This is a genomic window from Actinoplanes sp. NPDC051405, from assembly GCF_055586185.1.
In genome coordinates this window covers 1-56795 of record NZ_JBVJIR010000030.1, presented here as the reverse complement: position 1 = coordinate 56795, position 56795 = coordinate 1, and the positions used below count along the sequence as shown (strand labels likewise).

At 71.7% G+C, this 56795-nt stretch carries 53 protein-coding genes, 1 tRNA gene and 1 pseudogene (1 of these 55 running past the window's edge); 43 read left to right on the top strand and 12 right to left on the bottom strand.

Features of this window, described 5'->3' with window-relative positions; genetic code table 11:
• The 11 genes from ACZ6S4_RS41835 to ACZ6S4_RS41785 all read left to right on the top strand — a co-directional run.
• Positions 1-248 carry the 3' portion of a TlyA family RNA methyltransferase gene (locus ACZ6S4_RS41835; protein WP_433719662.1) on the top strand. It extends 613 nt beyond the left edge of the window, so 248 of the gene's 861 nt are visible here — the last part of the coding sequence; its start codon lies beyond the left edge, outside the window; the stop codon is at positions 246-248.
• A complete protein-coding gene (locus ACZ6S4_RS41830) occupies positions 245-1132 on the top strand; it encodes an NAD kinase (RefSeq protein WP_360544853.1) in 888 nt (295 codons plus the stop codon). The genes ACZ6S4_RS41835 and ACZ6S4_RS41830 overlap by 4 nt, the downstream gene beginning before the upstream one ends.
• 54 nt (positions 1133-1186) lie before the next feature.
• Positions 1187-2944: a DNA repair protein RecN gene (gene recN / locus ACZ6S4_RS41825; protein ID WP_465480204.1), complete on the top strand. Its 1758-nt coding sequence runs from the start codon at positions 1187-1189 to the stop codon at positions 2942-2944.
• 97 nt (positions 2945-3041) lie between these two features.
• Positions 3042-4220 carry a putative cytokinetic ring protein SteA gene (gene steA, locus ACZ6S4_RS41820; RefSeq protein ID WP_360832756.1) on the top strand — a complete coding sequence of 393 codons (1179 nt, stop codon included), beginning with the start codon at positions 3042-3044 and terminating at the stop codon, positions 4218-4220.
• Positions 4221-4246: 26 nt separating this feature from the next.
• On the top strand, positions 4247-5176 hold the full coding sequence (locus tag ACZ6S4_RS41815; RefSeq protein WP_465480203.1) for a copper transporter: 930 nt from the start codon (positions 4247-4249) through the stop codon (positions 5174-5176).
• A 97-nt stretch (positions 5177-5273) separates the two neighbouring features.
• A complete protein-coding gene (locus ACZ6S4_RS41810) occupies positions 5274-6140 on the top strand; it encodes a hypothetical protein (protein ID WP_465480202.1) in 867 nt (288 codons plus the stop codon).
• The gene (gene murJ, locus ACZ6S4_RS41805) at positions 6137-7762 is read left to right on the top strand and encodes a murein biosynthesis integral membrane protein MurJ (protein WP_465480201.1); all 1626 of its coding nucleotides are present in this window, start codon (positions 6137-6139) and stop codon (positions 7760-7762) included. The genes ACZ6S4_RS41810 and murJ overlap by 4 nt, the downstream gene beginning before the upstream one ends.
• On the top strand, positions 7759-8892 hold the full coding sequence (locus ACZ6S4_RS41800) for a glycosyltransferase family 4 protein (protein WP_465480200.1): 1134 nt from the start codon (positions 7759-7761) through the stop codon (positions 8890-8892). The genes murJ and ACZ6S4_RS41800 overlap by 4 nt, the downstream gene beginning before the upstream one ends.
• A 902-nt stretch (positions 8893-9794) precedes the next feature.
• The gene (locus ACZ6S4_RS41795; RefSeq protein WP_465480199.1) at positions 9795-12005 is read left to right on the top strand and encodes a hypothetical protein; all 2211 of its coding nucleotides are present in this window, start codon (positions 9795-9797) and stop codon (positions 12003-12005) included.
• A 141-nt stretch (positions 12006-12146) separates the two neighbouring features.
• Positions 12147-13910, top strand: coding sequence for a CTP synthase (locus ACZ6S4_RS41790; RefSeq protein WP_465480198.1), 1764 nt, complete (start codon positions 12147-12149; stop codon positions 13908-13910).
• Positions 13907-14503: an NUDIX domain-containing protein gene (locus ACZ6S4_RS41785; protein WP_465480197.1), complete on the top strand. Its 597-nt coding sequence runs from the start codon at positions 13907-13909 to the stop codon at positions 14501-14503. The genes ACZ6S4_RS41790 and ACZ6S4_RS41785 overlap by 4 nt, the downstream gene beginning before the upstream one ends.
• Positions 14504-14588: 85 nt before the next feature.
• On the opposite strand, the gene ACZ6S4_RS41780 is transcribed toward ACZ6S4_RS41785, so the two are convergent.
• Positions 14589-15593 carry an LLM class flavin-dependent oxidoreductase gene (locus ACZ6S4_RS41780; RefSeq protein ID WP_465480196.1) on the bottom strand — a complete coding sequence of 335 codons (1005 nt, stop codon included), beginning with the start codon at positions 15591-15593 and terminating at the stop codon, positions 14589-14591.
• A gap of 100 nt (positions 15594-15693) precedes the next feature.
• Here ACZ6S4_RS41780 and ACZ6S4_RS41775 point away from each other — a divergent pair, with 100 nt between their 5' ends.
• From ACZ6S4_RS41775 to ACZ6S4_RS41750, 6 genes are all read left to right on the top strand, one after another.
• Positions 15694-16317, top strand: coding sequence for an RNA polymerase sigma factor (locus ACZ6S4_RS41775; RefSeq protein WP_465480195.1), 624 nt, complete (start codon positions 15694-15696; stop codon positions 16315-16317).
• Positions 16314-17312 (top strand): CU044_5270 family protein, encoded by a 999-nt coding sequence (locus ACZ6S4_RS41770; RefSeq protein WP_465480194.1) that lies wholly within the window; start codon positions 16314-16316, stop codon positions 17310-17312. The genes ACZ6S4_RS41775 and ACZ6S4_RS41770 overlap by 4 nt, the downstream gene beginning before the upstream one ends.
• Before the next feature lie 137 nt (positions 17313-17449).
• Positions 17450-18565, top strand: coding sequence for an alanine dehydrogenase (ald, locus tag ACZ6S4_RS41765; RefSeq protein ID WP_465480193.1), 1116 nt, complete (start codon positions 17450-17452; stop codon positions 18563-18565).
• Positions 18562-19491: a site-specific tyrosine recombinase XerD gene (locus ACZ6S4_RS41760; protein WP_465480223.1), complete on the top strand. Its 930-nt coding sequence runs from the start codon at positions 18562-18564 to the stop codon at positions 19489-19491. Before ald ends, ACZ6S4_RS41760 begins: the two co-directional genes overlap by 4 nt.
• Before the next feature lie 112 nt (positions 19492-19603).
• Positions 19604-20536 carry a ParA family protein gene (locus ACZ6S4_RS41755; RefSeq protein WP_203774887.1) on the top strand — a complete coding sequence of 311 codons (933 nt, stop codon included), beginning with the start codon at positions 19604-19606 and terminating at the stop codon, positions 20534-20536.
• A gap of 1 nt (position 20537) precedes the next feature.
• Complete coding sequence (locus tag ACZ6S4_RS41750) at positions 20538-21221, top strand: zinc metalloprotease (protein WP_465480192.1); 684 nt, start codon at positions 20538-20540, stop codon at positions 21219-21221.
• 11 nt (positions 21222-21232) lie between these two features.
• Here the strand turns inward: ACZ6S4_RS41750 and ACZ6S4_RS41745 are convergent, their stop codons facing one another.
• Positions 21233-21649 (bottom strand): DUF1801 domain-containing protein, encoded by a 417-nt coding sequence (locus tag ACZ6S4_RS41745; protein ID WP_465480191.1) that lies wholly within the window; start codon positions 21647-21649, stop codon positions 21233-21235.
• 152 nt (positions 21650-21801) lie between these two features.
• Between ACZ6S4_RS41745 and ACZ6S4_RS41740 the strand changes: the two genes are divergently transcribed.
• The 3 genes from ACZ6S4_RS41740 (at position 21802) to ACZ6S4_RS41730 (ending at position 25182) form a co-directional block, all read left to right on the top strand.
• A complete protein-coding gene (locus tag ACZ6S4_RS41740) occupies positions 21802-22947 on the top strand; it encodes an RNA ligase RtcB family protein (RefSeq protein ID WP_465480190.1) in 1146 nt (381 codons plus the stop codon).
• On the top strand, positions 22944-23576 hold the full coding sequence (prfH, locus tag ACZ6S4_RS41735; protein ID WP_465480189.1) for a peptide chain release factor H: 633 nt from the start codon (positions 22944-22946) through the stop codon (positions 23574-23576). The genes ACZ6S4_RS41740 and prfH overlap by 4 nt, the downstream gene beginning before the upstream one ends.
• A 142-nt stretch (positions 23577-23718) precedes the next feature.
• A complete protein-coding gene (locus ACZ6S4_RS41730) occupies positions 23719-25182 on the top strand; it encodes a vanadium-dependent haloperoxidase (RefSeq protein ID WP_465480188.1) in 1464 nt (487 codons plus the stop codon).
• A 404-nt stretch (positions 25183-25586) separates the two neighbouring features.
• Here ACZ6S4_RS41730 and ACZ6S4_RS41725 read toward each other — a convergent pair whose 3' ends face one another.
• Positions 25587-26042 (bottom strand): hypothetical protein, encoded by a 456-nt coding sequence (locus tag ACZ6S4_RS41725; RefSeq protein WP_360822661.1) that lies wholly within the window; start codon positions 26040-26042, stop codon positions 25587-25589.
• 34 nt (positions 26043-26076) lie between these two features.
• The gene (locus ACZ6S4_RS41720; RefSeq protein ID WP_465480222.1) at positions 26077-28332 is read right to left on the bottom strand and encodes a molybdopterin oxidoreductase family protein; all 2256 of its coding nucleotides are present in this window, start codon (positions 28330-28332) and stop codon (positions 26077-26079) included.
• Between the two features lie 101 nt (positions 28333-28433).
• Between ACZ6S4_RS41720 and ACZ6S4_RS41715 the strand changes: the two genes are divergently transcribed.
• Positions 28434-30521, top strand: coding sequence for a M6 family metalloprotease domain-containing protein (locus ACZ6S4_RS41715; RefSeq protein ID WP_465480187.1), 2088 nt, complete (start codon positions 28434-28436; stop codon positions 30519-30521).
• A gap of 3 nt (positions 30522-30524) precedes the next feature.
• Here ACZ6S4_RS41715 and ACZ6S4_RS41710 read toward each other — a convergent pair whose 3' ends face one another.
• Positions 30525-31124 (bottom strand): DUF6518 family protein, encoded by a 600-nt coding sequence (locus tag ACZ6S4_RS41710; RefSeq protein WP_465480186.1) that lies wholly within the window; start codon positions 31122-31124, stop codon positions 30525-30527.
• A gap of 126 nt (positions 31125-31250) precedes the next feature.
• Here ACZ6S4_RS41710 and ACZ6S4_RS41705 point away from each other — a divergent pair, with 126 nt between their 5' ends.
• On the top strand, positions 31251-31469 hold the full coding sequence (locus ACZ6S4_RS41705; protein WP_465480185.1) for a VOC family protein: 219 nt from the start codon (positions 31251-31253) through the stop codon (positions 31467-31469).
• Here the strand turns inward: ACZ6S4_RS41705 and ACZ6S4_RS41700 are convergent.
• A complete protein-coding gene (locus ACZ6S4_RS41700; RefSeq protein ID WP_465480184.1) occupies positions 31418-32029 on the bottom strand; it encodes an MFS transporter in 612 nt (203 codons plus the stop codon). The genes ACZ6S4_RS41705 and ACZ6S4_RS41700 overlap by 52 nt on opposite strands.
• Before the next feature lie 55 nt (positions 32030-32084).
• On the opposite strand from ACZ6S4_RS41700, the gene ACZ6S4_RS41695 reads away from it, so the two are divergent.
• Positions 32085-32573: an inorganic diphosphatase gene (locus ACZ6S4_RS41695; RefSeq protein WP_465480221.1), complete on the top strand. Its 489-nt coding sequence runs from the start codon at positions 32085-32087 to the stop codon at positions 32571-32573.
• Here ACZ6S4_RS41695 and ACZ6S4_RS41690 read toward each other — a convergent pair.
• Positions 32558-33442 (bottom strand): UbiA prenyltransferase family protein, encoded by an 885-nt coding sequence (locus ACZ6S4_RS41690; protein WP_465480183.1) that lies wholly within the window; start codon positions 33440-33442, stop codon positions 32558-32560. The genes ACZ6S4_RS41695 and ACZ6S4_RS41690 overlap by 16 nt on opposite strands.
• A gap of 133 nt (positions 33443-33575) precedes the next feature.
• Here ACZ6S4_RS41690 and ACZ6S4_RS41685 point away from each other — a divergent pair, with 133 nt between their 5' ends.
• Entirely contained in the window at positions 33576-34292 is a 717-nt protein-coding gene (locus tag ACZ6S4_RS41685; RefSeq protein ID WP_465480182.1) for a VOC family protein, read from the top strand.
• A 10-nt stretch (positions 34293-34302) separates the two neighbouring features.
• Here ACZ6S4_RS41685 and ACZ6S4_RS41680 read toward each other — a convergent pair whose 3' ends face one another.
• The gene (locus ACZ6S4_RS41680; RefSeq protein ID WP_465480181.1) at positions 34303-35217 is read right to left on the bottom strand and encodes an NADP-dependent oxidoreductase; all 915 of its coding nucleotides are present in this window, start codon (positions 35215-35217) and stop codon (positions 34303-34305) included.
• Positions 35218-35278: 61 nt separating this feature from the next.
• On the opposite strand from ACZ6S4_RS41680, the gene ACZ6S4_RS41675 reads away from it, so the two are divergent.
• Together ACZ6S4_RS41675 and ACZ6S4_RS41670 are read left to right on the top strand one after the other, a co-directional pair.
• Positions 35279-35893 carry a TetR/AcrR family transcriptional regulator gene (locus ACZ6S4_RS41675; RefSeq protein WP_465480180.1) on the top strand — a complete coding sequence of 205 codons (615 nt, stop codon included), beginning with the start codon at positions 35279-35281 and terminating at the stop codon, positions 35891-35893.
• A 91-nt stretch (positions 35894-35984) separates the two neighbouring features.
• A pseudogene (locus ACZ6S4_RS41670) lies at positions 35985-36836 on the top strand (MFS transporter); the annotation flags it as partial.
• Positions 36837-37006: 170 nt separating this feature from the next.
• On the opposite strand, the gene ACZ6S4_RS41665 reads toward ACZ6S4_RS41670, so the two are convergent.
• Positions 37007-38086 (bottom strand): helix-turn-helix transcriptional regulator, encoded by a 1080-nt coding sequence (locus ACZ6S4_RS41665; RefSeq protein WP_465480179.1) that lies wholly within the window; start codon positions 38084-38086, stop codon positions 37007-37009.
• A 61-nt stretch (positions 38087-38147) separates the two neighbouring features.
• Between ACZ6S4_RS41665 and ACZ6S4_RS41660 the strand changes: the two genes are divergently transcribed.
• From ACZ6S4_RS41660 to ACZ6S4_RS41645, 4 genes are all read left to right on the top strand, one after another.
• Positions 38148-38636, top strand: a complete 489-nt coding sequence (locus ACZ6S4_RS41660; RefSeq protein ID WP_465480178.1) for a hypothetical protein — start codon at positions 38148-38150, stop codon at positions 38634-38636.
• An 86-nt stretch (positions 38637-38722) separates the two neighbouring features.
• Positions 38723-41062 carry a S8 family serine peptidase gene (locus ACZ6S4_RS41655; RefSeq protein ID WP_465480177.1) on the top strand — a complete coding sequence of 780 codons (2340 nt, stop codon included), beginning with the start codon at positions 38723-38725 and terminating at the stop codon, positions 41060-41062.
• Between the two features lie 122 nt (positions 41063-41184).
• Positions 41185-41859: an ElyC/SanA/YdcF family protein gene (locus ACZ6S4_RS41650; protein WP_465480176.1), complete on the top strand. Its 675-nt coding sequence runs from the start codon at positions 41185-41187 to the stop codon at positions 41857-41859.
• A 54-nt stretch (positions 41860-41913) separates the two neighbouring features.
• Complete coding sequence (locus tag ACZ6S4_RS41645; protein ID WP_465480175.1) at positions 41914-42642, top strand: glycosyltransferase family 2 protein; 729 nt, start codon at positions 41914-41916, stop codon at positions 42640-42642.
• A 21-nt stretch (positions 42643-42663) separates the two neighbouring features.
• Here ACZ6S4_RS41645 and ACZ6S4_RS41640 read toward each other — a convergent pair whose 3' ends face one another.
• Positions 42664-43836 (bottom strand): hypothetical protein, encoded by a 1173-nt coding sequence (locus ACZ6S4_RS41640; protein WP_465480174.1) that lies wholly within the window; start codon positions 43834-43836, stop codon positions 42664-42666.
• A 264-nt stretch (positions 43837-44100) separates the two neighbouring features.
• On the opposite strand from ACZ6S4_RS41640, the gene ACZ6S4_RS41635 reads away from it, so the two are divergent.
• From ACZ6S4_RS41635 to ACZ6S4_RS41605, 7 genes are all read left to right on the top strand, one after another.
• Positions 44101-45240: a segregation and condensation protein A gene (locus ACZ6S4_RS41635; RefSeq protein WP_465480173.1), complete on the top strand. Its 1140-nt coding sequence runs from the start codon at positions 44101-44103 to the stop codon at positions 45238-45240.
• Positions 45237-46607, top strand: coding sequence for an SMC-Scp complex subunit ScpB (gene scpB, locus ACZ6S4_RS41630; RefSeq protein ID WP_465480172.1), 1371 nt, complete (start codon positions 45237-45239; stop codon positions 46605-46607). Before ACZ6S4_RS41635 ends, scpB begins: the two co-directional genes overlap by 4 nt.
• On the top strand, positions 46594-47334 hold the full coding sequence (locus ACZ6S4_RS41625; protein ID WP_465480171.1) for a pseudouridine synthase: 741 nt from the start codon (positions 46594-46596) through the stop codon (positions 47332-47334). The genes scpB and ACZ6S4_RS41625 overlap by 14 nt, the downstream gene beginning before the upstream one ends.
• Before the next feature lie 56 nt (positions 47335-47390).
• Positions 47391-48071, top strand: a complete 681-nt coding sequence (gene cmk / locus ACZ6S4_RS41620; protein ID WP_465480170.1) for a (d)CMP kinase — start codon at positions 47391-47393, stop codon at positions 48069-48071.
• Positions 48068-49474: a ribosome biogenesis GTPase Der gene (gene der, locus ACZ6S4_RS41615; protein WP_360824267.1), complete on the top strand. Its 1407-nt coding sequence runs from the start codon at positions 48068-48070 to the stop codon at positions 49472-49474. Before cmk ends, der begins: the two co-directional genes overlap by 4 nt.
• Before the next feature lie 94 nt (positions 49475-49568).
• Positions 49569-49642: transfer RNA gene (locus tag ACZ6S4_RS41610), tRNA-Pro, on the top strand.
• 474 nt (positions 49643-50116) lie between these two features.
• Positions 50117-51022, top strand: coding sequence for a hypothetical protein (locus ACZ6S4_RS41605; RefSeq protein WP_465480169.1), 906 nt, complete (start codon positions 50117-50119; stop codon positions 51020-51022).
• Positions 51023-51352: 330 nt separating this feature from the next.
• Here the strand turns inward: ACZ6S4_RS41605 and ACZ6S4_RS41600 are convergent, their stop codons facing one another.
• Positions 51353-51616, bottom strand: a complete 264-nt coding sequence (locus ACZ6S4_RS41600) for a hypothetical protein (protein ID WP_465480168.1) — start codon at positions 51614-51616, stop codon at positions 51353-51355.
• 8 nt (positions 51617-51624) lie between these two features.
• Here ACZ6S4_RS41600 and ACZ6S4_RS41595 point away from each other — a divergent pair, with 8 nt between their 5' ends.
• The 3 genes from ACZ6S4_RS41595 (at position 51625) to ACZ6S4_RS41585 (ending at position 53060) form a co-directional block, all read left to right on the top strand.
• A complete protein-coding gene (locus ACZ6S4_RS41595; RefSeq protein WP_465480167.1) occupies positions 51625-51756 on the top strand; it encodes a hypothetical protein in 132 nt (43 codons plus the stop codon).
• 8 nt (positions 51757-51764) lie between these two features.
• Positions 51765-52007, top strand: coding sequence for a hypothetical protein (locus ACZ6S4_RS41590; protein ID WP_465480166.1), 243 nt, complete (start codon positions 51765-51767; stop codon positions 52005-52007).
• A 624-nt stretch (positions 52008-52631) separates the two neighbouring features.
• A complete protein-coding gene (locus ACZ6S4_RS41585) occupies positions 52632-53060 on the top strand; it encodes a hypothetical protein (RefSeq protein WP_465480165.1) in 429 nt (142 codons plus the stop codon).
• Here ACZ6S4_RS41585 and ACZ6S4_RS41580 read toward each other — a convergent pair.
• Positions 53038-54018, bottom strand: a complete 981-nt coding sequence (locus ACZ6S4_RS41580; RefSeq protein ID WP_465480164.1) for a zinc-binding dehydrogenase — start codon at positions 54016-54018, stop codon at positions 53038-53040. The genes ACZ6S4_RS41585 and ACZ6S4_RS41580 overlap by 23 nt on opposite strands.
• A gap of 78 nt (positions 54019-54096) precedes the next feature.
• Between ACZ6S4_RS41580 and ACZ6S4_RS41575 the strand changes: the two genes are divergently transcribed.
• The 3 genes from ACZ6S4_RS41575 to ACZ6S4_RS41565 all read left to right on the top strand — a co-directional run.
• Positions 54097-54924, top strand: a complete 828-nt coding sequence (locus tag ACZ6S4_RS41575) for an alpha/beta fold hydrolase (RefSeq protein WP_465480163.1) — start codon at positions 54097-54099, stop codon at positions 54922-54924.
• A gap of 90 nt (positions 54925-55014) precedes the next feature.
• The gene (locus tag ACZ6S4_RS41570; protein WP_465480162.1) at positions 55015-56166 is read left to right on the top strand and encodes a thiolase family protein; all 1152 of its coding nucleotides are present in this window, start codon (positions 55015-55017) and stop codon (positions 56164-56166) included.
• Positions 56167-56184: 18 nt separating this feature from the next.
• Positions 56185-56795, top strand: a 611-nt coding sequence (locus tag ACZ6S4_RS41565; protein WP_465479771.1) for an electron transfer flavoprotein subunit beta/FixA family protein, incomplete at its 3' end; no start/stop codon positions are given.

The window sequence follows — 56795 nt, the reverse complement described above, 5'->3', positions numbered from 1 at the left end:
TGCGGGCCGAGGCCGTCCTCGATGTCGCCGCCACCGGCGCTCAGCTGGGGCTCGGCGTCGCCGGGGTGGCCGCGAGCCCGCTGCCCGGCCCGAGCGGCAACGTGGAGTTCTTCCTGTGGTTCCGCCGGGACGCCCCGCCGGCCGACGAGGCCCGCGTGCACGCCGTGGTCGCCGCCGGCCCGTCCGGCGCGGTAGCCTCCGCCGGGCCGGCATCGACGCCGGTTTCGCCCCTGATGGAGGATTCGTGACGCGGTCCGCCTTGCTGGTCACCCACACCGGCCGCCGGCAGAGCACCCAGCATGCCCAGACCGTCGCCCGCGACCTGGTCGCGGCCGGTTTCGAGGTACGGGTGATCGCCCAGGAGGTCGCCGACCTGGAGTTGCCGCCCGGCGTCACGCCGGTCGACGACCCCACGGCGGCCGAGGGTGTGGAGATCGTCTTCGCGCTCGGCGGTGACGGCACCCTCCTGCGCGCCGCCGAGCTCGCCCGGCCGGCCAAGGCGCCGCTGCTGGGCATCAACCTCGGCAAGGTCGGCTTCCTGGCCGAGGCCGAGCTGAACAACATCGACCAGACCGTGCGCGAGATCGTCGCCGGCGACTACACGGTGGACGAACGCCTCACCCTGGACGTCCGGGCGGAGTACGACGGCCGGCTCATCGCCGACTCGTGGGCGCTCAACGAGGTCAGCGTCGAGAAGGGCCAGCGGGCGCAGATGCTCGAGCTGCTCGTCGACGTGGACGGGCGGCCGCTGTCCCGGTACGGCTGCGACGGTGTCGTGTGCGCCACACCGACCGGCTCCACGGCGTACGCGTTCTCGGCCGGCGGCCCGGTCGTGTGGCCCGAGGTCGAGGCCCTGCTGCTCGTGCCGATAAGCGCGCACGCCCTGTTCAGCAAGCCCATCGTCACCGCTCCCACCTCGACATTCGTGATCACCGTGGATCCGTACACGTCGTTCGCGGTGCTCTGTTGCGACGGCCGGCGTACGTGGGACCTGCCGCCGGGTGCGCAGGTCACGGTGCGGCGCGGGGAGCTGCCCGTCCGCCTCGTCCGGCTCAATCCGCGCCCGTTCACCGACACCCTGGTGGCGAAGTTCGCCCTGCCGGTCGACGGCTGGCGCGGCAACCGCCGCTGACGGCTGACCGGGCTCGGTGGGCAATTGTCGGTGGGCACCGATACTGTTCGCCCTGTGCTGGAGGAACTGCGCATCACCGGGCTCGGCGTCATCGACGACACGACCTTGAGGCTGACTACGGGCATGAATGCCATCACCGGTGAGACCGGTGCCGGCAAGACGATGGTGGTGACCGGTCTCGGGCTGCTGTTCGGCGGCCGCGCCGACGCCGGGCGGGTCCGCGCGGATCCGGGCCGGGCGGTGGTCGAGGGCCGGTTGCGCCTTGCCGGGACGCTCGGCGACGCGGTGCAGACCCGCATCACCGACGCCGGTGGCGAGATGGACGACGACGGCTCGGTGCTGCTCAGCCGCACGGTGACCATCGAGGGCCGGTCGCGGGCGCACGTCGGCGGCCGCAGCATGCCGGTGGCGATGCTCAGCGAGGTCGGCGAGCAGGTCGTCGCCGTGCACGGGCAGTCCGACCAGCTGCGCCTGCTGCGCCCGTCCGAGCAGCGGGCCGCGCTGGACCGCTTCGCCGGCCCCGAGCACGAGAAGCTGCTGGACAGCTACCGCGAGGCGTTCACCCGCTGGCGGGCCGTGGTCGAGGATCTGGCCGACCGCCGCCGCCACGCCCGCGAGCGCAACCAGGAGGCCGACCTGCTGACCCTGGGTCTCGACGAGATCAGCCGGGTCGACCCGCAGCCCGGCGAGGACGACGACCTGCGGGCCGAAGTGCAGCGCCTGGAGCACGCCGAGGGCCTGCGCACGGCGGCCGCGATCGCTGCCCAGGCGCTGGCCGGTGGCGTGGAGGACACGGAGGAGACCCCGGACGCGACGCTGCTGCTGGGCACCGCCCGGCGCACGCTGGAGGCGCAGGCCGGCGTCGACCCGGCGCTCGGCGAGCTGGCCGCCCGGGTCGAGGAGGCCGCCACCCTGGTCGGCGACGTCTCCGCGGAGCTGTCGGCCTACCTGAGCTCGCTGGACGCGGACCCGGCCCGGCTCGAGGTCATCTACGAGCGGCGGGCCGCGCTGCGCGCGCTGACCCGTAAGTACGCCGACGACGTCGAGGGCGTCATCGCCTGGGCCGAGAACGCCCGCACCCGGCTCGCCGCGCTGGACAGCTCCGACGAGCTGCTGGAGGAGCTCGACAAGGAGCGCCTGCGGCTCGCCGCCACCGTCGGTGAGCTGGCCGCCCGGCTGACCGCCGCCCGGATCGAGGCCGCCGGCCGCTTCTCCGACCAGGTCAGCGTCGAGCTGGCCGGGCTGGCCATGCCGCACGCCCGGGTCGAGATCGTCGTGCAGCCGCGGGCCGGCGGGCGCGACGAGCCCACCGTCCCGGTCGACGGGACCGAGGTGGCCGTCGGGCCGGACGGTGGCGACGAGATCGAGCTGCGGCTCATCGCGCATCCCGGCGCACCCGCGCTGCCCCTGCAGAAGGGCGCCTCGGGCGGTGAGCTCTCCCGGGTCATGCTGGCCATAGAGGTGGTGTTCGCCGGTGCCGGCGGCCCGCCCACGCTGGTCTTCGACGAGGTCGACGCGGGGGTCGGCGGTCAGGCCGCGGTGGAGATCGGCCGCCGGCTGGCCCGGCTGGCGCGCACCCATCAGGTGCTGGTCGTGACCCACCTGCCGCAGGTGGCCGCCTTCGCCGACCGGCATCTCGTGGTCGCCAAGGACACCGGCGGGGCGATCACCACCAGCGGCGTGCGGATCGTCGAGGAGACCGAACGGGCCCGCGAGCTGGCCCGGATGCTGGCCGGCCTGCCCGACTCCGACCTGGGTATCGCCCACGCCGAGGAGCTGCTGGCCGTCGCCGACAAGGAGAAGCGCGCCTGACCTGGGGTCCGGCCGGCTGGGCAATTCATACCTTTTGTCGGTGACGTTGTGCATGTCGCGTGCGGCCGAGGTGAAACGGCGTGTCAGGATGGCCGGGATGCGACTTCCCACCTTGCGCCGGACCCGGAGCGTCGAACCGGGAGCGTTCTCCGGCACCGCCCGACTGGATCGCCGGACCAAGCGCCTGGTCGGACGGCTGCGCCCCGGTGACATCGCCGTGATCGACCACGTCGACATCGACCGCGTCGCGGCCGACTCGCTGGTCGCCGTCGGCGTCGCGGCGGTGCTCAACGTCAAGCCCTCGATCTCCGGCCGCTACCCGAACCTGGGGCCCGAGGTGCTGATCCAGGCCGGCATCGTGCTCATCGACGACCTCGGCGAAGAGGTATTCGACCGGATCAGTGAGGGCGACGTCGTCAGTATCGAGGACGACACCGTGCTGCTCGACGGCGAGCCGATCGCCACCGGCATCCGGCAGGACACCCAGACCGTCGCCGCCGCCATGGCCGACGCCCGTGAGGGCCTGTCCGTGCAGCTCGAGGCCTTCGCCGCGAACACCATGGACTACCTCAAGCAGGAGCGCGACCTGCTGCTCGACGGGGTCGGCGTGCCGGACGTGCAGACCCAGATCGCCGGCCGGCACGTGCTCATCGTGGTCCGCGGGTACGACTACAAGGCCGACCTGGACGTGCTGCGGCCCTACATCCGCGAGTTCAAGCCGGTGCTCATCGGCGTCGACGGCGGCGCGGACGCGCTGGTCGAGACCGGCTACACGCCCGACATCATCATCGGCGACATGGACTCGGTCACCGACGACGTGCTGCGCTGCGGCGCCGAGGTGATCGTGCACGCGTACCCGGACGGCCGCGCTCCCGGCCTGGACCGGGTGCACGGGCTCGGCGTGCCCGCGGTGACCTTCCCGGCCGCCGCCACCAGCGAGGATCTCGCCATGCTGCTGGCCGACGACAAGGGCGCCACGCTGATCGTCGCTGTCGGCACCCACGCCAACCTGGTCGAGTTCCTCGACAAGGGCCGCGGCGGCATGGCCTCGACGTTCCTGACCCGGCTCAAGGTCGGTGGCAAACTGGTCGACGCCAAGGGCGTGAGCCGGCTCTACAAGCAGAACATCTCCGGGTCTTCGCTGGTGCTGCTCGTGCTCTCGGCGATCGCGGCGATGGCCTCGGCGGTCACGGTCTCCACGGTCGGCAAGGCCTATCTCTCCGTGATGTCCGAGTGGTGGGACAATCTCGTCTTCCAGTTAGGACAGCTCTTCTAATCCGCGAGTGACCAAGAGGCTTTGGCGTGATCAACTTCCGGTACCACGTGGTGTCGCTCACCGCGGTCTTCCTCGCCCTGGCGATCGGGCTGGTGGTCGGCACCGCCGCGCTCAACGGGCCGGTGGTCGACACGCTCAAGGACCGCGTCGACGCCCTCAGCAACGACAACACCAACTACCGTGAGCAGGCGAATCAGTACCGTAAGGAACTGAACAGCACCCAGGACTTCGCCACCCAGGTCTCGCCCGCGCTGCTCAACGGCAAGCTCACCGGCCGCAAGATCCTCGTGGTGGTCCTGCCCGGCGGTCAGGACTACGCCGAGGGCACCATCGCGATGCTCAAGGTCGCGGGGGCCGCGATCACCGGTACGGTCACCGTGCAGGACAAGTTCTTCGAGCCGGCGAACGCGTTCGAGCTGCTGGACCTGGCCGACAAGGCGTCGCAGCCGACCGTGCCCGCCGAGGGGCTCCCGCTCAACAGCGACGGTGTCGAGACGTCCAGCGCACTGCTCGCCGTCGCCCTGCTGCAGAAGCCGCTGGCAGTGACGCCCGGTGACCTCACCGCCGTGCTGACCGCCTACACCGAACCCGGCTACCTCAACGTCTCCGACGACATCGTGCCCGGCGCCGAGGCCACCGTGGTGGTCTCCGGGCTGCCGCCGGTCGACCGGGACGCCGCCAAGAAGAATCAGAACGCGGTCACCCTGGCCAACCAGTTCCACAAGGACCGGCCGCTGGTCGTCGGGGGCAACGGCATCGGCGACGGCAACCTGGTCGCCGAGATCCGCTCCGACCCGACACTGGTCAAGGAGATCTCCACGGTGGACAACGTCAGCACCGCGCAGGGACAGCTGGCCACGGCGCTGACCGTCGTCGAGCGGGTGGTGGCGGGCAAGGTCGGCCAGTACGGGCTGTCGGCCGGGGCCAGCGCGCTCGTGCCCAAGGCAGCGGCCTGAGTTCGTCCACAGGGTGCGCCGGGCGCGGGCCCGGACCGCCTAGACTCGGCGATCGGTCGCCGAGGGGCGCGGCCCGGCGAGGCGGGAGTGCAGGGACATGGCCGGCAAGGTCTGGAAGTCGTTCGGAACCGGGGCTGTGGTGGCCCGCGCGGCGCTGGCCTGGATCCGCCATGATCCGTACGCGGCCCGGCTGGAACGGACCAACTTCCACGGCCGCACGGTCACCCTGGCGGGTGGTCCTGCGCTCGCTCTGGGCGCCACGGCCGGGGCAGCGCTCGGAGCGCCCAGCACAGCCGCGACCGCCGCGGTGCTCACCGCCGGCGTCACGGCCGGGGCAGTCGGCTTCTACGACGACGTGGTCGGCAACCGGCCCGAGCAGAAGGCCGCCAAGGGCTTCGCCGGGCACCTCGGGGCGCTGCGCGAGGGCCGGGTCACGAGCGGCCTGGTCAAGATCGCCGGCGTCGGTGCCGCCGGGCTGGTCGCCGCGGCCCTGCTCGCCACCGACCCGCAGGTGCGCGCCCACCGCGGCCGCCGCCAGGGCGGAGCTGTGCGCGGCGCCACCGACGTGCTGCTCGGCGCGGGCGTCATCGCCGGCACCGCCAATCTGCTCAATCTGCTCGACCTGCGCCCCGGCCGCGCGCTGAAGGCCGGCACGCTCATCGGGGCCCCGCTGGCCGTCGGCCGCGGGGGAGGCGTCGCCGCCGGCACGCTGGGAGCGGGCGCCGCCCTGCTGCCGGCCGACCTCGGCGAGGAGATCATGCTCGGCGACGCGGGCGCCAACGCCCTCGGCGCGCTGCTCGGCGTGGCCCTCGCCGCCCGCACCGGCCCGGCCGGCCGGGCTGTCGCGCTGACCGTGCTGGCGGCGCTCACCGCGGCCAGCGAGAAGGTCAGCTTCACCAAGGTCATCCAGGACACGCCGTGGCTGCGCGAGCTCGACGCGCTGGGCCGCCGGCCGGCGGAATGACCGAAACCGCACCTGCGCCGCGTTCCGGGGCCGGGCGCATCGTCGGGGCGGCCGCGCTCATCGCCGGTCTCACCGTGCTGGCCCGCATCGCCGGCTTCGGCCGCACGGTGGTGTTCATCAGCACGGTCCGCGACAACTCGCTCGGCGACCTCTACAACGCGGCCAACACCGTGCCGAACATCGTCTTCGAGCTGGTCGCGGGCGGTGCCCTGGCCAGCCTGGTGGTGCCGCTGCTGGCCGGGGCGGTGGCGGCGGGCGACCGGGAGCGGGTCAACGCGGTCGCGTCGGCGCTGCTGACCTGGACGTTGCTGCTGCTGGTGCCGCTGGCGCTGCTGGTCGCGCTGCTCGCCGGGCACATCGTCGGCCTGCTGCCGCACATGCCACCCGAGGCCCACGAGGTGGGCACGCGCATGCTGCGGATCTTCGCTCCGCAACTCCCGCTGTACGGGGTGGGCATCGTGCTCACCGGCGTCCTGCAGGCCCACCACCGCTTCGCCTGGCCCGTGATCGCCCCCCTGCTGTCCAGCGTCACCGTGATGGGTGCATACCTCACGTACGCGCTGGTCGACGGCCGCGGCAGCGGACTGGGCGGCCTGAGCCCCGGCGGCGAGCTGGCCCTGTCCCTCGGGACCACGCTGGGCGTCGTCGTGCTCAGCCTGTGCCTGCTGATCCCGCTGCGCGGCCTGCGCCTGCGGTTGCGACCGGCACTGCGCTTCCCGGGCGACGCGGGACGCCAGGTCGTCCGCCTCGGCTGGGCCGGCGCCGTCACCGTCGGCTCCCAGCAGCTCATGGTCGTCGTCGTGCTCGCCCTGGCGGCCGGCGACGGCGACCTGACCCGGTTCAACCTGGCCCAGGCGCTGTATCTGCTGCCCTGGGCGGTGCTGGCTGTGCCGCTGGCCACCGCCGCATACCCCACGTTGTCCGCGACTGCCGAGCGTGGCGACGAGGACGGCTACCGCGCAGCGCTGGCCGGGACAGCCCGTACGGTCGCGTTGCTGGCCTGCCTCGGCGGCGCGGCGCTGGTCGCCGTCGCCCAGCCGGTCGCCGCCCTGCTCGGCACTCCACAGGCCGCGCCCGGCATCGCGGGATTCGCACCCGGCCTGCTGGGCTACGCCTTGTTCGCGCTGCTCTCCCGCGCGCTCTACGCCCGCGGCGCGACGGCGTCCGCGGCCGTGGCCACCGCGGCGGGCTGGGCGGTCGCCGCAGTGGCCGCACTGATCCTGACCGCCGCGCTGCCCGGCGACGACCGGGTGCTCGCGCTGGCCCTGGCCAACAGCGTCGGCATGCTCGCGCTGGGGGCGTTGCTGGTGGCCGCCGTACGCCGCCGCGCCGGCCCCGGAGCACTGACGGGACTGCCTCGCGCGACCGTCATCGGTATCGTGGCGGCGGTCGTGGCCGGACTGGCCGGGTGGGGTGCGGTCGAGGGCCTGCGGCACGTGTCCGGGGCCACCCCGGCAGGCGGGGTGAGCCTGCTCTCGGGCATGCTGGGCGGTGTCGTGGTGGTGGTCGTCTTCCTCGCGGTGACCTACCCGCTGGACCGCCACGACCTGCGGCCCCTGGTCGCCACCGTGACCGGGCGGATCCGCCGGAAGCCGACACCGGACGAGAAAGGCGCAACGTGACCGACGCAGCGCGGGCGACGACGTGGCACGGCTCGGTCGCACTGGTGCTGGGCTCCAGCACCGGCGGCGTCGGACAGCACGTGGCCTCGCTGACCCGCGGCCTGATCGCGGCCGGCTGCCGGGTGCTCGTGTGCGGGTCCACCGCGGCCGACGAGCTGTTCGGTTTCTCCGCGGCCGGGGCCCAGTTCGCCCCGGTGGAGATCCCGGCCAACCCCGGCCCGCAGGACTCCGGCGCGGTCCGCGCCCTGCGCAAGGCACTGACCGGCCGCGACATCGACGTGGTGCACGCGCACGGGCTGCGCGCGGCGTTCGTGGCCTCACTGGCCCGGCCCGCCGCCCCGCTGGTGGTCACCTGGCACAACGCGGTCCTCGCCCGCGGCCTGCGCGGCCAGGCCTCGGCGCTCGTCGAACGGATCGTCGCCCGGGCGGCCACGCTCACCCTGGGCGCGTCCGAGGACCTGGTGCAGCGCGCCGCGTCGCTGGGCGCCCGCAACGCGCGCCTCGGGGCGGTCGCCGCGCCGGCCCTGAGCGCGCCCAAGCGCAGCCGCGCCGCCGTGCGCGCCGAGTTCCGGCTCACGCCGGACACCCCGCTGATCCTGTCGGTCGGCCGGCTGCACCCGCAGAAGCGGTACGACGTCCTGGTCGAGGCCGCCGCCCGCTGGCGGGACCTGACGCCTTCGCCGATGGTCGTGGTGGCGGGCTCCGGGCCGAGCTACATGCTGCTGGCCCAGCGGGCTTCGGAGCTGCGCGCCAAGTTCTTCCTGCTCGGCCACCGCAAGGACGTGCCCGACCTGCTGGCCGGCGCCGACCTGGCCGTGATCACCAGCGACTGGGAGGCGCGTCAGCTGTTCGCCCAGGAGGCGTTGCACGCCGGAGTGCCGCTGGTCAGCACGGCTGTGGGTGGGCTGCCGGGGCTGGTGGGGGACGCGGCGGTGCTGATCCCGCCGGGTGACGTGGATGCGCTGGATGCGGCGGTGCGGGAGTTGCTGGCCGACCCGGCCAAGCGAGCGGAGTACGCGGCTCGGGGGCCGCGGCAGGCTGCTACTTGGCCGTCCGAGGAGGACACTGTCGCGGACGTGCTCGCCGCATATGCGTCGGTGACCACGAGCGCACGGGCAGGTCAGGGGTGAGCGACCCGAGTACCGGCATCCACTCACCCGATCCGGACGACGAGTCGACGCCCGCGGCGGGCGCGCCGGGGTCGGGTGCTGGGCGGACGCCTGCGGTGGGGTCGGGCGCTGGGCGGACGCCCGCAGTGGGGTCGGATGCTGAGCGGACGCCTGCGGTGGGTGAAGCTGCGCGGGCCGACGCGCCCCGCGCGGAGAAGCCGACCGCGGCTACCGGGCGTGACGCGGTGGAGGTCGATCAGCCCGCCGCGGGGGAGAAACCGGCCGATCGTCGCGACGCGGCGGAGGCGGCCGCGGCGGAGCCGGGTGACACGGTGAGCGTGGCCGGATCGGCCGCCGGGCCTGGCGGCGCGGAGCGGAGTGACACCGCGAGCGTGGCCGAACCGGCCGCAAAGCCCGGCGGCGCGGAGCTGGGTGACACGACGACCACGGCCGAGGCGAAGCCGGATGGCGCGGAGGCCGCGACCGGAGCAGATCCGAAGGCCGCCACGAGCAGCACCGACCCTGCTCACGCCGCGATGAAGGCCCCAGCCGAGGCCGACGCCGCGAAGCCGACCGCGGGCGCGAAAGACCGGCAGGACGGGATTGCCCCGCGAGACAACCCGGTAGCCCGGGAATCGGACAGCTCGACAAGTCCGAAGGGCGGCGCGCAAGCTCCGAAGGCGAGCACGCCGGGCCGCGACGCGGAGAGCCCGGTAGGCCGCGACGGCGGTGCGGACACGACGGGGAAACCCGGAGGCCGCAAGCCCGCCGGCCCGAGCTCCGATCCGAACAAGCGGAAGCCCCGCAGACCCACCAGCGCCAGGCCGAGAAGAACCGCGACCGAAGGCCGCGGCAGCTGGCCGCGAAGAGTCCGCAACAGCCTGCGCCGGGGGATCAGGCCGGACTCCGCGCCTCCCTCCCGGATGCGGCGGGGACGGACCTGGCTGCCGTACCTGTTGATCGTGCTCGCCGCGGCCGCCAGCATCGCCGGCCTCGCCGTGCGTCCCGCCACCGGCGCCCCGCAGGACACCGCCGACTACGTCATCCTGGCCGGTGCGGCCGGCCTGCGCTGGGAGGATCTCGACCCGCAGCGCACCCCCGCACTCTGGCAGGAGGCCAGCCGCGGCTCGATCGGCTGGCTCTCGGTGCGGTCCGCGCATTCCACCACCTGCCCGGCGGACGGCTGGCTCACCCTCGGCGCCGGCAACTACTCGATCTGGGCGAACACCCGCGTCACCGGGCAGTGTCCGCCGGTGCGGCCCACCCTCACCCAGCCTGACGCCCTCGGCGCCAATCTGGCTGAGCAGGGCGGTGTCGTGCGGGGCAATCAGGACACCCAGCCCTACGGCGCCCTGCCGGGTGCGCTCGCCGAGTCCGTGCGGTGCACCGTGGCCGTCGGGCCCGGTGCTGCTGTCGCTGCGGCGCGGCCGTTCGGGCGCGTCGACCGGTACGCGGCCACTCTTCCCGACGATCCCCGGAGCCTGCTCTCCTACTGCGTGCTCAGCGTGGTGGACCTGGGCACGATCACCGGATCCGGCGCCGCCCGGCAGTCCCTGGTCGCCCAGGCCGATGCCACCTTGGCGCGGATCATCGCCGCGCGGCCCGAGCGGTCCCTGATCATGGTGGCGGGGGTTTCCGACACCGACACCACCTCGCGTCTGCACGTGGCGATCGCCGAGGGGCCGGGCTGGGAGGGTGGCTGGCTGACCTCGGCCGGCACCGGTCGTGACGGTTATCTGCAGCTCGTCGACTTCGCCCCGACGGTGCTCACCGCGTTGGGCCGGCCTTCGCCGGAGGGGCGGTTCAGTGGCTTCACCGCGCTGTCGGTTCCCGGGCGGCCCGCTGATCCGGCGGAGGCCGTCGGGGGCGAGAACAACGCCGACAAGCGGGCCGGTGCTCAGCTCGGCATCGCCGGGACGTTCTTCACCGGGCTGGCCGCCGTACAGCTGATGGTTTTTCTGCTGGTGGTGCCGTTGATGATCCGGGCTCGGCGGCATGCCGGGCCGACCGGGCCCGCGGCCGCGCCGCGGCTGCTGGTGCTCGGGGCCGAGGTGCTGCTCATCGCCGTGGCCCTGGCCATTCCCGCCGCCCTGCTGGCCGATGCGGCGCCCTGGTGGCGGGCCGGCCGGCCGGGCATCGTCTTCGCCTCGCTGACCTTCGCGTTGATGGTGCTGGGCACCGCCGCGGTCCGGCTCGCGCCGCGCTATCCGCGCACGCTGTGGCCGATGGGCGTGGTCTGCGCGGTCGGTGCCGCCGTGGTCGGGTTCGACCTGCTCACCGGGGCGCAGTTGCAGCTCAACGGCGTCGCCGGTTACTCGGCGATCGAGGGTGCGCGGTATTCCGGCGTGGGCAGCGTCGGCCTGGGGGTTTTTGTCGCCGGCATGCTGTTCCTGGCCGGCTGTGTGGCGCAGTGGGTGCGCCGGCCCTGGCGCCCCGTCGTGGTCGTGATGGTCGGCGGGCTCGCCGTCGTGATGGTCGGCAGCCCCTACCTGGGCGCGGATCCGGTCGGCGCGATCGCCGTCACCGCCGGGGTGTGCGTGGCCGCGGCGATCAGCACCGGCGGCTGGCTCACGTTCCCGCGTTTCGCCTGGGCGGCGCTCGCCGGGCTCGCGGTCACCATCGGCTTCGCCGTGCTGGACCTGCGCCGGCCCGAGCTTGAGCAGGGCAGTCTGGGGCGGGCCCTGACGGCCCTGGGCGAAGGTACGGCGGGCCCGGCCATCCAGCGCGCGGCCACCTCCAACGGTCACGCTCTGGACAGCCCGTTGACGCTACTGGCCGTGATCGGCGTCCTCATGCTGGCCTTCAGTCAGTTCTCGCCGTGGGGTGGCCTCAACCGGGTCTTCGGGCTGCACCCGGCCCTGCGCGCGGCGCTGGCCGGCACCACCGTCGCCACGATGATCGCCGGAGTGCTCGGCGGGGCGGCGTTCGCAGTCGCGGGTGCCGCCGCGGCGGTGGCCGTGCCCTTGGCCGTTCTGACCACTTTGCGGGTGCTCGGTCACGCCGCCGACCGCACCCGGCCCGAAGGCGGCACCGACGGTCCGGGCGGGCCCGGCCTGTCGATGCGACCCGGTCCGGTGCTGCCGCCCCCAGGCGACAAATCCGACTCGGCGGGCGTGACCGTGCGTCAGCTCTGACCCGGACACGCGTGACGACCAGCCCGAACGTGCGCGCGCCGGCGATGGTGTTACCGTGGAATCCCGTGGATGGCGCGATCTACCGATGAGGGTTGAGCGCCGGTCTGCACGATCGCATCTGACCGACCACGGGAGCAGGCCTTGGCTGCAACATCACGCGAGACGCGGCACATCTTCGTCACCGGGGGCGTCGCCTCCTCGCTGGGCAAGGGCCTCACCGCCTCCAGCCTCGGCAACCTGCTGACCGCGCGGGGACTGCGGGTCGTCATGCAGAAGCTCGACCCCTATCTCAACGTCGACCCCGGCACGATGAACCCGTTCCAGCACGGCGAGGTCTTCGTGACCGAGGACGGCGCCGAGACCGACCTCGACGTCGGTCACTACGAGCGGTTCCTGGACCGGGCGCTGGCCGGCAAGGCGAACGTCACCACCGGCCAGATCTACTCCTCGGTGATCGCCAAGGAACGGCGCGGCGAATACCTCGGCGACACCGTGCAGGTCATCCCGCACATCACGAACGAGATCAAAGAGCGTATCTTCGCGATGGCCGATCCCGACGAGTTCGGCCGCACCCCCGACGTCGTCATCACCGAGGTCGGCGGCACCGTCGGTGACATGGAGTCGCTGCCGTTCCTCGAGGCGATCCGCCAGGTGCGCCACGAGATCGGCCGCGACCACGTCTTCTACCTGCACGTCTCCCTGGTGCCGTACCTGGCGCCGTCGGGCGAGCTGAAGACCAAGCCGACCCAGCACTCGGTGGCCACGCTGCGCAACATCGGTATCCAGCCCGACGCGCTGGTCTGCCGCAGCGACCGGGAGATCCCGGAGAAGCTCAAGCACAAGCTGTCGCTGTACTGCGACGTCGACCGCGAGGCCGTGGTGGCCTGCCCGGACGCGCCGAGCATCTACGACATCCCCAAGGTGCTGCACCGCGAGGGCCTCGACGCGTACGTGGTGCGCCGGCTCGGGCTGTCGTTCCGCGACGTGGACTGGACCAGCTGGGACGACCTGCTCGAGCGGGTCCACCACCCCCGCCGGACGATCACCGTGGCGCTGGTCGGCAAGTACGTCGACCTGCCGGACGCGTACCTGTCGGTCAGTGAGGCGATCCGGGCGGCCGGCTTCGCCAACCACGCCCGGGTGCAGCTGCGCTGGGTCCCCAGCGACGACTGCGACACCCCGGCCGGCGCCGCCTCCGCCCTGAAGGGCGTCGACGGCATCGTGATCCCCGGCGGCTTCGGCATCCGCGGCATCGAGGGCAAGATCAACACCTCCCGGTACGCGCGGGAGAACGGCCTGCCGATCCTGGGCCTCTGCCTCGGCCTGCAGTGCATGACCATCGACGCCGCGCGCAACCTGGCCGGCCTCGAGGGCGCCAACTCGCTGGAGTTCGACGAACAGGCCCCGCACCCGGTCATCTCCACCATGGCCGACCAGGAGGACATCGTCGCAGGCAAGGGCGACCTGGGCGGCACGATGCGCCTGGGTGCGTACCCGGCGGCGCTGACCGAGGGCTCGATCGTGGCCGAGGCGTACGAGAGCACGGAGATCTCCGAGCGGCACCGGCACCGGTACGAGGTCAACAACGCGTACCGGGACCGGCTGGCCAAGGCCGGCCTGAAGTTCTCCGGCACCTCGCCCGACGGGCGGCTGGTCGAGTTCATCGAGCTGGACCGCGAGACGCACCCGTTCTTCGTGGCCACCCAGGCGCACCCGGAGCTCAAGAGCCGCCCGACCCGGGCGCACCCGCTGTTCGCGGCGTTCGTCAAGGCCGCGGTGCAGTACGCGGCGGCCGACGAACTGCCGGTCGAGGTCGCCGACGGCGGCAAGGCCGTCGCCGAGGGCGGCAAGACCGTCGCCGACGGCAAGGGCAGGGCCGGCAAGGCCGCGGTCGCGGCGTCATGACGGCCTTCGCCCACGAGACCCTCTCGCGCACCGAGCGGTACGCGGGACCGATCTTCACGGTCTACTCCGACCAGGTCACCATGTCCGGCGGCGGCACCGCCGGGCGTGACGTCGTGGTCAACAAGAACGCGGTGGTCGTGGTCGCCCTCGACGACGTCGACCGGGTGGTGCTGATCAAGCAGTACCGGCACGCGGTCGGCAAGCGGCTCTGGGAGCTGCCGGCCGGACTGTGCGACGTCGACGGCGAGGACCTCGTCGTCACCGCCGCCCGCGAGCTGGCCGAGGAGGCGGACCTCAACGCCGGCCGCTTCGACCTGCTGGTGGACCTGCACCCGTCGCCCGGCTTCAGCGCCGAGAAGGTGCGGATCTTCCTGGCCCGGGAGCTGACCCCGGTGCCCGAGGACCAGCGCCACGAACGCACCGACGAGGAGGCCGACATCGAGATCGTCTGGCGCGACCTCGACGAGGCCGTCGCGATGGTGCTGCGCGGCGAGATCACCAACGCGGCCGCGGTCAGCGGGCTGCTCGCCGCCGCCCGCGCCCGCGAGGACGGCTGGGCCACGCTGCGCCCGACCGGCACCCCGCCACTCTGAGCTGCGAACCGGTACGCCCGCCCGGCGGGCGTACCGGTTCAGGGCCGGACCGAAACCGGACCGAAGCGGAAGCCGGGCCCGGCCGTCAGGCGGCCTTGAGGATGGCTTCGCCGGTCAGCTCGACCGAGCGCACCCGGTCGTCGATCTCCGAGGCGTAGTGCGCCACGATCACCTCGTCCGCCCCGCACGACGCCGCGAAGTCCTCCAGGTAGGCCCGGACCTCCTCGGGCGTGCCGGCCGCCGTGTACTTCGTCATCGCGGCCAGCTGGCGCCCGTTCGGTGAGGCCAGGAACGCGTCGATCTCCGCGTCGGTGAAGTTGGTCCCGACCGCGCCCCGCGAGATCATCGCCCGGGTCCGGGCCCGGTATGCCACCGTCATCTGCCGGACCGCCTCGTCGTGGTCCTCCGCCGCGAAGACGTTCGCGCCCGCGATCACGTACGGCTGCTCGAGCTGCGCGGACGGCTGGAACGTCTCCCGGTAGATCTCCACCGCCTGGTGCAGGTGGGTCGGGGCGAAGTGTGAGGCGAACGCGTACGGCAGGCCGAGCTGGGCCGCCAGCTGCGCGCCGAACAGCGACGAGCCGAGGATGTACAGCGGCACCACCTCGGGCGCCCGCGGCACCGCCTGCACGCCGGGCACACGGGTCTTGCCGCTGAGGTAGCCCTGCAGCTCCAGCACGTCCTGCGGGAACGAGTCCGCCGACGTGGGGTCGCGCCGCAGCGCCAGCATCGTGTTCTGGTCGCTGCCCGGCGCGCGGCCCAGGCCCAGATCGATGCGGCCGGGGAACAGGGTGGCCAGGGTGCCGAACTGCTCGGCGATCACCAGCGGCGAGTGGTTGGGCAGCATGATCCCGCCCGCGCCGAGCCGGATCGTGTCGGTGTGCGCGGCGATGTAGCCGATCAGCACGCTGGTGGCCGAGGAGGCGATCGTCGGCATGTTGTGATGTTCGGCGTACCAGACGCGCCGGTAGCCGCTGCGTTCGGCGGCGCGGGCGACGGCGACGCCGGCCTCGAAGCTCTCCCGCGCGGCCTGGCCGGCGGTGATCGGGGCGAGGTCGAGCAGGGCCAGGGGCAGGGGAGGGACAGCCATTGGTGAATCCTCCGTCGTGGTGGTCGTGCCGCCAACCGGCTGCGACCAGGCGTGACGACCGCCACGGGAACCCGGCGGCGTGAGCGGACAGGAAGTGGTTGTGAACCCATCCCAGCGAGCCCGGATCCGCGCCGGCGATCCTGTGACGTTCGGGCAGCTCTTCTCCGACCACGCGCAGGCGGTGTACCGGCACGTCGTGCGGAGCACCGGCAACTGGAGCGCGGCCGAGGACATCGTGTCGCTGACCTTCCTGGAGGCGTGGCGGCTGCGCGGCAAACTGCGGCCCGACGGTGACAGCGTGTTGCCCTGGCTGCTAGGCATCGCCGTCAACGTGCTCCGCAACAACCGGCGTGCGGCCCGCCGGCACGCCGCCGCGCTGGTCCGGCTGCCACCGGCCGAGGCGATGCCGGACTTCGCCGACGAACTCGTCAACCGGATGCGCGACAGCGAGCAGCTCGCCGCCGCGACGGCCGCCCTCGACCGGCTGCGACCGGCCGAGCGGGAGGTGTTCACGCTCTGCGTCTGGTCCGGGCTCGACTACGCGCAGACCGCGGAGGCGCTGGGCGTACCGGTCGGCACGGTCCGGTCCCGGCTGTCCCGGGCGCGGGCGAAGTTGCGGGAGCTGACCACGGAGCCGGGCCGGCCGGCCCCCGGGCCGGGCAGTGGACAGGCACACCTCGGCCGCACCGATGCGGCCCGATCGAACCAGGAGCACAAGCGATGAAGCAGTCACCACGGCTCGATCCGGCCGAACGGGCCGAACTGGCACGCCTGCTGCCGCCGCCGGGGGACCCGGAGCTGAGCCGCATCCGGCACCGCCTGCTCAAGGACGCGTTCCTGCAGCACGTGGCCGAGCCCCGGGCCGTGCGGTCCGGTCGCCGGTTCGCCCTGCTCGCCGCGCCGGTCGCGGCCGCGGTGCTGGTCGCGGCGATCGTCGGGGTGGCGGTGCTCAACGGCCGTACGGGCGGCGGCGCGACCACCGGCGCGGATTCGCGCGTGGCGGTCGCCGTCGGCGACGCGACCGGCGTGGGGCCGCTGATGGACCGGGTGGCCGCGGTCGCGGGCGGGGAGCCGTCGGTGCCGCTCGGCCGGGACGAGTACGTCTACGTCAGAAGCCGGGTGGCCTGGTTGCAGATCACCGGAGAGCCCAGCTCCGATCAGCAGGAGATCAGTGCCGCCAACGCCGTCCTCGACCGGGTGCACGACCGGGAGATCTGGCTGCCCGCTACGCGGGGCGACGAGGGCCTCATCCGGGAGCGGGGCGAGACGTTCGGTCTGTCCGGCGCGGAACCGAACAGCAAGTACGCGGAGCTGCCCACCGATCCGGCCGAGCTGCTCAAGCGGATCTACGCCGAGACCGAGGGCCAGGACAGCGGTCCGGACACCGCCGCCTTCGGTTTCCTCGGTGACGCGCTGCGGGAGTCGTTGCTGCCCCCGCCGGTGGCTGCCGCGATCTACCGGGCGGCCGCGCGGATCCCCGGGGTGGTGCTGGTGGCCGACTCGGTCGACGCGCAGGGCCGGCACGGGGTCGCCGTCGCGCGGACCCGCGAGGACGGCGAGCGGCAGGAGTGGATCTTCGACCCGGTCACCTTCGAGTACCTCGGCGAGCGTTCCTACCTGGTCCGGGACACCCCGCTGGGCAAGGCCGGCATGCTCACCGGTACGACCGCGGTCCTGCAGCGGGGCGTCGTCTCCGGCACCGGCGTGCTTCCGCGTTAGCCGGCGACCGGCTCCAAATCTTGATCTTCGCGCAACGGATCGGCAGTATCTTCCACTGGGTGGGACGGTAATCTGCGAAGCAGCCCGTCTCGGGTATGAGCCATCGACGTCTCTCCCGGAAAGGACGGTGTCGACTCATGAAGGTCGGCATTCCGAGTGAAGTCAAGAACAACGAGTTCCGGGTCGCGATCACCCCAGCGGGGGTCTTCGAGCTGAACCGGGCCGGTCACGAGGTGTACGTGCAGGCCGGCGCCGGTGCCGGCTCGTCGATCACCGACGCCGACTACGTCGCCGCCGGTGCCACGATCCTGGCCGGGGCCGACGACGTGTGGGCCACCGGCGATCTGATCCTCAAGGTCAAGGAGCCGATCGCCGAGGAGTACGGCCGGATGCGCGAGGGCCAGGTGCTGTTCACGTACCTGCACCTGGCGGCGTCCAAGGAGTGCACCGACGCGCTGATCGACCGCAAGGTGACCGGCATCGCGTACGAGACCGTCGAGCTGCCCGACCGCTCGCTGCCGCTGCTGGCCCCCATGTCGGAAGTCGCCGGCCGGCTGGCCCCGCAGGTCGGCTCCTACCATCTGATGCGTTCCGGCGGTGGTCGTGGCGTGCTCATGGGCGGCGTCCCGGGCGTGTACGCGGCCAAGGTCGTCGTCATCGGCGCCGGCGTCTCCGGCATGAACGCTGCCGCGATCGCGCTGGGCATGCAGGCCGAGGTGTTGGTGCTGGACAAGAACATCGCCCGGTTGCGCGCGGCCGACGCCGACTACCGCGGTCACCTGCAGACGATCGCGTCGAACGCGTACGAGATCGAGAAGGCCGTCATCGACGCCGACCTGGTCATCGGCGCGGTCCTGGTGCCCGGCGCGAAGGCCCCGAACCTGATCTCCAACGAGCTGGTGTCGCGGATGAAGCCGGGCAGCGTGCTCGTCGACATCGCCATCGACCAGGGCGGCTGCTTCGAGGACTCGCGTCCGACCACGCACGCCGACCCGGTCTACCGGGTGCACGAGTCGATGTTCTACTGCGTGGCCAACATGCCCGGCGCGGTCCCGCACACCAGCACCTACGCGCTGACCAACGTCACCCTGCCGTACGCGCTGGAGCTGGCCAACCGTGGCTGGCGCGACGCCGTCAAGTCCGACCCGGCGCTGGCCCTGGGCCTGAACACCCACGCCGGGCACGTCACCTACGGCCCGGTCGCCGAGGCCCACGGCATGCAGGCACTGTCCCTGACCGAGGTGCTCAGCTGATCTCAGCCCAGCCCCTGCTGCGACGGGCCGTGCAGACCTATCTCGATCACCTGTCGGTCGAGCGCGGCCTGTCCCGCAACACGCTGGCCTCGTACCGCCGGGATCTGGACCGGTATGCCGAGACGCTGGCCGCGGCCGGCGTCGGTGATCTCGCCGACGTCACCGCGGCCCAGGTCACCGCGCATCTGGCCGAGCTGCGGGCCGGGTCGCCGGAGCATCCGCCGCTGTCGGCCGCGTCGGCCGCGCGGGCCGTGAGCGCGGTACGCGGCCTGCACCGTTTCGCCGCCCGCGAGGGTCTCGTGGCGCACGACGTGAGCCGCGAGGTGAAACCGCCGACGCCGCCGAAGCGCCTGCCCAAGGCCCTCGGCATCGACCAGGTGACCCGGCTGCTGGCCGTCCCGGGCTCCTTGCGCGACACCGCGCTGCTGGAGTTCCTCTACGGCACCGGCGCGCGGATCTCCGAGGCGGTGGGGCTGGCCGTCGACGACCTGGACTTCTCCGACGACGCGGCGGTCACGCTGCACGGCAAGGGCGGCCGCACCCGGCTGGTCCCGCTCGGCCGCTACGCCCGCGCCGCCCTGGAGGCCTACCTGGTGCAGGGCCGCCCCGAGCTGGTCGCGAAGGGACGCGGCACACCGGCGGTCTTCCTGAACCAGCGCGGGGGGCCACTGTCCCGGCAGAGCGCCTGGGCCATCCTGCACCGGGCCGCGGCGGCGGCCGGGCTGCCCGTGGAGGGGCCGCACGCCGTGTCGCCGCACACACTGCGGCACTCGTACGCGACCCATCTGCTCGACGGTGGCGCCGACGTCCGGGTCGTGCAGGAGCTGCTCGGACACGCCTCGGTGACGACCACGCAGCTCTACACCCTGGTGACAGTGGACCGGCTTCGCGAGGTGTACGCGACCTCCCACCCGCGCGCTCGTTAGAAGGTGAGCGTCAGTCCCTGCGACACGCCGAACGGCTGACCCCGGTCGGGCGGTCCTTGTGGCGTACAGTCGGGCATCGGCTCCGGCTGCGGGTCGAGAGGGGGCTGGGGACGTGAGCGGAAATCATGATCGCGCTGAGGCGTGGACCAATGCCCTGCGCGACCAGCAGAGCTCGCTGGACCTCGGCGCCGACCTCGGCCCGGCCGACCCGACGGCATACACGATGCGCCGGCCGATCCCCGAGCCGATGCCGACCGACCGGCACGGCCCCGCGCGGATCATCGCCCTGGCCAACCAGAAGGGTGGCGTCGGCAAGACCACGACGACCATCAACCTGGGCGCCGCCCTGGCCGAGTACGGCCGCAAGGTGCTGCTCGTCGACTTCGACCCGCAGGGCGCCTGCTCGGTCGGTCTGGGCGTCAACCCGCACAACCTCGACCTGAGCATCTACAACCTGCTCATGCAGGACGACGTCACCGCCGAGGACGTCATCATCAAGACCGATGTGGCCGGACTGCACCTGCTGCCGGCCAACATCGACCTGTCGGCGGCCGAGATCCAGCTGGTCAACGAGGTCGCCCGGGAGATGGCCCTGGCGCGGGTGCTGCGCACCGTGCGCAAGGAGTACGACTTCATTCTGATCGACTGCCAGCCCTCGTTGGGCCTGCTGGCGATCAACGCGCTGACCATCGCCCACGGCGTGCTCATCCCGCTGGAGTGCGAGTTCTTCAGCCTGCGCGGCGTGGCCCTGCTGCTGGACACCATCGACAAGGTCCGCGAGCGGCTCAACTTCGACCTGGAGCTCGAGGGCATCCTGGCGACCATGTACGACAGCCGCACCACCCACTGCCGCCAGGTGCTGCAGCGGGTCGTGGAGGCGTTCGGCGACAAGGTCTACCAGACCGTCATCACCAAGACGGTCAAGTTCCCGGAGTCCACGGTGGCCGGCGCGCCGATCACCAGCCTGGACCCGGCGAGCTCGGGCGCCCGCAACTACCGCCAGCTCGCCCGCGAGGTCATCGCCGCCAAGGCGGAACGGGGCTAGCTTGCTCTTCGCCCTCGGCGAACCGGTCGCGTTCGTCGCGCTGGTCGTCGCCTTCCTGCTCGGCCTGCTGCTGCGGGCCTTCGCGATCCGGATCACCGCGCGCACGCTGCGCCTGAGTGAACGCCGCGACCCGGTGACCCCGCAACTGCGCGAGGACGTCGACCCGTTCGGCGCGGTCGCGGCCGCTGTCGGTGGCATGGGCTGGGGCAGGACCATCTCGGTCGACGAGGTGCCCCGCTACCACGGCCGGGGCCGCGCGGCGGCGGTCTTCGCGTCCGGGCCGGTGGTGTGCATCCTCGTCGCCCAGGTGCTGTTCCTGGCGTACGTGCTGGTCTTCCCGGACAACCTGCTGTCGGTGCTGAACATGTCCGACGTGCTGCGTGGCTTCACGCTGCCGCTGGGCGAGCAGGTGCTGCTCTGTTCGGCGGTCGGTCTGCTGGCCTTCGGGCTGCTGGCGCTGATCCCGATCCCGCCGCTGGACGGCTTCGGCATCCTGTGGTCGGCGCTGAAGCGGCCCGGGAACGGCGCGCAGCAGACGCGGCTGTGGCTCGAGGAGAAGAACCTCGGCGTGCTGATCCTGCTGATCTGCTGCTTCTTCCCGCTGAGCTACCCGTTCCTGCTGATGATCCTGGACGTGCTCGGCGTCCTCTTCCTGCGGCTGTGGGGCGGACCGGTCCCGCTCTGAGGCCGACGGGATCAGGTGGTCGTGCCGATGCGGTACGACAGCGCGAGGATCTCCCGGAGCGCGGCGGCGTCCGCCTGGTCGACCCGCTTGAGGTAGAGGCAGCCCTTGCCGAGCTTGTGCTGCCCGAGGCGGTCCAGCAGGCCGGCGTACTCCTCCATGGCACCGGACAGGTACAGCGTCGTCTGGGCGGCCCGCGGGGAGAAGCTGACCGCGGGGGTGTCGCCCTCGCGGCCCGAGTCGTAGCGGTAGTGGCGGGAGCCGAACCCGACGATCGACGTGCCCCACAGCACCGGCGGCTCCCCGGTCAGCTCGCGCAGCGTGTCGATCAGCAGCGTCGCATCCCGGCGGCGTTGGTCGTCGCCGATGCCGTTGATGAACGCGCCGATGTCACCGTCGGTCGCCGTGGTCTTGTTGCTGCTGTCCGCCATGGTCGTGTACCTCCCGCCGGATTTTAAGCCCGCGCCGGGGGAAAAGCGGTTGCCGCCGGTGGGTGATCTCCCGCAAGCTGCCTGCATGACGTACTGACGCGCATCGCCTCGCCCAGCCCGCCGCGCCCGTACGTCTTCAGAAAGAGCACTCCTTGTCTCAGCAGCAGTCTGCCCCCGTCACCGTGTTCGCCTCCGACGGGAGCTGGATCGAGTCCGACGCCGTCACGCAGTGCCACCAGGTGGCCGCCCTCGACGGCATGCTCCACGTCGCCGCCATGCCGGACCTGCACCCCGGCAAGGGCGCCCCGATCGGCGCCGCGATGGCGTCGACCGTGCTCTACCCGCACCTGGTGGGTTCCGACATCGGTTGCGGCATCGCCGTGTTCCCCGTCGGCCTCAAGCGGGCCGTACCCGAGCGTCTGGCCGGCCGCTTCCCGGACCTCGACCGGCCGGTCGAGCCGGACGACCCGGCCTGGGCCCACGTGGACGCCGACATCCCGGCCGGCCACACCGAAAGCCTGGGCACCGTCGGCCGCGGCAACCACTTCGTCGAGCTCGCGCGGGTCCGCGGGGTGCTCGACGCCGGCCACGCGGCCCGGCTCGGGCTGGCCGCCGGCGACCTCGTCCTCATCGTGCACAGTGGCTCCCGCGGCCTGGGGGAGCGCATCCTGCGCTCACACACCGAGGTGCACGGCGCCGGTCCGGCCGCCACCCCGGCGGAGTACCTGGCCCGGCACGACGAGGCCGTGCGCTGGGGCTCGCTCAACCGCCGGCTGATGGCGGCCCGGGTCGCGCTCGCCCTCGGAGCCACCCCCACCGCGCCGATCGTCGACGAGTGCCACAACCTGGTCGAGGTCCGCGACGGGGTGTACCTGCACCGCAAGGGCGCCGCACGTGGCGACGGCCGTGACGTGCTGGTGGCCGGCACCCGGGGCACCCCGTCGTACCTGGTGGCAGCGCACGCCGGGCCGGAGGCCAATTACTCGGTCGCCCACGGTGCCGGGCGCAAGATGTCGCGCGCCGACGCCCTGGTCCGGGGCCGGGCCAAGCACACGGTCGAGGAGCTGCGCCGGACACCGCTGGGGTCGCTGGTGGTGTGCGGTGACCGGCAGCTGCTGTTCGAGGAGGCGCCGACGGCGTACAAGCGGATCGAGCGGGTCGTCGGGGATCTCGTGGCGCACGGCCTGGCGACGTCCGTGGCCGAGACCGTACCGGTGGTCACCTACAAGACGGCCGACCTCGGCAGTGCACCGCGGCGCGACCGCCGAGACCAGCGTCGTGGCCGGGGCCGGTCATGAGCGAGCGTGAGCATCTGCTGCTGTCGGCCGGGCGCGGCCCGCAGGAGTGCACCTGGGCGGTCGCCCAGCTGGTGCGCCGGCTGGAGGCCGGCGCCGGCCGCGACGGCCTGACGACCCATCGGGTCGAGACCGTGCCGGGCGAGCGGCCGGGGACGTTCCGCTCGGTCCTGGTCCGGATCTCCGGTACGGGCGCAGCCCGGTTCACCGCTTCGTGGACCGGCACCCTGTGCTGGCAGGCGCCCAGCCCCTACCGCACGAGCGCCGGCCGCAAGAACTGGTACGTCATCGCGCAGCCATGCGAGGTGGACGCCGCGCACACGGCCTTCGCGGAGGCGGACGTCGACATCGTGGGCTGCCGCACCGGCGGACCGGGCGGCCAGCACCGCAACAAGGCGAGCACGGCCGTACGGGCGACCCACCGTCCGACCGGGATCGTCGTGGTGGCCGACACCGAGCGGCAGTTCAGCCAGAACCGCCGCCTGGCCCTGGAACGCATCCGCACGCGCCTCGAACAGGGTGACCGCGCCGCGGACCGGGCCATGGTCACCGGCCGGCGCCAGATCCATGATGCATTGGTACGCGGCAATCCCACCCGCGTCGAACGACCGGACGACTTTCCCCAGAAATAGAGAAACGGGTCTATCGATACTGGACCGCACCGATTAACCTACGAGCAGTTCCGCGTCGCCACGGGGGAGGCGCGGTAACTAACGGGGAGGATCCGTGCTGTTTTCCGACGGACAATCACGCCTGTCGCGTCGTTATGGGACATTGGCTGCGGTCGCTGTCCTGTTCGCCGCTTTCCTGCAAGTCGCCTGGCCCGCCCGGCCGGCCCGCGCGGTCATCGCCACCGACCACGCCACCTTCTGGAACACCGTCCTGCTCGACACCTACCGCCAGCTGACCGGCGGTGCCGCGACGCCGACCCGGATGAGCCGGGCCGGCGCCATGGTGCACATCGCGATCTACGACGCCGCCAACTCGGTGCTGTGCGCGCGGCGGGCGGCCGACTGCCTCGGTCAGCCGTACGTGGTCAAGGTGGCCGGTGGCGGTGACTTCAACACCGCGGTGGACTATGCCGCCTACACGGTCCTGACCGACCTCTACCCGGCGTTCGCGTCGTTCTTCCAGGGCAAGCTGACCGAGGCCCAGGACGGGATCGCGGCCTCTCCGCAGCAGGCCGCCGGCCGATCGGTCGGCGAGCAGGCGGCGCGCGCCATGCTGCAGAGCCGCGCCGGTGACGGCTCCGACGCGCCGATGTCCTACACGTTCGACGGGGTCCCCGGCGCCGCCCAGCAGATCGGTGCCAACCCACCGGTGACTCCACAGTGGGGTGCTGTCCGGCCGTTCGCGATGACCAGCGGATCGCAGTTCCGGCCGGAGATTCCCGCCGACGCCTCGACCTACAGCGAGCTGCTGACCAGCGCGGAATACACCGCGCAGTTCGACGAGGTGCGGCGGCTGGGCTCCCGCACGTCGACCGAGCGGACCGCCGACCAGACCCGGGCCGCGTTCTTCTGGGCCAACGACTCCGACGGCACCTACAAGCCGCCGGGCCAGTTGCTCTCGCACACGCAGACCATCGCCGCGGCCCAGAACGTCCCGGCCGAGTCCAAGGTCAAGCTGTACGCGCAGGTGGCGCTCGCCCTGGCCGACGCGGCGATCCTGGCCTGGGACACGAAGTACAACACGCCGGTGGACCTGTGGCGGCCGGTGACCGCCATCAACCAGGCCGACACCGACGGCAACCCGGACACCGACCGTGAGGACTGGGAGCCGCTCGGCCGGGCGACACCCAACTTCCCGGCCTTCGTGTCCGGCCACGCGACCTTCGCCTACACGTGGGCGATGGTGATGAGGCACTGGTTCGGCCGCGACAACGTCAGGTTCACCGGGGGCACCGACGATCCCGACGCCCGTGGTGTCACGCGGACCTTCGCCAGCTTCACCGCGGCCGCGGACGAGAACGCGCACAGCCGGCTCTGGCTCGGTGTGCACTGGCACTTCGACGCCGACAGTGTGCTCAACCCGGGAAACGAACTCGGCGAATTCACGGTCGACAACACGCTCTACTACAACACGTCCGCCACGGAGCTGCTGTATCAGCACCGGGACGGCGTCACCAATCCGTCGACGGTTTGCAACAACACCGGTCGTCAATTGTCGAATGAGCACCGGTGGGAATTCTGGCGTTGCGCGGTGAGTGGCAGTTCGTTCGATCTGTTCGTTCGCTGACAAATTTTCGTCGCCTGTTTCCGTGACCGGGACCGCGCTTGCCGTGGCCCCGGTCGCGGACTGATGGCTGGCAACGGTTGACGTTACATATCGTCGACCGTGCTATCGCCGCCCGCAGAACTCTGGGCGTGGTCATCGCGGTGCTGGCCGCGCTGGTCGGCGGGGCGATCGGTCTGGCCGCCGGTTCCTGGGCGGGCGAGCAGACGTACCCGTCGATGCCCGCGGCCGCCAGATCCTGGCGGTCTGCTGGACGACGCGCTCGCCTGGAGGCCCTGGCCTTGCGCGACCCGGCCGTGGTCCCGGACTGCCTCGGGCCCGGCCTGCGGACGCTACTGGCGGGATCGGCGCTGGTCGTGCCGGCCGTGGTGATCACCCCGCGGCCGGGGTTCCGGACCTGGCGTGCCTCAGTCGGCGGCGGGCGAGTAGCCCGGGGTCCAGCCGGAGACGTCGCAGAGCCGGCCGCGCCACAGGCAGCCGCCGCGGCCCGCGTGGTCGGGGGAGTGGATCCGGGCGTTGCGCAGGTGGATGTAGCTCGTCGGCGCCATCAGGGCCGTGTACTGCCGGTGGGTCACCTCGCCGCCGGTGTCGCGCAGCTTGACGGCGGCGTGGGCCAGGTCGGACTGCTCCTTCACGTGCTCGGCCATGCCGGTGTAGAAGGCGTCCTCGTTGTTGGTCATCTCGCTGACCTCGGCGAACCACTGCCACTGCGGGATCAGTTCGCCGCTGACCAGCAGGCCGTGCACCGTCAGGCTCAGCTGGACGCCGGGGTCCACCGGCTCGGTGAGCCGGTCCATCTGCGCGACGTAGGTGTCGAGGACCTTGTCCGGTCCACCCCAGTCGGCCCGCATCTGATCGGACACCGCGCACCCCCTGTCAGGCTCCCCGGATCCGACTCTAGGTCAGCACCTCGCCGGCCCGGCCGGTAACCGCGAATTCGGCCTTGACCTCGACCGGGATGCCGTTCAGCACGCTGTTGCCGGAGAGCTGGTCGATGACGGTCTCGTCGGTGAGCAGGTTGCTGTTCACTCCCGGATGGGCGGCGGCCACCGTCATCCGGGTGCCGGCCAGGCCGTGGCCCCAGCCGTGCGGCAGGCTCACCACGCCGGGCATGACCCGGTCGGTGATCTCCACGCGCGCCGACAGTGTGCCGGCCCGCGAGGTGACCCGGGCGTCGCCGCCGTCGGTCAGCGCGAGCCGGTCGGCGTCGGCCGGGTGGACCTGCAGCGTGCAGCGGTCCCGGCCTTTCACCAGGGCGGGCACGTTGTGCATCCAGCTGTTGTTGGAGCGCAGGTGGCGCCGGCCGACCAGGACCAGGTCGTCGTGGTCGCGCCCGAGCGCCGCGCGCAGCCGCTCGACGTCGGCCGCGATCGGCTCGCCGTACAGCTCGACCTTGCCGCTGGGGGTCTGCAGCACCTCGGGGAGCCGGGGCTGCAGCGGGCCGAGGTCGACGCCGTGCGGGTTCGCGAGCAACTGGTCCAGGGAGAGCCCGCCGGGGTGCGCGCCGAACCGGTCGCCGTACGCCCCGGTGCGCAGGGCGACGTCGAGCAGGCGCTCGGCCGGATGGTCTCCACCGACCAGCGCCCGGAGCTCGGTCGCGTCGCGCCCGGTCGCCGCGGCGGCTCGCTGCAGTGCCTGCTCCAGCAGCTGCTCGTGCAGCACCGCCGGATCGGTGCCCGCGCCCTGGCCGGCGGCGATGAGCGTGAGCCGGGCCAGGATGTCGCACTCGTCGATGTTCGCCGGCTCGGCCGGCAGCACCGGCGGGGAGTACGCAGCGAAGTTGCGCACCGCCAGTGCCAGGAACGAGAAGTCGTAGTGACCCTTACGAGCGGGGTCGGTCGGTGGCAGCACCACGTCGGCGTGCCGGGTGGTCTCGTTGAGGTACGGGTCGACGCTGACCATGAAGTCGAGCCCGCCGAGCGCCCGGTCCAGCCGGTCGCTGTTCGGCGTGGACAGCACCGGGTTGCCGGCCACCGTCACGAACGCGCGGACCTGCTCGTCGCCGGGCGTCTCGATCTCGTCGGCCAGAGTGGCGACGGGCAGCTCACCCTTGACCTCGGGCAGTCCGCGGACCCGGCTGTGCCACCGGCCGGTCCGGAAGCCCTTGCCGCCGGCGCGGGGGCGCGGGCTCAGGTGCGCGGCCAGCGGGAACATCACGCCGCCGGGCCGGTCCAGGTTGCCGGTGAGCACGTTGACGACGTCGACGAGCCAGCTGGTGAGCGTGCCGAACTCGACCGTGCAGGTGCCGATCCGGCCGTAGACCGCGGCGGTGGGCGCGGCCGCGAGCTCCCGCGCCAGGCCGCGGATTCTTTCCACCGGTACGGCGCAGACCGCGCTCACCTGCTCGGGTGTGAAGGCACTGGCCAGCTCCCGCACCTCGTCGAGGCCGGTCACGTGCCCGGCCAGCCCGCCCAGCTCGACCAGGCCCTCGGCGAACAGTGTGTGGACGATGCCGAACAGCAGGAACGCGTCGGTGCCGGGCCGGATGAACAGGTGCTCGTCGGCGTGCTCGGCGGTCCGGGTGCGGCGCGGGTCGACCACCACGAACCGGCCGCCGCGGGCCTGGATCGCCTTGAGCCGCCCGGGGAAGTCGGCCGCGGTGGCCAGGCTGCCGTTGGACTCCCACGGGTTCGCGCCCAGCACCAGCAGCAGGTCGGTCCGGTCGAGGTCGGGCACCGGGATGGTCAGCGGGTTGCCGTAGAGGTAACCGCAGGACACGTGCTTGGGCATCTGGTCGACGGTGCTGGCGGAGAAGATGTTGCGGGTGCCGACGGTGCGCAGCAGCGGGGTCAGGTAGAGCCCGCCGGCCATCGTGTGCACGTTCGGGTTGCCCAGGTACAGGGCCACCGCGTGCGGGCCGTACCGGTCGATGATCGGGCGCAGGCCCTGCTCGACGGCCTGGAAAGCCTCGTCCCAGCTCACCTCGACGTGCTGGTCGCCGCGGCGGACCAGCGGCCGGCGCAGCCGGTCGGGATCGGCGGACAGCTCGCCGAAGGTGGCGCCCTTGGGGCAGAGGAAGCCGTGGCTGAACACGTGCTCGCGGTCGCCGCGGGCGGCCACGATCCGGTCGTCGCGGATGGTCAGCTCCAGCCCGCAGGCCGCCTCGCACAACGGGCAGGTCCGAAATGCCGTACGCGCGCCTTCACCGGCCATGTCGCTCACCCGTCTCCTGGTTACTGGGCAGTATCCTGCCATGGCGGCGGCCTTCCCCCCAGGCATTGATAGGTATCACTCGGACTGCGAGGATGACGTAGGTGACTGGTGGCGTGGTGGCAACCGTGCGGCGGGCTGTGGTCCCGGCGATCTCTGTGATGGTGCTGGTGCTGGCCGGAGCGCTGACGGCGACACCCGCCGCGGCCGCGCACCCGGACGGCGACCCGGATCATCCCTGGCGGATGCGGCATTGGCCGCAGACCCAGCCGTGGCAGCGCGACCAGCCGGCCGCACGCCGGGCCGGCGCGGACGCTCCCCAGCCGGTCGATCCGCAGAACTACGAGCTGCCGGACACCATGACCTGGGACGACTACCGCGCGGTGCCGGGCACCGACTGGTCGGATCCCGCCGTGCCGGGCTCGCAGCGCAATTTCCGCGGCGCCCTGGTGCTGGTGGACTTCCCCAACCAGCCGTTCGTCGTGACCCAGCCGCCGAACTCCACGGTCTTCGGCAATCCGTCCACCGTGCACGACCTGCCGCGGGCCGACGTCCCGGCCTTCTACCGGGACTTCCTCAACAAGCCGGGCGAGCTCAACCGGGGCCACACCATCCACGAGTACTGGATGGAGGACTCCGGCGGTCGCTACGGCATCGGCCTGGGCTCGTTCGGCGTCTATCAGCTGCCGGCCAAGAGCCACGAGTACGGCATCGAGAACTCCATGCAGCGCGGCCTGGGCTGCCCGGCCGGCGACAAGTGCGGCCGTGACCTGCGCGCCGACGCCCGCGCCGCCTGGCTCGCCGACGTCGGCGAGACGGTGGCCGCCCAGTACGACTTCGTCTTCTACCTGGCCGCCGGGCAGGACGAGTCGTCCACCTGGCAGGAGTTCGGCCAGATGAAGTTCGCCGGCGAGGACAGCGTCTCGGACGCCTTCGGGCCGCCCGACGAGGCGCTGCCGAACTGGAACGCCACCCGGTACGTCGACTGGACCTCCTGGCAGGCCTCCGCCACCGTCTGGCCGAACGCCACCAACGGCAGCTCGGTGCAGGCGGAGAGCTCGGGCATGTCCACCTACGCGCACGAGTTCAGCCACATCCTGGGCGTGGGGGACAACTACAACAACCCGTACTCGGTGCCCGCGCGGCGCGACTACAGCGGACCGTGGGAGATGCTCAGCCGGGGCACGTTCAACGGTCCCGGCGGCCCGCACAGCCGCTGGCTCATCCCGGGCACCGCCGGGTCGTCGATGGGCGCCCAGCACATGCTGCGCAACAAGATGAAGCTCGGCATCATCGACGACGCCGCGGTGCTGCGGCTCTCCCGCGCAGCGCTGACCGGCTCGGGCGTCGTCGTGGCGCGGGTGAAGGCCCGCGCGGTCCAGCCCGGCAAGGGGTTGTCGGGGATCAACGTGACGCTGGACGGCGGCGACAGCAGCCCGGCCTGCGACACCGCCGCCGACCCGTACTGCGACGGGGGGAGGTACGACAACTACACGGTCGAGGTGGTCGACCGGATGGGCTTCGACTCGTTCACCCCCGACTCCGGTGTGCTGCTGGCCAAGACCAAGAACGCCGACTCGGCCCCGTTCATCTGGACCGTCGACGCGAACCCGCAGGACATCGACAAGGTCGACTTCGTGCTGCCGGACGGGACCCCGCAGAAGATGACCGTCGGCGACTACCGGCAGCTCTCCGACGCGCTGTTCCACGCCGGCACCGGCTCGGGCAGCGAGTACGAGTACGTCGACACCGCCAACCGGCTGCACTTCTACGTGCTGGACGTGCGGCGGGACCGGGCCGGCGTGCTGTCGTACACGGTCGCGGTCCGATCTCTGGACGGCGCCGGACCACAGGCCCGCGGGGTGGCGGCCGGCCGGGCCGTCGCCGCCGTGGCGCCGTCCGGCTGGGCGCGCTGCCGCATCCCGGTGCGCAACACCGGCCGGGCCACCACGACCGCCGGTCCGCTGAGCGCCTACACCGGCTCGGACGTCTACCGCGTGTCGGCCTCGGCCGGTGCGGGCTGGACGTCCTGGCTGCCGCGCGCGGTCACCGACGTCGCGAACGGCCGCACCGCGTCGGTGGACGTCTACGTCAAGCGCCCGGCCGGCGCCAAGGGCACTCGGGTCGCGGTCACCGTCACCTCGGAGAGCAACCCGGCCGCGACGGGCACGACCTCGTGCCGGGTGCGGTGAGCGCTACTCGAAACGGGCGACGGACAACAGGGCAAACCCCACAACCGCCAGGGGTACGGCGACCAGCAGCGCGACCAGGCGGCGCCGCCACGTGTCCACGACCAGCACCGTGAGGAGCACCCCGAGCGCCACGTCGATGAGGGCCGACCAGAGCGGCTCGTCCCCGCCTCGACGCGCGAGCACCGCTGCCTCGGCGAACATGACGGCCGCGGGCATGGCCGAGGCGCCGGTCTGCCACCGTCCCGGGCGCCGCGCGGCGATCCCGGCCCCGCCGAAGACCACTCCGGCGATCACGGCGAAGCCCATCCACACGATGGCCACGGTGTTGTACAGGTTCGAGACGTCGTCGTTCTGGATCACGGCCGCCGCGAGGTAGTAGCTCGGCACGGCGACGACCAGCATGACGACCGCCGCGGCGATGCCCCGGGCCCAGTCCCACCGCCCCCAGTACGTGAACAGGAAGCCGGCCACCGCCCACACGGCCAGGGAATTGCCCAGCCCGCCGAACGGGAACGGCACGTACTTGATCCACACGAAGTCGAGTGCCCCGAGCAGCACACCCCCGACGGGCGCGGCCACGGCGGCGTACCGGTTGATGATCACCTCCGGGAGCTTAGGCACGCACCCGGTCCGGCAGATCGGGCTCCGGACCGGATTCACCGGCACCCGGGTCGGCCGAAAGGCCGACCGAAGCGGTCGATTCCAGGCGTGCTCCTGCGTCGTACCGGTATGTCTGATCAGATCCGGCTCAGTACCGTCACCCTCGACTGCCCCGATCCCCGCGCTCTGGCCGAGTTCTACGCGGCCGTGATCGGCGGCACGGTGACGTGCCGGGACACGCAGTGGGCCACCGTGCGGGGCCCGAACGGCCGCATCGACTTCCAGCGCGTCCCCGGCTACACCCCACCGGCCTGGCCCGACGCCTGCCGGACGTACTGGATCAGGTAGGTCCACGCGCAGACCTGGGCCGCCACGTTGAAGAAGTGTGCGACGACGCCGTAGCGGTACTGCTTGTTGCGCCACAGCACCCCGGACAGGCTCCCGACCCCGCCCTCGTGCGGGCCGGCGTCGGGGAACTCCTCGACTATCGGCGGCGCCTTCTGGCTGGCGGTCGCCACGGCGATGAGCACGAGGACAAAGGCCAGGCCCAGGTACGGTGCCATGACCGCACCCAGCTCACCCGCCCCGATCGTAGGCACCTCGGCCGGGGTCAGCGTCGCGATGTCGGTGCCCACCGGGTTGAACGCCTGGGCCAGGTTGAGCCGCCGCGTCGCCGTCTGCTCGGGACCGAGCGAGAGCACGTACGGGTTGGCCGAGGTCTCCAGGATCGAGCAGCCGGCGGCCATCGCGAACAGGGCGACGAGGAAGGCCTCGTACGTCATGATCTTGCTGGCCGGACAGAACGAGAAGGCGCCGATCGCGGCCAGGCTCAGCCCAGTGAGGATGCCGGTCTTGTAGCCGAAGCGCTGGTTGATGAAGGCCGCGGGCAGCGCGAGCAGGAACTCCATGCCATCGATGGGAACGACTGGGTGTAGCGTGCAGATCCTGAAGGGGTGCGTGGTCATGGAGTTCGACGTCACCATCGAGATCCCCAAGGGAACTCGCAACAAGTACGTGTTCGATCACCGCACCGGCCGGCTCCGGCTCGACCGGACGCTGTTCACCGCCACCCAGTATCCGGCCGACTACGGCTTCATCGACGGCACGTGGACCGCGCAGAAGGATGCCCTCGATGTGCTGGTGCTGGTTCGCGAGCCGACCTTTCCGGGCTGCCTCATCCGGTGCCGGCCGATCGGCATGTTCCGGATGAGTGACGAGAACGGGCCGACGCCGAAAGTCCTGTGCGTGCCGACCGCGGACGTCCGCCTCGCGGAGCTGCGCGAGATCACCGACCTCGATCCGTTCCTGCAGCTGGAGATCCAGCACTTCTTCGAGATCTACAAGGCGATCGAGCCGGGCAAGAGCGTCGACGTGGGCGGCGAGCGGTGGGCCGGCCGGGCCGACGCGGAGGCCGAGGTCATCGTCGCCTTCGGCGGTCAGGAACCGACGTAGGCGAGGGCGAAGCCGATCGTCGGGACGCCGAAGAGCACCGAGATCAGCGCGAGCTTGGTGATGGTCGGGCGGCGGGTGAGGATCGCGTACGCGACCAGCAGCACCGGCGCCATCACCAGTTGCGCCGTCAGGGTGGACCGCGGCACCAGCACGTCCAGCCACGCGCAGAGGATCGAGATGCCCAGCGCCGCGGCCCACAGGGCGATCCCGAGCCGGTGGGCGAAGCGCGCGCCGAAGCGGACCGCGAACGTGGTGTCCCCGGCGCCCGCGTCGGCGGCCAGATCCGTCACGGTCGTCGGCAGATACAGCGCCGCGGCGAAGAGCAGGCCGATCAACCCGAACTGCCACGGAAACTCCCACGGCGTACGGGTGATCGACCATCCCGCCGCCGGCGAGACGACCCCCACGACCAGCGCGTTGACCGCGACATCCCAACCGGGCCGCGTCTTGAGCCGCAGCGGCGGCACGCTGTACGCCCAGCCGAGCGCCAGCACCCCGGCGACGCCGAGCACGAACAGTGGCCCCACGAACAGGGCGCTGAGGATCGCGGCACCGGCGATGCCGTAGTACCACCGCCGCAGCCGAGCGGCCGATACCGCGCCGGTGACCAGGGGAGCGGTGGCCTTGCGCGGGTTGGCGCGGTCGCTGCGCAGGTCGTGCAGGTCGTTCTGGGCCAGCACCGCGCCCCAGACGAGCGGGCCGAGCACGAGCAGAGCCACCAGGGCCCGGGCCGCGTCGGCGCGGTCGGGCAACCAGGCGTGACCGGCCAGCACGGTGCCCAGGTAGGCCGGAACCCAGGAGACCGGCCAGAACCAGGGCCGGGAGACCAGGACGAGCAGCGCGGCAGGACGGTCCAGCACCGTAGTCATACCCGGCATGGTCCAACGTCGTGTCTGTGGGCGCGCTGAGAACCGCGGCCCGTTAATCGGCTGCGGGCGACCTCGGCCCACACCTAGGCTCCGATCGACAGCAGTCAGTTCCGCGCACGGGGGATGGTCGGCGATGACGAGCCAACTGCACGCGATCTGCTTCTTGGCCGGCGAACCCCGGCGTCTCGCGCGGTTCTGGTCGGAGTTTCTGGGTCTCGAGCTCGTCGACGATGCCCGCGACGGGGTCGCCCTGCTGCCCGGCGCGGACAACGCTTACCGGATCCGGTTCATCCCGCACGACGAGCCCAAGCGCGGCCAGAACCGGGCCCACTTCGACCTGACCAGCGTCTCCGAGCAGGACCAGCAGCAGAAGGTGGCCCGGGCGCTGGAGCTCGGCGCCCGGCACACCGACGTCGGCCAGCTTCCCGAGGAGGGGCACGTGGTGCTCGCCGACCCCGAGGGCAACGAGTTCTGCGTCATCGAGGCGGGCAACAACTTCCTGGCCGGCTGCGGCTTCGTCGGCGCGCTGGCCGGCGACGGTTCGCGGACCGTCGGCTACTTCTGGAGCGCGGCGCTGGACTGGCCGCTGGTCTGGGACCAGGACGAGGAGACGGCGATCCAGTCGCCCGGCGGCGGGACGAAGATCACCTGGGGTGGTCCGCCGCTGATGCCCAGGACCGGCAAGGACCGGCTGAGCCTCGATCTCGCGGTACCGGTCCACAGTGACGTGCCGGCCGAGATCGACCGGCTGATCTCCCTCGGCGCGAAGCGCGTCGAGTCCGGCCCGGGCGACGACGGCCGGGTGCTGATGACCGATCCCGACGGCAACGAGTTCACCGTGCGCGGCTGAGCCGGCCGGGTCAGACCGTCAGCACGATCTTGCCGCGGGCATGGCCGGTCTCGCTCAGCTCGTGGGCGGCGACGGCGTCCTTGAGCGGGAACACCGCGGCGAGCGGCACGGTGAACCGGCCCTGCTCCGCCAGCGCGGCCGCAGCCGCCAGCCCGTGCAGCGCCTGTGGATCCGCGCCGGGACCGCCCGAGCTGGACAGGTGGACCCCGTACGCCGCGGCGTTCAGGTCCGCCACCGTCACCACCCGGTCCGGGCTCCCGGCCAGGTCGATCAGGTCGGGTAACGAGCCGGAGCCGGCGCAGTCCAGCACGGCGTCCACCACGCCGGCGCGGTCGCGCAGGCCCGGCCCGTACGTGGTCGGCGCCGCCCCGAGGCCGGCGATGAAGTCGTGGTTGCGGGCGCTCGCCGTACCGATGACCGTCGCGCCGCGGGCCACCGCGAGCTGCACGGCGACCGAGCCGACGCCACCGGCCGCCCCCTCGACCAGCAGGGTCAGGCCGGGGCCGGCGCCCAGCCGGTCGAGGACCCGGGTGGCGGTCTCGACGTTCGCCGCCGCGCCACCGGCCTGCTCCCAGCTCAGCGCGTCCGGCTTGGCCGCCCAGCCGGTCAGGACGGCGTACTCGGCGTTCGCGCCGCCGAGCCGGGCCACGTCGACGACGCCGAAGACCGCGTCACCCGGCCGGACCCCGGTCACTCCCGCGCCGACCTCGTCGACCACTCCGGCGGCGTCGGCGCCGAGCACGTGCGGAAGGGTCAGGGGCATCCAGTCGCGGAACCGGCCGGACCTCAGGTACCAGTCGGCGGGCGTGACTCCCGACGCCTTCACCGCGATCCGGACGTGGCCCGGCCCGGCGTGCGGCTCCGGTGCCTCGGCGACGCGCAGGACGCCGGCCGGGCCGTACTCGCTGAACTGCAGAGCTCTCATGGCCCGGACGCTAGCGGAGCACCCCGTCCACTTAGTTAAAGTGAGACGTATGCCGGAACGGTTGCCTCACACACTGCGCTCCGACGCCCGGGACAACCGCGAGCGGATCCTCTCGGTCGCCCGCAGCATGTTCGCCGGCGCGGGCCTGGACGTGTCGATGCGCGAGATCGCCCGCCGCGCCGAGGTCGGCCCGGCCACCCTCTACCGCCGGTTCCCGACCAAGGAAGCGCTGGTCACCGAGGCCTTCACCGAGCAGATGAACGCCTGCACGGTCGCCGTGCAGGAGGGCCTGGCCGACCCGGACCCGTGGCGCGGCTTCTGCCACCTGATCGAGACGGTGTGTGCCCTGCACGCCCGCGACCGAGGTTTCACCGCGGCGTTCATGTCGTCGTTCCCGCACGCGATCGACTTCACCGCGACCCGCGAACGGGCGCTGCGCTCCGTCACCGAGCTGGCCCGCCGGGCCAAGGCCGCCGGCAAGCTCCGCCCGGACTTCGTCGTCGACGACCTGGTGCTGATCCTCATGGCCAACAGCGGCATCCGGGCCTCGTCACCGGCCGCCGCGGCCGCCGCGTCCCGCCGCCTCGCCGCGCTGCTGATCCAGGGCTTCTCCGCCGAGCCGGGCCCGCGGCCCCTGCCTCCGGCGGTCCGCCTGCCGCTCATGCCCGTGGCGTGATCCCGTGACGGCGTCGGCCCGGACCGCGCTCGCTGTCCCGGGAGCGCTGCCGGCGGCCGCCTGGTCGCTGCTGGGCCGCTTCGGGTTCGCGATGAACAACCTGAGCGTGCTGCTCTATGTCGCGGCCCGGACGGACTCCTACGCCGTCGCGGGGACGATCTCGGCGGCCGGCCTGATCGGTACGGCGGCGGGCATCATCGCGCAGAGCAGACTGCTCGACCGGTACGGAACCACCCGCACCCTGCTGACCTGCACCGCCCCGTACGCGTTGCTGAGCGCCGCCGTGCTCGTCGCGATCGACGCGGGCCTGTCCACCCTGCCGCTGGCCGTCCTGGTCGCCGTGCAGTGCTCGGTGCTGCCGACCGTGCAGGTCGCCTCCCGAGCGATGTGGAGCCACCTGGTCCCGGCCGGTCCGGTCCGCGACGCCGCCTACAGCTACGAGGCGATCAGCTTCGAGGTGTGCTGGCTGCTCGGTCCCGCGGTGGCCGCCGTGCTCGCCACCTGGCTGTGGCCCGGATCGGCTCTGCTGATCTCCGTCACGCTGAGCACGGTCCCCGCGGCCGGCTTCGCCCTGACGGCGGCGGCCCGGTCGCACCGCGGAGCGACCGCGTCCGAGCCCTCGGCAGCGGCATCCCCGTCCGCCGAGGGCTTGCGTGCGGCGGGTCTGGCGGTCCTGCTCGTCGCCACGTGCGCCTTCGGCCTGACCATCGGCTTCGTCGTGGTCGGGGTCACCGCCGGCACCCGGGCCAACGGTGTGCCGCAGCTGGCCGGGCTGCTGCTGGGCCTGTGGTCGATCACGTCCGTGCTGAGCGGGGTGGTCTACCAGCGTTCACCCTGGCCGCGGGCGCTCCCGGTGCGCCTGCCGGTGCTGATGGCCGCTTTCGGGCTGTTCCTGGTGCTGCCGGCTGTCGTCGGCGGCACCCCGGCTCTGACGGTCGGCGTCGTTCTGGCCGGGGCGACCCTCGTGCCGCAGGTCACGGCGCACAACACCCTGCTCGACGGGCTGGTGCCACAGCGCCGGCTGTCCGAGGCCTTCGGCTGGATCACCACGGCCATCTTCGCGGCCAACGCGGGCGGGCAGGCGCTGGGTGGGTTCGTGATCGAGCGGTACGGCTACCAGGCGGGCTTCCGTACCGCGGCGGCGTGCGGGGTCGGCCTGGCCGTGATGGTGTGGGCCGGCCGCCGCCACCTGCTGCCCGATCCGGTCAGAGAGTCGCGCCGTAGCGGTGGGCGAGGGCGGTGACCGGTCGTGGCCATGGCCCGGCGCAGCTCCGGCGGCCCGGTCACTTCCACCTCGGCGCCGAGACGCAGCAGTTCCTGGCAGGCGTGCCGGACGTTCTCGGTCGGGATCGTCGCCGCCACCCAGCCGTCGGCGTCCGGCTCGCCCGCGGACTCGGCGACCGCCCGTACCACCGCCGGATCGAGCAGGTCGGGCAGCCGGGCCAGGCCGTCGGCGGACAGCCGGATCGTCGCGGTGCCGGTGAACCGCCGGGCCTCGAACTCGGCGAGGTAGGTCGCCCAGTGTGCCGCCAGGTCGAAGCCGGCCGGCCGCTCGAAGCGCTCGGTGGTGACGCTGACCTCCCGCAACTGGGCGACCCGATAGGTGGCGATCCGGCCGGCGTCCCCGGTGGTTGCCACGAGATACCAGGTGCCGGACTTGAGGACCAGCCCGTACGGCCGCAGCCGCCGCTGAACCTCCTGCGGCGCCCGCCACCGCCGGTAGCCCACGTCGACGGCGAGCTGCGCCACGACCGCGTCCATGAGCAGCGTCAGGAACGGCTGGGCCTGCGCCTCGTGATACCAGCCGGGGGCGTCCAGGTGGAACACCGCGGCCGTACGGGCGGCCTGATCCCGCAGCTCGGCCGGCAACGCCGCGAGCAGCTTCAGCCGGGCCGCCGCCACCTCCTCGGCCAGCCCCAGGTCAGCCGCCGGTGCCGGCAACCCGGCCAGGAACAGCGCCCGCGCCTCGCCGCCGCTGAGCCCGGTCAGCCGGGTCCGGTAGCCCTCGACCAGCCGGTACCCGCCGTGCTGGCCGGCCTCGGCGTACAGCGGCACCCCCGCCGCCTGCAGCCGGGCCAGATCGCGGTACGCCGTGCGTACGGAAATCTCCAGCTCCGCCGCGAGCTGGCCGGCGGACAGCCGTCCGCGGGTCTGCAGCAGCAACAGCATCGACAGCAGGCGACCGGCAGGCATGCGCTGATCATGCCGCTCAACCCTGACAGGTACTGACACAGCCCGGTCTTACGGTCGCGGCATGACACACGACGGCACCACCGACTTCGACTTCCTGCTGGGCCGCTGGACGGTTCATCACCACAAGCTGGCCGACGTCACCGATCGGGACTGCACCGACTGGATCGACTTCGACGGCCTGGGGGAGGCCCGGCCGGTCCTCGGCGGCACCGGCAACGTCGACACCGTCGCGGCGACGCTGCCCGACGGGCGCTCGTTCGAGGGCCTGACGCTGCGCCTGTACGACCCCGGGGCCGACCTGTGGCGCATCTGGTGGTCGTCGACGACCAACCCGGGCCGGCTGGACCCGCCGGTCGAGGGCCGCTTCCGGGACGGCCGGGGCGTCTTTGTCGGCGAGGACGAGATCGGCGGCAGGCCGGCGCTGGTCCGCTTCCTGTGGTCGGCGATGACCCCCAGGTCGGCGCGCTGGGAGCAGGAGTTCTCGTTCGACGGTGGCCGCACCTGGGACCCGGTCAACTGGGTCATGACCTTCACCCGCCGCGACGGCTGATTCTCCTCATGGACGGGGTGCGGGGGCCGATGGTGACCTCACCTGTGACGTGCCCGCCACGGGGTTCCCCTCCCCTGGAGCAGTCCATGTCGAATCGGTCCCGGCGCCCCGGCACCAAGGCTGCCGCCACGGCGGCAGCCGCCCTGACCGTCCTGTCCTCGGCCCTCGGCGCGCTGCCCGCCGCCGCGGCGGAGCCCGGCGTCCCGGGTACGTCCTCGATCATCGTCGGGGTCCGGTCCGGGGCGAGCACGACCGCGGTGGTGGGCCAGCTCGACGCCCGGCCGGGTATCGAGGTGCTGGAGTCCGACCCGATCGGCCGGCTGGCCGCGGCCGACGTCACGGTCCCGGCCGCCGACCTGAGCGCCGCGCTGCAGCAGCTGCGCAGCAACCCGAGCGTGGCCTACGCCGAACTGAACCACCAGGTACGGATCACCGACGTAACCCCCGACGACCCGGCCTTCGCCGACCAGTGGGGTGCCACGCGGACCGCCCAGCCGGCCGCCTGGTCGCGTTCGGTCGGCAGCGGGATCACCGTCGCGGTCGTCGACTCCGGGGTCAGCCCGATCTCCGAGCTCGCGGGCCGGCTGCTGCCCGGCTACGACTTCGTCAACGACGACAGCGACGCCACCGACGTCAACGGCCACGGCACCAAGGCCGCGAGCGTCATCGCGGCCAAGGGCAACAACGCCACCGGTCTCGCGGGGGTGTGCTGGGACTGCAAGATCCTGCCCGTCCGCGTCCTGGACGGGAACGGCTCCGGCTACAGCGACGACGTCGCCGCCGGCATCACCTATGCCGCCGACCGGGGCGCGCAGGTCATCAACCTGTCCCTGGGCGGGCCCGACTACAGCCAGCTGACCGAGACCGCCGTCAACTACGCGGTCGCCAAGGGCGCCGTCGTCATCGCCTCGGCCGGCAACTCCGGGGGCAGCGCCCGCAGCTACCCGGCCGGGCACCCGAACGCCATCGCCGTCGCCGGCTCGACCAGCGCCGACGGCCGGTACAGCTGGTCCAACTACGGCACCGTCGCCGACCCCTGGGTGGATGTCGCGGCTCCCGGCAGCAACATCGCCCAGGGCATGAACGGCGGCCTCTTCTGGTACGACGGCACCAGCTCGGCCGGTCCGGTCGTCGCCGGAATCGCCGCGCTCGCCCGGGCCGCGGCCCCGGCCGCCTCGGTGGCGCAGATCCGGGCGGCGATCGAGAGCGGCGCCGACCCGGTGGGCACCTGGGTCGCCAAGGGCCGGGTCAACGCCGGCGCCACCCTGACCGCGCTCACCGGCACGCCCGCCACCCCGAACCCGGTGCCGAACCCGCCGGCCACCCCGTCCGGCCCGGTCATCACCGGCCTCGGTCTCACCGCCGGGCAACTGGTCCGTGGCACCGTGGCGTTCTCGCCGTCGATCACCTCGGCCACCGCCCTGGCAAAGGTGCAGCTGCGCACCCAGACCGGCACCAAGGAGGTCACCACCAACCTCCCCCTGACCGGCACCCGGCAGGTCGCCTGGAAGACGACCGGCTTCACCGGCCCGGCCACCCTGACGCTGTCGGTCACCGACACCGCCGGCCGCACCGCCACCGCGCAGGTCAAGGTCACCGTGGACAACACCGCGCCGGCCGCCACAGTCACCAGCCCGGCCGCGGGCGCCAAGGTCACCAGGATCGTCCCGGTGACCATCAGCACTGTCGCGACGGACGTGGTGAAGGCCGAGCTGCTGGTCAAGAACACGGTCGTCGCCACCGCCACCACCGCCCCCTGGACGCTGACCTGGGACAGCGCCGGCACCAACGCCGGCGTGAGCCTCACCGTGCGGGTCACGGACGCCGCCGGCAACATCACCACCGTCACCCGCGCCGTCGTCGCCGACAACGCCGGACCGGTGCTGAGCTGGCGGACACCGGCGGCCGACGCCGTCGTCGGCGGGACGCTCAAGGTGGAGGCGAAGGCCACCGACGCCTCCGGCGTGACGCAGGTCGAACTGCTGCGCGGCGACACGGTGCTGGCCACCGACACCACCGCGCCGTACTCCTTGGCCTGGAACACCGCCGGCGCGACCGGCCGGACCGCCCTGGTCCTGCGGGCCACCGACAAGCAGGGCTACGTCTCCACCGCCGTCCGCACGGTCGTCGTCGACAACAAGGCCCCGGTCGTGACCTCGGTCAGCCCGGCCGCCGCGGCCTCCGTCACCGGCACGCTGACGACCAACCTGATCGCCACCGACGAGCAGGGCGTGGCCGCCATCGACCTGCTGGTCAACGGCAAGCGGACGGCCGGGGTACGGGATCGCACGACGTTGCTCTTCTCGTTCCCGGCCGGCCGGCTCACCGGCACCCCGACGCTGACCTGGACGGTCACCGACAAGGCGGGCAACGTCACCACGGTCACCCGCACGGTGAACATCACCAAGGCGGCCGGCCAGAAGTAGTCGGGCCGGCGGCCCGGCGGACCGGCCGGCGACAGGCGGACCGGCCGGCGACAGGCGGCCCGGCCCCGGGCCGCCGAACCCTCCGCCGGTGGGCGGCCCGGGTGCTCTGGCAGGATCGACGGGTGGAAGACCGCAGGACCGCCGCCGTGCTGCTGGTGTTCGGGCGCGGTGTCGTCGGCGCCGGCGAGCACTACACGCTCACGCCCGCCAGCGCCGCCCGCGTCCAGGCCGCCGCCGACTACGCGGTCGCGCACCCCGGGGTCTCCCGCATCGTCTTCACCGGCGGCTGGGCGGAGGCCACCGAGGGCGCCGGGCAACCCCCGGCGGGCTGGCGGGAGGGCGACCTGATGCTGCGCGAGGCCCGGGCGGCGGGCCTCGACCGGTACGCGGACCTGCGCGCCGAGACCCGTTCCCGCAGCACCCTGGAGAACCTGGTGCACACCGTCGAGGACGGGCTGCTCGACGGGTACGCGTTCGACGCCGTACACCCGCTCGGTCTGGTCTCGCACCGCGAGCACCTGCCGCGGATCCGCCTGCTCGCCGCCAAGGTCCTCGCCCTGCCGGCGCGGGCCCTGCTGGACGTGCCCGCCACCGGGGGAGAGACGCCGCTGCCGTGGCGTTCCGAACGGGCCGCCCGGGTCATCGCCCGCCTCGGCTTCCTCGGCACCCGCGACCCGGCCGCCCTGCTGCGCCGCGAACGCCGGATGGTCGCCTCCCTGCGCCGCGCCGAGCGACTGTTACGAAACCCACCGAAGGAATTACGCCGGGCCCGCGACGCGCGGGGCCCGGCTGGGTAAGGAGGGGGTGCCACCGGACCACGGACGGGCCGGCGACACCACGAGGAGAACCACGTGCACGACGAGAACAGGTCCATGGTCGTTCTCCTGCCGGTCTATCAACCGAGCCACCACCTGCCCACCCTGATGACCGAGCTGCGCCGGGCCGCACCGGGGTGCCGCTTCGTCATCGTCGACGACGGCAGCAGCCCGGCCGCCGCCGAAGTGCTGCGCCAGGCGGAGAACCTCGGCGGCACGGTCCTGCGCCACCCGCGCAACCAGGGCAAGGGCGTCGCCCTCAAGACCGGTTTCCGGTACGCGGCAGAGCAGCATCCCGGCCTCGACGTCGTCTGCGCGGACGCCGACGGCCAGCACAGCGTCACGGACATCGTGCGGGTCGCCGACCGGGTCGCGGCGACCGGTCACACCGTGCTGGGTGTCCGCCGCTTCGCCGAGAACGTCCCGCTGCGCAGCAAGGTCGGCAACACGGTCACGCAGGCACTGTTCCGGGCCGCCACCGGCCGTGGGGTGCAGGACACCCAGACCGGGCTGCGGGCGTACCCGTCGGCTCTGCTCGACTGGCTCGGCACGGTCCCCGGCGAGCGCTTCGAGTACGAGATGAACGTCCTGCTCGAGGCCGCCCGGGCGGGACACCGGATCGAGGAGGTCGTGATCACCACGACCTACCTCGACGACAACGCGTCCTCGCACTTCAGCGCGCTGAGCGACTCGGCCCGCATCTACTGGCCGCTGCTGCGCTACCTGGCAGCATCGCTGCTGACGCCGGCCCGGGCGACCCGCTGACCGCCCGGGACCGGCGTCACCTCAGCACCAGGTCAGGGTGGAGTTCGACCGGGTGACGTTGCTGATGGTGTTGTTCGTGCCGGTGCACGGGCTCCACCGGATGTTGGTGTTGCTGACGGTGAGGTTCTGGAAGCGGATGTCCGACGACGGCGGGAAGTCGGTGCGCGAGGAGATCCGTACCTCGCCACCGCCGCTGATCGTCCCCGACGCGCCGGCCAGCACCACGTTGTAGCAGTTCTCGATCAGCACGGAGTTGTTGCCGGTGTTCGCGATGTCGACCCGGTCGATGACCGCGCCGCCGCTCTCCGAGACGCAGAAGATGCCCCGGCCGCCGCCGCGTGCCTTGACGGTCCCGACCCGGATGTTGGTGTTGTAACTGCTGCCGATCCGGCCGTTGCGGTTGGCCATCCGGAACGCGGCGTAGCCGGTGCCGGCCCCGGCGTTCTCCGCGTCGACGGTGCCGACGGTGGCGTTGACCGTCTGGTTGAGCAGCAGCCCGGACTCGCCGACGTTGCGGGCGGTGACGGTGCCGATGGTGATGCCGTCGACACCGTAGGTCTCCACGGCATGCGAGCTGGCCCCGGAGACGTAGGCGCTGTCGATCCGGATGTTGCGCGAGGGCACGCTCTTGTCACCGTAGTTGTCGATGCGGACGCCGAGGCCGCTGGACAGTCGCATGTCGATCTGCCCGAGGATCAGGTTGTTCACGCTGCGCATGAAGATGCCGTACAGCGGGGCGCCGGTGACGTTGAGATGGGCCACCTCGACGTCGCGGGTGCCGCGGGAGTAGATCGGGGCCTGGTCGCCGGAGCCCGTACCGGTCACGTTGATCGTGCCGCACACGTCCAGCAGGGTGTAGCTGGGCAGGGAGATCCGCGAGTTGGCGCTGATCGAGCCGGAGCCGCGGACCAGCACGTTCTGCTTGGCCGTACGGCTGGGCAGGCTGCTGATCGCGGCCTGCACCGCCGCGCGCATGTCGGTGCCGGTGTAGACGGTGCTGCTGCCGCGGCGGGCGGTCCAGGTGCTGCCGCTGAGTGTCGCCTCGGCTTGGTACGACAGGGCGCCGCAGGCGGCGGCCGAGGCCTGGGAGAGGCCGACGGCGACGCCGGCACCGGAGAGCACCAGCGTGGTGGCGGCCAGCAGGCCGGTCCGCCAGCGCCGGCGCGACGGGGTCTTCGGGCTTGGGGAGGTCATGACTGCTCCAAAATCTCGGCTGACGAGCTGACCGCCGTGCGCCCTCACGGCTGTGTCCCGATGCCTCCGGTAAGCGCTTTCCATACACGGGCATCGATGTGAAGGAGATGTTAACGGTCACTCCCACGGTGTCAAGGCCGGCCGGCCCGTGACCGGCGGCACCCGGTGGCGTTGAACCATCGCGGAGCGGTGTTCCGCAGGGCCGGCGGGGGTACGGGGTTGAGCGGGGAACAGCTTGTCGAGCCCGTGGTCTACGGTCTTCACGTGCCTGAACAGCCCGTCTCAGAGTCGGCCGACGCCGCGCCGGCACTCGGCGTTCCCGTCGAGGCCGAGGTCGACTCCGGCAAGTTCACGGTCCGGCTGACCAACTTCACCGGACCGTTCGACCTGCTGCTGCAGCTCATCGGCAAGCACAAACTCGACGTGACCGAGATCGCGCTGCACCAGGTCACCGACGACTTCATCGCCTACATCCGGGCCATGGGCGACGACTGGGACCTGGGCGAGACCAGCGAGTTCCTGCTGGTCGCGGCGACTCTGCTGGACCTGAAGGCGGCCCGGCTGCTGCCCTCGGCCGAGGTGGAGGACGAGGACGACCTGGCGCTGCTGGAAGCCGGCGACCTGCTCTTCGCCCGCCTCCTGCAGTACAAGGCGTACAAGGAAGCCGCGGCCGTGATCGCGGACCTGGAGGGCGTCGGCACCAAACGCTGGCCGCGCGCGGTCTCCCTCGAACCCCGGTACGCCGAAGCGCTGCCGGACCTGGTCCTCGGCATCGGCCCGGAACGCCTGCTGAAGATGGCTCTGAAGCAGTTCCTGCCCAAACCGGGGCCGCCCGAGGTGTCGATCGCGCACATCCACCAGGTCCGGGTCAGCGTCCGCGAACACGCGACCCTGATCCGCGACCGCCTCCGCCGCGCGGGCAGCGCGACGTTCAGCCTGCTGATCGCCGACTGCGAGAACACGCTCGAGGTGGTGGCCCGCTTCCTGGCGTTGCTGGAGCTGTACCGCGAAGGGCTGATCGACTTCGAGCAGCCGGTGTCGCTGGAGGAGATGACGGTCCGCTGGATCGGCGGCGACCAGGTCGAGGGTGACCTGGACATCGACGACTACGAGGGGACCCCGCCGGAGCCGGACACCGCGGCGACGGAGCTGGACGAGGAGGACGCCCACTCCGTGCCGGGTGCGATGGCCTCGGTGGCGGAGGACGAGGGCGAGGACGACGACGCTGATCTCGACGACTTCGACATCCCCGAGATCACCGAATACCCCGGCTCCGCGTCTGATTCCGCCGACGACGATGACGCCGGGCTGCCCGGGCCGGATGAATTCGGGTCGGCGGGGGCGGGTACTTCTGGGGCCGACCGCACCGCAGACCGTGTTTCGACCGACGAGGAACAGTCATGAGCGACGAGCGTCCCGAGTCCCTTGCCGCGCAGGCCGCCTCCTGGGTGCCGCCCTGGGAGCGGGCGCCGCGACCGCCCGACCGGGACTTCGAGGCCAAGGTCCGGGCCGGGGAGAGCGACGACGAGGAGCTCACCGAGTCGAATCTCACGGATGACGACGACGACTTCGATCCCGCCTTCGAGGGGGCGCCGTCGCCCGGTGACGGGGTGCCGGCCGAGCTGCCGCCGTTCCCGGAGGAGGCCGGTGGGCCGCCGACCGTGGACGCTCCCCGGGAGATGCCCGGTGACGAGGAGCGCGAGCCGACCGACGTCGGTGGCGGCCCGGAGCTGCCGCTGCCGGGTGCCATCGAGGAGGCCGCCGAGAACGAGATCGGCAACGCCCCGCTGGTCGACGCGCCGCTCGACGGTGACGATGCCGGGGATGTCTTCGACGTGGCCGGCGATGACGATGTCGGGGATGACGCGGAGGTCGACCTGCCGTTCACGGAGGAGGTGCCCGGGCCGGAAGAGGACGACGAGCCGCCCGCCGGCGCCACCCCCGCCGAGCAGTCTCAGGAATCCGCGCCGACCACCGAGGCGCTGACGGCCGACGCGGAGCCGGTCGCGCCCGGGGGTGGGTTGGTGGCCGCGGATGCGGCCGCTCAGAGTGCCGCCGATGTTGACGCCGCGGCGACCGCCGGGGCCGTCACGAGTCAGCCTGTGGCACGGGCGCGGCCGAGTTCCGGGATTCCCGCGCAGGGACGTGGCAGCAAGGGGGGCGCCGCTGCTTCTGTGGCGTCGTCGGCCCGTACCGAAGAAGAAGCGGAACCACTCCCGCCGATGGACGATGCCGAGTTGCGGGCGGCGCTGGAAGCCATTCTGCTTGTTGTTGATGAACCGGTCGCCGAGATGCAGCTCGCGCAGATCGTGGAGCAGCCGACCGAGCGGGTCGCGGGCATGTTGGAGGACATCTCGGCGCGGTACACCGCCGCCGGGCACGGGTTCGACCTGCGGCGGGCCGCGGGTGGCTGGCGTCTCTACACGCGGCCGGAATATGCGGCCTACGTTGAGCGGTTCGTACTGGATGGCCAGTCGGTGCGGCTCACCCAGGCCGCGCTGGAAACGCTCGCTGTAGTCGCTTACAAGCAGCCTGTCACCAGGTCGCGCATCTCGGCCATCCGCGGTGTGAACTGTGATGGCGTCATGCGTACGCTTACCACTCGCGGCCTCATCGAGGAATGCGGCACTGAGGGCGAGACCGGGGCATTCCTGTACCGCACCACGGCGCTGTTCCTGGAGAAGCTCGGCCTCAACTCGGTCGACCAGCTTCCGCCGCTGGCCCCGTTCCTACCCGACGATGTGGAAGAAGTGCTCGATGCCTCAGGCTGATCCGGACAGCTCCGTGCGGCTGCAGAAGATTCTCGCCACCGCGGGAGTCGGATCCCGGCGCGCGTCTGAAGATCTGATCTTCCGGGGCCGCGTCACCGTGAACGGCAAGGTCGCCAAGCTCGGCGACAAGGTCGACCCGGCCAAGGTGGAGATCCGGGTGGACGGCGCGCGGATCGTCACGGACACCAAGCTGGTCTACCTGGTCATGAACAAGCCCCGCGGCGTGGTCTCGAGCATGGACGACGAGAAGGGCCGCAACGAGCTCGCCGACTTCCTCGGCACGTTCGAGCAGCGGATCTTCCACGTCGGCCGGCTCGACGCCGACAGCGAGGGCCTGCTGCTGCTCACCAACGACGGCGGGCTCGCGCACAAGCTGATGCACCCGTCGTACGGGGTCGCCAAGACCTACCTCGCCGAGGTCGCCGGCCCGCTGCCGCGCAACGTCGGCCGCCGGCTGCAGTCCGGCGTCGAGCTGGAGGACGGTCCGGCCAAGGTCGACTCGTTCAAGCTGGTCGACGCGGTCGGCAAGACCGCGCAGATCGAGATCACCCTGCACGAGGGCCGCAAGCACATCGTGCGCCGGATGATGGACGAGGTCGGGCACCCGGTGTCGCGCCTGATCCGTACGGCGGTCGGCCCGATCCGGCTGGGCGACATGCGCCCGGGCGGCTTCCGCCGGCTGTCGAACGCCGAGGTGAGCGCTCTCTTCAAGGCCGTCGGCGACTGAGCCGGGCGCGCCCGGCACAATAGGTAGTTGTCTCATCAGACGTCTTGGAGGTAGCGGTGGAGCGAGCAGTGCGGCCCGAACGATGCGTGGTGGCCGTCGACGGTCCCTCGGGATCGGGCAAATCCACCGTTTCCCGGCGGCTCGCCACCGCGATCGACGGCATCTACCTGGACACCGGCGCGATGTACCGGGCGATCACCTGGGCGGTGCTCCAGGCCGGCGTCGACCCGCAGGACCCGGACGCGATCGCCAAGATCGCCCAGGAGACCACCCTCTCCGTCGGCACCGATCCGGTGTCGCCGCACTTCCGGGCGAACGGCACGGACGTCGACGCGGCCATCCGGGGACCCGAGGTCACCGGCGCGGTTTCGGCCGTGGCGGCCGTCCCCGCGGTACGCCGTCAGCTGGTGCAGTTGCAACGCGAGCTCATCGCCGCGGCGCCCCGCATCGTCGTCGAAGGCCGTGACATCGCCACCGTGGTCGCACCGGACGCCGAGCTGAAGGTGTACCTGACCGCCTCAGCGGCCGCGCGCGCCCAGCGCCGCAGCGCCGAGGACGCCACCGACGTGGCGGCGACCGAAGCCGACCTGAACCGCCGCGACAAGCTCGACTCGAGCCGCGCGGTCGACCCGCTGCGCCAGGCCGACGACGCCGTCACGCTCGACACCACGGGCATGGGCATCGACGAGGTCGTGGCAACGCTCCTGAGCATGCTCAACAGCAAGGTGAGTTCGTGAGTGACTTTTCTTCCGAGGTCTCGGCCTTGGAATCCGCACTGCACCAATCCATGGCAGAGGAAGGCCCCGTACCGGTCGTCGCCGTCGTCGGCCGGCCCAACGTCGGCAAGTCGACCCTGGTCAACCGGATCATCGGCCGCCGCCAGGCCGTGGTCGAGGACAAGCCGGGCGTGACCCGCGACCGCGTCCCGTACGACGCGCAGTGGAGCGGCCGCCGCTTCACCGTGGTCGACACCGGCGGCTGGGAACCGGACGCCCGCGACCGCGCGGCCGCGATCGCCGCTCAGGCCGAGATCGCCGTCCAGACCGCCGACGTGGTCATCTTCGTGGTCGACGCGATGGTCGGGGCCACGGACGTCGACGAGAAGGCCGTCCGGATGCTGCGCCGCAGCCACAAGCCGGTCATCCTGGTGGCGAACAAGGCGGACAACCAGAACATCGAGAACGACACCGTGTCCCTGTGGGGTCTGGGACTGGGGGAGCCGTTCCCGCTGTCCGCCCTGCACGGCCGCAACGCGGGCGACCTGCTCGACAAGATCCTGGCGGCGATGCCCCCGGCCCCGGCAATCATCGAGAACGCCCCGCGAGGCCCGCGCCGCGTGGCCCTGGTCGGCCGCCCGAACGTCGGCAAATCGTCGCTGCTGAACCGCTTGGCCCGCGAAGAACGAGCGGTCGTCGACTCGGTGGCGGGCACGACAGTCGACCCCGTCGACAGCCTGGTGGAGATGGACGGTGAGGTCTGGCAGTTCGTCGACACCGCCGGCCTCCGCAAGCGGGTCAACCAGGCATCCGGTACGGAGTACTACGCGTCGTTGCGTACCGCCGGAGCTGTCGAGGCCGCCGAGGTCGGCGTCGTCCTGCTGGACGCGTCCGAGGTCATCAGTGAGCAGGACCAGCGGGTGCTGACGCAGGTGGTCGAGGCCGGGCGCGCACTGGTGATCGCCTTCAACAAGTGGGACCTCGTCGACGCCGACCGCCGGATCTTCCTGGACAAGGAGATCGACCGCGAGCTGAAGCGCATCCCGTGGGCGATCAAGGTGAACATCTCGGCGAAGACCGGTCGCGCGGTCGACAAGCTGGCACCGGCGCTGCGCAAGGCGCTGGACAGCTGGGAGAAGCGCATCCCGACCGGGGCGCTGAACCAGTGGCTGACGGCACTGACACAGGCCACCCCGCACCCGGTGCGAGGCGGACGGGCGCCGCGGATCATGTTCGCGACGCAGGCCGGGGTGGCGCCGCCCCGGTTCGTGCTGTTCACGACGGGGCCGTTGGATGCCGGGTATCAGCGGTTCATCGAGCGGAAGCTCCGTGAGGAGTTCGGGTTCGAGGGGTCGCCGATCGAGGTGTCGGTGAAGCCGCGGAAGAAGCTCGGACCTGGTGGGCGGGGCAAGGCCCACGGGTAGGTTGCTCTGTCCTCGGCATGCCGGTGTTAAGTCGGTTGGGGGGCTGGGGTAGGGTTGTGGTGTTGCCGCGCACTGGGGTTCCGGGGCGTGGCATCGGGCTGTAGCGCAGCTTGGTAGCGCACTTGACTGGGGGTCAAGGGGTCGCAGGTTCAAATCCTGTCAGCCCGACCGAAGGTTTTCGCAGGTCAGAAGGCTGGTCTAGATCTTGGATCAGCCTTCTTCGCGTTCCTGGGGACCACAAGAGTCAAGTGGCGCCGGTCGTAGCGCACCTTGACCGCTGGTCCAGAAACCCGCAGCAAGCAAGTGTTACTGCCGACTTGGTCATTCTGTGTATCAAGGCGCCGCTGACGCGGCGCGGCGGGCCGCACCATGGCATTCCATCCTCGCTCCTAGAGCTGGACTTCGGCCGGCGGCAGTCCTGCGGACCCCGGAAGGCACGAGCGACAACTCGGTCGGCCTCCCCCTCTCGCCTCAATGGTCCAGCACCCGCGCGGACGTGGGCGCGACGATGCCGGCGGCTGCACGGCCCGGGAGTCCCGTTAAAGAAACTTTAAGGAACGCTTGCTCAGCTTCATGAACTGCTGCCACATCATTGCTCGTACATCTCGGCACAAGCACTACCGAGACGAAGAGGAGCCGTGCATGTATCGACGCGGAGTCAGCAGCCGGACGCGCAAGCTGGTGATTGGAGGTGCCGCCGCAGTGCTGCTCGGCTCGGCGCTCGCGGTCGGCACGGGGATGAGCCAGGCCGCCGAACAGGGCAACGCCGGAGCCGGCTCCGGTGACATCAACGCTTTGGTGCCGGCGCTGGGTTTCAGCCCGGGCGATCCGAACGCGACGGCCGACCGCGTGGGCCCCACCGGGGTAAAAGTTCCCGGTCGCTGCCCACCCACTCAAGCCCAGGTGAACGCGCAGGTAGCGCTCAAGAATGGAAACATTCCGAGTGGAACGGACCTTGAAAGCCGCATCCAACGTTTTGAGAAGACCTTGTCGGCGATTCAAGACTTGAAATGCCCCGCGTCTTCCACGACTTTGCTGGGCCGCTTGAATTCGTTGACCGCGCTGCGCGGCAACGCGAACCGCGATAACATCCTGCGTGGTTTGGGTTTGAACGAAACGCCAGCGGATAAAGCCGCTGCCACGGGATCCGGTGACGCGGCCGCGAGTGGAGCGACGGGGAACGCCGGAGCCGGCTCCGGTGACATCAACGCTTTGGTGCCGGCGCTGGGTTTCAGCCCGGGCGATCCGAACGCGACGGCCGACCGCGTGGGCCCCACCGGGGTAAAAGTTCCCGGTCGCTGCCCACCCACTCAAGCCCAGGTGAACGCGCAGGTAGCGCTCAAGAATGGAAACATTCCGAGTGGAACGGACCTTGAAAGCCGCATCCAACGTTTTGAGAAAACCTTGTCGGCGATTCAGGACTTGAAATGCCCCGCATCTTCCACGACTTTGCTGGGCCGCTTGAATTCGTTGACCGCGCTGCGCGGAAACGCGAACCGCGATAACATCGTGCGTGGTTTGGGCTTGAACGAAACGCCAGCGGGATAAAGCCGCGGACAACGGCAACCTGATCCTTCGCGGATCCTGATCCACCGCACGGAACCGCCTCGCCGGAGGCCCTCGCACCACGGGGGTCTCCGGCGCGTTGGTGTGTGGGTCATGCGCGCGGTGATCTTCGGCTACTTCGGCACGCTGACCGACCCCGGCGCTGAGGAGTATCGCGAGCCCCTCGCGCACCGCACCGGCGAGCTGCTCGGCGTCTGCCGGCCACGGTTCGAGGAGGCGCCGGCCGGGAGCTTCGGCGAGCGCACCATCGGGGTCCACGGCGGGACGGAGAGCACGCTGAGAGCGGTGGCGCATTCCTGCGGAGCGAACCCGTCATCCGCCCAGCTCCCCGTCGCGCTCGCGCATCACCGGAGCGGTCATGCCCGCCTCCGCAAGCCGCGGCACCACGCGCTCGGCGTCCTGGCGGAACTCCGGCGGCGGGGGCTCCGGATCGGCCTGCTGAGCGACTGCGGTGCCGAGCTGGCGGAGTGCTGGAGCCCCACCGCGTTCATCCCGCTCGTCTTCTCCTGGCAGGAGCGATGCCGCAAGCCCGATCCGCGGCTCCACGCGCCGGTGGCGCGGCGCCTCGCCGTCCACCCTGAGAAGTGCTCGCCACGAACGCGCTGGTCCCGGCGGCGGCGCGGTACCGGGTCGACCCCGATGACGCGGTCTGTGAGTACACGATGGACGATCCGGCCGGCCTGCTGCCCCTGGTGGGCAGCGCCGGGCCGGTATAACGGTCGGCATGGAGATCCCCGTGCCTGAACTGCCGTTCCCGCTGAGCTGGTCACCCGCACCGGAGAGCTGGGCCTACAAGAGGGTGTTGCTGACCGTCGCCGCCGGCCCGCGCACGGACCTCTTCACCAGCCCTGAGGACGGATCGGTGCGCGCCGAGGCGCCGCTGCTGCTCGGCTCGTACCGGGGGGATTCCAGTTCTCGGCGCTCGTCGCCCCGGCCTTCGGGGCCGCTTCCGACGCGGGTGCGCTGATCGTCCGGGAGGGCCCGGATCGCCGGCCCAAGCTGGCGTTCGAGGCGCCGCCGGAAGGGGTCCCGATGGTGGTCCCGGTGGTGACCCGCGGATCCTCGGACGACGCGAACGGGGCATGAGCCCAGACCGAGCAGCGGAGGCGGTTCCGCAGCGGCTGAAGGAAGGTGGGCGCGCAGCCTTCGACATAACCCGAGAAGCAGACCGCAGCCATGCTGTCGACGCCACAATCCGTGCAGGCCTAGACCTCCTACCCGCCGCAGCTGCTGACCGATGGTTGCCTATCTCTACGGATTTGAAGGTCGAACGTTGCGCCGTCAACGCTGGGGTGCTGTACCGCCTGGGGACCATGTGGGGACCACACGTCATGCGCGCTGATGCACTGACCACCCGTCGGATCACGTCAGTCGATGGCTGGCATCGTGGTTGACGTGCGGAAACGCTCACTCCAATGGCCTGGGGGTCAAGGGGTCGCAGGTTCAAATCCTGTCAGCCCGACGGCATAAGGGTTTCCACAGGTCACAGGCTTGCGGAAGCCCTTTTGTTGCTCATCGGGTTTGCCCGGGTCCAGCACGCCGCTTATGGACCCGTTGACTCGGCCCGGGGCGACGATGGAGCAGGTCAGGAATGCGGACGTACGACGCCGGGCACTCACCATGGTCGGTGAGCTCGCCGAACGGTACGCGCTCGTCGAAGCGGCGGTGGCGGAGGCCGGGCCGTCCGGCCGGCAGTGTCAGATCGTCCACCCAGATCTGGTACGCGGCGATCGGCGGCAAGTCCCAGGTGGCGGCGGCCGAGCAAAAGCTCTGCGAGAAGTGGGCCGGCATGCCGGACCGGTCCCTGACAGATTGCCCGTACGTGCTGCTCGGCGAGCCGCGGCAGATCGCGGACACCCTCGGTTTCTGCCGGGACGTGATCCAGTACCTCCAGACCTCGCTACGGACCGCGACCGGAGTACGCGGCGGGCGGCTGGTCGTAAGTCAGGCCGATGCCGTGCTCATGGCTGTGGTCGTGGTGCCGGGCAGCACTGATCTCAATCGAGCCCGTCCGTCCTGAGGACGATCTTCCCGAAACCTTGGCCGCTCTCCAGATAGCTGTGTGCGGCCGCAGCGTCGGCCATCGGGTATTCCCGGTCGATCGACGGCGGGAGAACTGTGTGCTTCTCGCGCAGTGCGAGCAGGCCTGCGAAGTCGGCCGGGCTACCCATCGTCGTGCCGAGCACCGAATACTGGCCGAAGTAGAATCGGCGGACGTCGACCTCTACCCGTTCCGCCTCGGACGCGCCGAGCACCACCGCGCGCCCACCCGGCGACAGTGCGGCAAGGGCTTCGGACCAGGCCCCGACCGCGTCGAGGACGACGTCGAACCCGCCGCCGTTGTGCGTCCGGGCGGCAGCCGGCCAGTCGGCCTCGGTGTAGAGGACACCGCCTGTCGCTCCGAGCGTGCGCGCTCGCTCGATCTTGACCGGCGACGACGAGGTGACCGTGGTCCGGGCGCCGATCGCCGTGGCCAGTGCCACGGCCATGGTTGCCATTCCGCCACCGGCGCCGAGGATCAGCAGCGACTCACCGGCCCGCAATTGCGCGCGGCTGAAGAGCGCCCGGTAGGCGGTCAGGCCGACCAGTGGCAGCGACGCAGCCTCGGCCCAGCTCAGGCCGGCCGGCTTGGGGTACAGACATTCGGTCGGGACCACCACCTGCTCGGCATACGTCCCGGGCCGGTGATCGCCGAGAATCTCCCAGTCGGGGCCTGGCGCCCGCTCATCGTCGCCCCATCGCAGTGACGGCAGGATCAGGACTTCATCACCGTCGTCGGTGACGCCGGCGCCGTCAGCGCCCGGCGTATGGGGGATCGGTGACCGGTACCGGCCGCGCCGGACCAGCACGTCGTGCCAGTTGAGCGCGGCAGCCTTCACGTGGACGACGGACCAGCCTGGCCTGGGCTGAGGATCCGGGACATTCCGCAACCGCAGGACGTCCGGACCTCCGAACTCGGTCAGCGTGACCGCTCGCACGCGCTCTCCTCCACCACGAAACAAAGGCCTTACCATACGACCATATGCGTAGGTGTCAGTCAGACCAAGGAGCCGGTCATGGCCAATGAGCCGACACGAGTCGACTACCAGAGCGAGGGCGGCGTGACCGTTGCCGCATACCGCTGGGACCCGTCGGGTGAGCCGCGCGCGATCGCGCAGATCGTGCACGGGGTGGGGGAGTACGCCCAGCGGTACCAGCCGCTGGTCGAAGATCTCGTCGCCGACGGATACGTGGTCTACAGCCACGATCATCGCGGGCACGGCAACACCGCCGCGTCCGAGGACGATTTCGGCAAGCTCGGTCCGGACGGCTGGCAGCGATTGGTGGCGGACATCGGCCGCACCGGTGACGTCGCCAAGGCGGCACATCCCGGCCTGCCGTTGGTGCTGATCGCGCACAGCCTCGGTTCCTTCGCGGCGCAGCAGTACCTGCTCAACCACAGCAACGACGTGACCGCGGTCGTGCTGTCCGGCACGGCGGTGATCGACCTGCTCGAGCCGGCGATGGACCTCGATGCTCCGATGGATCTGAGCGCCTTCAACGCGCCATTCGCCCCGCCACGCACCGACTTCGACTGGCTCAGCCGCGACGACGCGCAGGTCGACAAGTACATCGCCGACGCCTGGTGCGGCTTCGGGCTCGACATCCCCGGCGGCCAGGCGATGTTCGCCGGGGCCCGGCAGCTGGCCGACCCGGCCCATGTCGCGCAGATGCGCAAGAACCTGCCGGTCTACATCGTGGTCGGGGACCTCGACCCGGTCAACGGCGGCCTCACGCTGGTGAACGAGCTCGTCCGCCGCGTACGAGGAGGCCGGCCTGTCCGATGTCACCCTGGTGACGTGGCCCGGCGCCCGCCACGAGGTTTTCAACGAGAGCAACCGTGACGAGGTGGTCGCCGGAATGATGGCATGGCTCGACCGCGTACTCCCGGCTTAGTCTTTGGTCCTACCAAATGAATGGTTTACACTTGGGCGATGACTCGGGACGCAGTGGTGGTGGGTGCGGTGCGTACGACGGTCGGAGTCGGCAAACCGGCGAAAGGTGAGCTGGCCGCGATCCATCCGGTCGATCTGTCGGCCCATGTGATCGACGCGCTGATGCGCCGTACCGGGGTGGAACCGGCTCTGGTCGAAGATGTCGTCTGGGGATGTGTGACCCAGGTGGGGGAGCAGGCCGGCAACCTCGCGCGGAACGCGGCGCTGGCGGCCGGCCTGCCGGAATCCGTGGTCGGCACGACCGTCGACCGGCAGTGCGGCTCGTCGATGCAATCGTTGCAGTTCGCCGCCGCCGGCGTTGTCGCGGGGCATTACGACGTGGTCATCGCCGGTGGCGCCGAGGTCATGTCCCGTGTCCCGATGTTTTCCAACATCGGGACGGCCGACCCGTTCGGATCGATGAACGAGCGCTACGACGGGCGGCTCGTGCCGCAAGGCATCAGCGCTGAGCTCATCGCCGAGAAATGGGGCCTGTCGCGTACCCGTCTCGACGAGCTGGCGGTCGCTTCGCATGAGCGCGCGTCAGCCGCGCAGGACCACGGCCTGTTCGCCGAGGAGATCACGGCGGTTCCGTCACCGGCCGGTCTTGTCGAGCACGATCAGGGCATCCGGCGCGGCACCACTGTCGAGCGGCTGGCCGCCCTCAAGCCGCCGTTCCGGGACGACGGCGTCGTCACCGCCGGCAATGCCTCGCAGATCTCCGACGGCGCCGCCGCCCTGCTCGTCACCACCTCGGAACGGGCGCGGGCACTCGGGCTTACGCCGCTCGTACGACTGCACTCGTTCGCCACCGCCGGGGTCGATCCGATTCTCATGCTCACCGGGCCGATCCCGGCCACGGCCAAAGTCCTCCAGCGGGCCGGTCTGGCGCTGAACGACATCGGTGTCTTCGAGGTCAACGAGGCGTTCGCTTCCGTGCTCGGTGCCTGGTATGCCGAGACGGGCGCCGACCCTGAGGTGACCAATCCGCTGGGCGGCGCCATCGCGCTCGGGCACCCCCTCGGCGCCTCCGGCGCGCGGATCTCCACGACGATGCTGCATCACATGCGGCGCAACAAGATCCGGTACGGCCTGCAGACGATGTGTGAGGGCGGCGGCATGGCCAACGCCGCGATTTTCGAGCTGCTGTGACGCACGAAGGAGTTTCAGATGAACATCGTCGTACTGGTCAAGCAGGTGCCCGATTCCGGTGCTGAGCGCACCCTGAGCCCGGGTGACAACACCGTCGAGCGGTCCTCGGCGAACAACGTCATCAATGAGATGGATGAGTACGCCATCGAGGAGGCGCTGAAGATCAAGGAGGCGCATGGTGGCGAGGTGACCGTGCTGACGATGGGTCCCGAGCGGGCTACCGAGTCCATCCGCAAGGCTTTGTCGATGGGCCCCGACAAGGCCGTACACATCACCGACGACGCCCTGCACGGCTCGTGTGCCGTGGCGACCTCCAAGGTTCTGGCCGCCGCCCTGGGCACCCTGAACGCTGACCTGGTGCTGTGCGGTGCTGAGTCGACCGACGGCCGGGTGCAGGTCATGCCGCACATGCTGGCCGAGCGGCTGGGCGTCGCGGCGCTCACCGGCGCCCGCAAGCTGACCGTCGACGGCAGTCGGCTGACCGCTGAGCGGCAGACCGACGAGGGTTACGAGGTCGTGACCGCGGCCACGCCGGCCGTGGTCAGTGTCTGGGACACCATCAACGAGCCGCGCTACCCGTCGTTCAAGGGCATCATGGCGGCGAAGAAGAAGCCGGTGCAGACGCTGTC

What these genes read in the sequence shown, in the direction of transcription:
- murJ (WP_465480201.1), top strand. Translation starts at nt 6,137, where the DNA reads ATGACCGAAACCGCACCTGCGCCGCGTTCCGGGGCCGGGCGCATCGTC.
- ACZ6S4_RS41780 (WP_465480196.1), bottom strand. Translation starts at nt 15,593, where the DNA reads ATGGCTGTCCCTCCCCTGCCCCTGGCCCTGCTCGACCTCGCCCCGATC.
- ACZ6S4_RS41570 (WP_465480162.1), top strand. Translation starts at nt 55,015, where the DNA reads ATGACTCGGGACGCAGTGGTGGTGGGTGCGGTGCGTACGACGGTCGGA.
- ACZ6S4_RS41640 (WP_465480174.1), bottom strand. Translation starts at nt 43,836, where the DNA reads ATGACCTCCCCAAGCCCGAAGACCCCGTCGCGCCGGCGCTGGCGGACC.
- ACZ6S4_RS41680 (WP_465480181.1), bottom strand. Translation starts at nt 35,217, where the DNA reads ATGAGAGCTCTGCAGTTCAGCGAGTACGGCCCGGCCGGCGTCCTGCGC.
- ACZ6S4_RS41720 (WP_465480222.1), bottom strand. Translation starts at nt 28,332, where the DNA reads ATGGCCGGTGAAGGCGCGCGTACGGCATTTCGGACCTGCCCGTTGTGC.
- ACZ6S4_RS41785 (WP_465480197.1), top strand. Translation starts at nt 13,907, where the DNA reads ATGACGGCCTTCGCCCACGAGACCCTCTCGCGCACCGAGCGGTACGCG.
- ACZ6S4_RS41625 (WP_465480171.1), top strand. Translation starts at nt 46,594, where the DNA reads ATGCCTCAGGCTGATCCGGACAGCTCCGTGCGGCTGCAGAAGATTCTC.
- ACZ6S4_RS41690 (WP_465480183.1), bottom strand. Translation starts at nt 33,442, where the DNA reads ATGACTACGGTGCTGGACCGTCCTGCCGCGCTGCTCGTCCTGGTCTCC.
- ACZ6S4_RS41655 (WP_465480177.1), top strand. Translation starts at nt 38,723, where the DNA reads ATGTCGAATCGGTCCCGGCGCCCCGGCACCAAGGCTGCCGCCACGGCG.
- ACZ6S4_RS41795 (WP_465480199.1), top strand. Translation starts at nt 9,795, where the DNA reads ATGCGGCGGGGACGGACCTGGCTGCCGTACCTGTTGATCGTGCTCGCC.
- ald (WP_465480193.1), top strand. Translation starts at nt 17,450, where the DNA reads ATGAAGGTCGGCATTCCGAGTGAAGTCAAGAACAACGAGTTCCGGGTC.
- ACZ6S4_RS41660 (WP_465480178.1), top strand. Translation starts at nt 38,148, where the DNA reads ATGACACACGACGGCACCACCGACTTCGACTTCCTGCTGGGCCGCTGG.
- prfH (WP_465480189.1), top strand. Translation starts at nt 22,944, where the DNA reads ATGAGCGAGCGTGAGCATCTGCTGCTGTCGGCCGGGCGCGGCCCGCAG.
- ACZ6S4_RS41665 (WP_465480179.1), bottom strand. Translation starts at nt 38,086, where the DNA reads ATGCCTGCCGGTCGCCTGCTGTCGATGCTGTTGCTGCTGCAGACCCGC.
- ACZ6S4_RS41770 (WP_465480194.1), top strand. Translation starts at nt 16,314, where the DNA reads ATGAAGCAGTCACCACGGCTCGATCCGGCCGAACGGGCCGAACTGGCA.
- ACZ6S4_RS41585 (WP_465480165.1), top strand. Translation starts at nt 52,632, where the DNA reads ATGCGGACGTACGACGCCGGGCACTCACCATGGTCGGTGAGCTCGCCG.
- ACZ6S4_RS41695 (WP_465480221.1), top strand. Translation starts at nt 32,085, where the DNA reads ATGGAGTTCGACGTCACCATCGAGATCCCCAAGGGAACTCGCAACAAG.
- ACZ6S4_RS41590 (WP_465480166.1), top strand. Translation starts at nt 51,765, where the DNA reads ATGGAGATCCCCGTGCCTGAACTGCCGTTCCCGCTGAGCTGGTCACCC.
- scpB (WP_465480172.1), top strand. Translation starts at nt 45,237, where the DNA reads ATGAGCGACGAGCGTCCCGAGTCCCTTGCCGCGCAGGCCGCCTCCTGG.
- ACZ6S4_RS41685 (WP_465480182.1), top strand. Translation starts at nt 33,576, where the DNA reads ATGACGAGCCAACTGCACGCGATCTGCTTCTTGGCCGGCGAACCCCGG.
- ACZ6S4_RS41700 (WP_465480184.1), bottom strand. Translation starts at nt 32,029, where the DNA reads ATGGAGTTCCTGCTCGCGCTGCCCGCGGCCTTCATCAACCAGCGCTTC.
- ACZ6S4_RS41705 (WP_465480185.1), top strand. Translation starts at nt 31,251, where the DNA reads ATGTCTGATCAGATCCGGCTCAGTACCGTCACCCTCGACTGCCCCGAT.
- ACZ6S4_RS41605 (WP_465480169.1), top strand. Translation starts at nt 50,117, where the DNA reads ATGTATCGACGCGGAGTCAGCAGCCGGACGCGCAAGCTGGTGATTGGA.
- ACZ6S4_RS41575 (WP_465480163.1), top strand. Translation starts at nt 54,097, where the DNA reads ATGGCCAATGAGCCGACACGAGTCGACTACCAGAGCGAGGGCGGCGTG.
- steA (WP_360832756.1), top strand. Translation starts at nt 3,042, where the DNA reads ATGCGACTTCCCACCTTGCGCCGGACCCGGAGCGTCGAACCGGGAGCG.
- ACZ6S4_RS41745 (WP_465480191.1), bottom strand. Translation starts at nt 21,649, where the DNA reads ATGGCGGACAGCAGCAACAAGACCACGGCGACCGACGGTGACATCGGC.
- ACZ6S4_RS41810 (WP_465480202.1), top strand. Translation starts at nt 5,274, where the DNA reads ATGGCCGGCAAGGTCTGGAAGTCGTTCGGAACCGGGGCTGTGGTGGCC.